General features: G+C 72.5%; 42 protein-coding genes, 1 pseudogene and 1 riboswitch. Of the genes and pseudogenes, 22 read left to right on the top strand and 21 right to left on the bottom strand.

Going from position 1 to position 51,133, the window contains the following annotated elements:
* Positions 1-486: 486 nt before the first annotated feature.
* Positions 487-1,521 (top strand): hypothetical protein, encoded by a 1,035-nt coding sequence (locus MXD60_RS16110; protein WP_248819996.1) that lies wholly within the window; start codon positions 487-489, stop codon positions 1,519-1,521.
* 191 nt (positions 1,522-1,712) lie between these two features.
* Here MXD60_RS16110 and MXD60_RS16105 read toward each other — a convergent pair whose 3' ends face one another.
* The 3 genes from MXD60_RS16105 to MXD60_RS16095 form a co-directional block, all read right to left on the bottom strand.
* Positions 1,713-3,071, bottom strand: a complete 1,359-nt coding sequence (locus MXD60_RS16105) for a M20/M25/M40 family metallo-hydrolase (RefSeq protein ID WP_248819989.1) — start codon at positions 3,069-3,071, stop codon at positions 1,713-1,715.
* Between the two features lie 228 nt (positions 3,072-3,299).
* Positions 3,300-4,535 carry an LLM class flavin-dependent oxidoreductase gene (locus tag MXD60_RS16100; RefSeq protein ID WP_248819987.1) on the bottom strand — a complete coding sequence of 412 codons (1,236 nt, stop codon included), beginning with the start codon at positions 4,533-4,535 and terminating at the stop codon, positions 3,300-3,302.
* A gap of 61 nt (positions 4,536-4,596) precedes the next feature.
* A complete protein-coding gene (locus MXD60_RS16095; RefSeq protein ID WP_248819985.1) occupies positions 4,597-5,766 on the bottom strand; it encodes an LLM class flavin-dependent oxidoreductase in 1,170 nt (389 codons plus the stop codon).
* A gap of 1,466 nt (positions 5,767-7,232) precedes the next feature.
* Here MXD60_RS16095 and MXD60_RS16090 point away from each other — a divergent pair.
* Positions 7,233-8,450, top strand: coding sequence for an aminotransferase class III-fold pyridoxal phosphate-dependent enzyme (locus MXD60_RS16090; RefSeq protein ID WP_248819983.1), 1,218 nt, complete (start codon positions 7,233-7,235; stop codon positions 8,448-8,450).
* Complete coding sequence (locus tag MXD60_RS16085) at positions 8,450-9,460, top strand: D-2-hydroxyacid dehydrogenase (protein WP_248819981.1); 1,011 nt, start codon at positions 8,450-8,452, stop codon at positions 9,458-9,460. Before MXD60_RS16090 ends, MXD60_RS16085 begins: the two co-directional genes overlap by 1 nt.
* Positions 9,461-9,487: 27 nt before the next feature.
* Here the strand turns inward: MXD60_RS16085 and MXD60_RS16080 are convergent, their stop codons facing one another.
* The 9 genes from MXD60_RS16080 to panC form a co-directional block, all read right to left on the bottom strand.
* Positions 9,488-10,606, bottom strand: a complete 1,119-nt coding sequence (locus MXD60_RS16080; protein WP_248819979.1) for an iron-containing alcohol dehydrogenase — start codon at positions 10,604-10,606, stop codon at positions 9,488-9,490.
* Positions 10,588-11,778, bottom strand: a complete 1,191-nt coding sequence (gene aepY, locus MXD60_RS16075) for a phosphonopyruvate decarboxylase (protein ID WP_248819977.1) — start codon at positions 11,776-11,778, stop codon at positions 10,588-10,590. The genes MXD60_RS16080 and aepY overlap by 19 nt, the downstream gene beginning before the upstream one ends.
* Positions 11,775-12,635 (bottom strand): isocitrate lyase/phosphoenolpyruvate mutase family protein, encoded by an 861-nt coding sequence (locus tag MXD60_RS16070; protein WP_248819975.1) that lies wholly within the window; start codon positions 12,633-12,635, stop codon positions 11,775-11,777. The genes aepY and MXD60_RS16070 overlap by 4 nt, the downstream gene beginning before the upstream one ends.
* Positions 12,636-12,673: 38 nt before the next feature.
* Positions 12,674-13,678: a C-terminal binding protein gene (locus MXD60_RS16065; RefSeq protein WP_248819973.1), complete on the bottom strand. Its 1,005-nt coding sequence runs from the start codon at positions 13,676-13,678 to the stop codon at positions 12,674-12,676.
* 23 nt (positions 13,679-13,701) lie between these two features.
* Positions 13,702-15,162 carry a histidine kinase gene (locus MXD60_RS16060; RefSeq protein WP_248819971.1) on the bottom strand — a complete coding sequence of 487 codons (1,461 nt, stop codon included), beginning with the start codon at positions 15,160-15,162 and terminating at the stop codon, positions 13,702-13,704.
* Between the two features lie 16 nt (positions 15,163-15,178).
* Complete coding sequence (locus MXD60_RS16055) at positions 15,179-16,498, bottom strand: MFS transporter (RefSeq protein WP_248819970.1); 1,320 nt, start codon at positions 16,496-16,498, stop codon at positions 15,179-15,181.
* Positions 16,495-17,277, bottom strand: a complete 783-nt coding sequence (locus MXD60_RS16050) for a methyltransferase domain-containing protein (protein ID WP_248819968.1) — start codon at positions 17,275-17,277, stop codon at positions 16,495-16,497. Before MXD60_RS16050 ends, MXD60_RS16055 begins: the two co-directional genes overlap by 4 nt.
* Before the next feature lie 67 nt (positions 17,278-17,344).
* The gene (locus MXD60_RS16045) at positions 17,345-18,754 is read right to left on the bottom strand and encodes an aldehyde dehydrogenase family protein (protein WP_248819967.1); all 1,410 of its coding nucleotides are present in this window, start codon (positions 18,752-18,754) and stop codon (positions 17,345-17,347) included.
* On the bottom strand, positions 18,751-19,731 hold the full coding sequence (panC, locus tag MXD60_RS16040) for a pantoate--beta-alanine ligase (protein WP_308222504.1): 981 nt from the start codon (positions 19,729-19,731) through the stop codon (positions 18,751-18,753). Before panC ends, MXD60_RS16045 begins: the two co-directional genes overlap by 4 nt.
* Before the next feature lie 222 nt (positions 19,732-19,953).
* Here panC and MXD60_RS16035 point away from each other — a divergent pair, with 222 nt between their 5' ends.
* The 4 genes from MXD60_RS16035 (at position 19,954) to MXD60_RS16020 (ending at position 24,426) form a co-directional block, all read left to right on the top strand.
* Entirely contained in the window at positions 19,954-21,168 is a 1,215-nt protein-coding gene (locus MXD60_RS16035) for a serine hydrolase domain-containing protein (protein ID WP_248819965.1), read from the top strand.
* A gap of 499 nt (positions 21,169-21,667) precedes the next feature.
* Entirely contained in the window at positions 21,668-22,282 is a 615-nt protein-coding gene (locus MXD60_RS16030) for a TMEM175 family protein (protein ID WP_248819964.1), read from the top strand.
* A 252-nt stretch (positions 22,283-22,534) separates the two neighbouring features.
* A complete protein-coding gene (locus MXD60_RS16025) occupies positions 22,535-23,572 on the top strand; it encodes an efflux ABC transporter ATPase subunit, DrrA-related (protein ID WP_248819963.1) in 1,038 nt (345 codons plus the stop codon).
* Positions 23,569-24,426 (top strand): ABC transporter permease, encoded by an 858-nt coding sequence (locus tag MXD60_RS16020; protein WP_248819962.1) that lies wholly within the window; start codon positions 23,569-23,571, stop codon positions 24,424-24,426. Before MXD60_RS16025 ends, MXD60_RS16020 begins: the two co-directional genes overlap by 4 nt.
* Positions 24,427-26,556: 2,130 nt before the next feature.
* On the opposite strand, the pseudogene MXD60_RS16015 reads toward MXD60_RS16020, so the two are convergent.
* Positions 26,557-27,513: pseudogene (locus MXD60_RS16015) on the bottom strand (BTAD domain-containing putative transcriptional regulator); the annotation flags it as partial.
* A gap of 318 nt (positions 27,514-27,831) precedes the next feature.
* Entirely contained in the window at positions 27,832-28,341 is a 510-nt protein-coding gene (locus MXD60_RS16010) for a MarR family winged helix-turn-helix transcriptional regulator (protein ID WP_248819961.1), read from the bottom strand.
* 176 nt (positions 28,342-28,517) lie between these two features.
* Here MXD60_RS16010 and MXD60_RS16005 point away from each other — a divergent pair, with 176 nt between their 5' ends.
* Both MXD60_RS16005 and MXD60_RS16000 read left to right on the top strand, forming a co-directional pair.
* Complete coding sequence (locus MXD60_RS16005) at positions 28,518-28,763, top strand: zinc ribbon domain-containing protein (RefSeq protein WP_518468064.1); 246 nt, start codon at positions 28,518-28,520, stop codon at positions 28,761-28,763.
* Positions 28,764-28,932: 169 nt separating this feature from the next.
* Complete coding sequence (locus tag MXD60_RS16000) at positions 28,933-30,006, top strand: LLM class flavin-dependent oxidoreductase (protein ID WP_248819960.1); 1,074 nt, start codon at positions 28,933-28,935, stop codon at positions 30,004-30,006.
* A 45-nt stretch (positions 30,007-30,051) separates the two neighbouring features.
* Here the strand turns inward: MXD60_RS16000 and MXD60_RS15995 are convergent, their stop codons facing one another.
* Positions 30,052-30,711, bottom strand: coding sequence for a class I SAM-dependent methyltransferase (locus tag MXD60_RS15995; RefSeq protein ID WP_248819959.1), 660 nt, complete (start codon positions 30,709-30,711; stop codon positions 30,052-30,054).
* Between the two features lie 179 nt (positions 30,712-30,890).
* Here MXD60_RS15995 and MXD60_RS15990 point away from each other — a divergent pair, with 179 nt between their 5' ends.
* Positions 30,891-31,283, top strand: a complete 393-nt coding sequence (locus MXD60_RS15990; RefSeq protein WP_248819957.1) for a nucleotidyltransferase domain-containing protein — start codon at positions 30,891-30,893, stop codon at positions 31,281-31,283.
* A gap of 42 nt (positions 31,284-31,325) precedes the next feature.
* On the opposite strand, the gene MXD60_RS15985 is transcribed toward MXD60_RS15990, so the two are convergent.
* Positions 31,326-31,886 (bottom strand): MmyB family transcriptional regulator, encoded by a 561-nt coding sequence (locus MXD60_RS15985; protein WP_248819955.1) that lies wholly within the window; start codon positions 31,884-31,886, stop codon positions 31,326-31,328.
* Between MXD60_RS15985 and MXD60_RS29930 the strand changes: the two genes are divergently transcribed.
* The gene (locus MXD60_RS29930; RefSeq protein ID WP_368861236.1) at positions 31,771-32,328 is read left to right on the top strand and encodes an SDR family NAD(P)-dependent oxidoreductase; all 558 of its coding nucleotides are present in this window, start codon (positions 31,771-31,773) and stop codon (positions 32,326-32,328) included. The genes MXD60_RS15985 and MXD60_RS29930 overlap by 116 nt on opposite strands.
* Before the next feature lie 16 nt (positions 32,329-32,344).
* On the opposite strand, the gene MXD60_RS15980 is transcribed toward MXD60_RS29930, so the two are convergent.
* Positions 32,345-33,661 carry a hypothetical protein gene (locus tag MXD60_RS15980; protein WP_248819953.1) on the bottom strand — a complete coding sequence of 439 codons (1,317 nt, stop codon included), beginning with the start codon at positions 33,659-33,661 and terminating at the stop codon, positions 32,345-32,347.
* A 79-nt stretch (positions 33,662-33,740) separates the two neighbouring features.
* Positions 33,741-34,745 carry an SCO6745 family protein gene (locus tag MXD60_RS15975; RefSeq protein ID WP_248819951.1) on the bottom strand — a complete coding sequence of 335 codons (1,005 nt, stop codon included), beginning with the start codon at positions 34,743-34,745 and terminating at the stop codon, positions 33,741-33,743.
* A 958-nt stretch (positions 34,746-35,703) separates the two neighbouring features.
* Here MXD60_RS15975 and MXD60_RS15970 point away from each other — a divergent pair.
* Complete coding sequence (locus tag MXD60_RS15970; protein WP_248819949.1) at positions 35,704-37,014, top strand: acyltransferase family protein; 1,311 nt, start codon at positions 35,704-35,706, stop codon at positions 37,012-37,014.
* A gap of 73 nt (positions 37,015-37,087) precedes the next feature.
* Here MXD60_RS15970 and MXD60_RS15965 read toward each other — a convergent pair whose 3' ends face one another.
* Entirely contained in the window at positions 37,088-37,930 is an 843-nt protein-coding gene (locus tag MXD60_RS15965) for a helix-turn-helix domain-containing protein (protein ID WP_248819947.1), read from the bottom strand.
* Between the two features lie 110 nt (positions 37,931-38,040).
* Between MXD60_RS15965 and MXD60_RS15960 the strand changes: the two genes are divergently transcribed.
* From MXD60_RS15960 to MXD60_RS15925, 8 genes are all read left to right on the top strand, one after another.
* Entirely contained in the window at positions 38,041-38,649 is a 609-nt protein-coding gene (locus MXD60_RS15960; protein ID WP_308222502.1) for an NAD(P)H-dependent oxidoreductase, read from the top strand.
* A 92-nt stretch (positions 38,650-38,741) separates the two neighbouring features.
* Positions 38,742-39,623 (top strand): SCO6745 family protein, encoded by an 882-nt coding sequence (locus MXD60_RS15955; RefSeq protein WP_248819945.1) that lies wholly within the window; start codon positions 38,742-38,744, stop codon positions 39,621-39,623.
* Between the two features lie 890 nt (positions 39,624-40,513).
* Positions 40,514-41,509, top strand: coding sequence for an endonuclease/exonuclease/phosphatase family protein (locus MXD60_RS15950; protein WP_248819943.1), 996 nt, complete (start codon positions 40,514-40,516; stop codon positions 41,507-41,509).
* 96 nt (positions 41,510-41,605) lie between these two features.
* A complete protein-coding gene (locus MXD60_RS15945) occupies positions 41,606-42,634 on the top strand; it encodes a DUF2278 family protein (RefSeq protein WP_248819941.1) in 1,029 nt (342 codons plus the stop codon).
* Positions 42,635-43,347: 713 nt separating this feature from the next.
* Positions 43,348-44,487 (top strand): transporter substrate-binding domain-containing protein, encoded by a 1,140-nt coding sequence (locus tag MXD60_RS15940; protein ID WP_248819939.1) that lies wholly within the window; start codon positions 43,348-43,350, stop codon positions 44,485-44,487.
* 145 nt (positions 44,488-44,632) lie between these two features.
* Positions 44,633-44,824, top strand: a complete 192-nt coding sequence (locus MXD60_RS15935) for a hypothetical protein (RefSeq protein WP_248819937.1) — start codon at positions 44,633-44,635, stop codon at positions 44,822-44,824.
* Positions 44,825-45,244: 420 nt separating this feature from the next.
* Positions 45,245-45,433 carry a hypothetical protein gene (locus MXD60_RS15930; protein ID WP_248819936.1) on the top strand — a complete coding sequence of 63 codons (189 nt, stop codon included), beginning with the start codon at positions 45,245-45,247 and terminating at the stop codon, positions 45,431-45,433.
* 372 nt (positions 45,434-45,805) lie between these two features.
* A complete protein-coding gene (locus MXD60_RS15925) occupies positions 45,806-46,165 on the top strand; it encodes a hypothetical protein (protein WP_248819934.1) in 360 nt (119 codons plus the stop codon).
* A 234-nt stretch (positions 46,166-46,399) separates the two neighbouring features.
* Here the strand turns inward: MXD60_RS15925 and MXD60_RS15920 are convergent, their stop codons facing one another.
* Positions 46,400-48,400, bottom strand: a complete 2,001-nt coding sequence (locus MXD60_RS15920; protein WP_248819932.1) for a serine/threonine-protein kinase — start codon at positions 48,398-48,400, stop codon at positions 46,400-46,402.
* Between the two features lie 502 nt (positions 48,401-48,902).
* A riboswitch (cobalamin riboswitch) is annotated at positions 48,903-49,103 on the top strand.
* 30 nt (positions 49,104-49,133) lie between these two features.
* Here MXD60_RS15920 and bluB point away from each other — a divergent pair.
* Both bluB and MXD60_RS15910 read left to right on the top strand, forming a co-directional pair.
* Positions 49,134-50,003, top strand: coding sequence for a 5,6-dimethylbenzimidazole synthase (gene bluB, locus MXD60_RS15915; protein ID WP_518468057.1), 870 nt, complete (start codon positions 49,134-49,136; stop codon positions 50,001-50,003).
* A 3-nt stretch (positions 50,004-50,006) separates the two neighbouring features.
* Positions 50,007-50,912: a TIGR03564 family F420-dependent LLM class oxidoreductase gene (locus MXD60_RS15910; protein WP_248819930.1), complete on the top strand. Its 906-nt coding sequence runs from the start codon at positions 50,007-50,009 to the stop codon at positions 50,910-50,912.
* A 2-nt stretch (positions 50,913-50,914) separates the two neighbouring features.
* Here the strand turns inward: MXD60_RS15910 and MXD60_RS15905 are convergent.
* Positions 50,915-51,133: hypothetical protein (locus MXD60_RS15905; protein ID WP_248819928.1), on the bottom strand; the 219-nt coding region annotated here is incomplete at its 5' end.

The raw sequence follows: 51,133 nt of genomic DNA, 5'->3' as shown, positions 1-51,133 counted from the left end.
AATACCAGACACCTGCACGCCCGCGAGCAGCGCGCGCGTAACTAAGGAGCCCCCGGGCGGCGGCGCCGGTCTGGGGCCGCGGCGGCGGCCGGCGGCGAGCGCCGCCGGGACGCCGGGGCGCCGGATGATGATCGTGCCAACGGCCCGGGCGGGCCCGTTGGCGCACTCGTCGCGAGGGAGGCAGCGCGCCGCGCCGGAGGGCGCGGGCGAATCGTCCGTACCAGGCATGTTGGACACGATGGCCGGTAATGTACCGGCCCCGGGGGTCCCGCGGGGGTCCCCTTGCCCACCCGATCGACGCCCCGATGACCCGGATCGGCTAACTAGGTCCGTGTGACCACTTCGGGCTGTAGCCAGGTGGTCCATCCGTACGGTGTCACTTGCCCGCTTGGAATCTGACGATGCGGGACCGTCTGGGCCCGGCGCTCCTTCCCTGAGCCGCGGGGGCGGGGTCCACGGTGACCTGTTCGGGGGGGAAGGACGGCGATGCTGACGCCGGTACTGATTCTGGTGGGATTTCTGGTCGTGCTCGCGGCCGCGGCGGCGCTGGTGCACAGCCCGGCCGAGCCGGACACGCTCCCATCTGACCGAGAACCATCCGCCCTCCGGGCCGCGGCGCGCGTTGACGCCGACGGTCGGGAGCCGACCACGAACGAGCTGTCCGGTGGCGTCGCGCGAACCTCTCGTTCGCGTGACCACGCGCCGGCCGGCAACGCGCCGAGCCCGGCCCTGGGAGCAACCCCAGGTCGGGAGTCGGCCACCGCCTCGGACACGCCCGCCGGTGCGGGACTGCCGAGCGCGGGGATGATCAGGGCCGTCGGTGCTGGGACCACCCTCGGCCCGGCCACGGATCTCAGCGGGATCGGTGGGGAGGGCGCCGCGGCGAACCCGCCGGCCCCGATCACGGGAGAGGACCTGACCGAGACCGACCCGGCTGCCGACACCGGCGCCCAGACGCTGCCGGTGCCGCGCCGGGCACCGCGCCGGCCGGCGGACGCCACGTCCGGGGACGGCGTGACCCAGCCCGGACCGCTGACCCAGCCCGGACCGCTGACCCAGCCCGGACCGCTGGACCAGTCCGACCCGCCGACCCAGCCCGAGCCGCTGGCGCAGTTCGGACCGTTTACCCAGCCTGGACCGCTCGCCCAGCCCGGACCGATGCCGCCGGTCGCGCCGTCGGTTCGGCCGCCCCGGCAGCGGCAGCCGCTGCCCCCGCTGCCACCACGGCTGCCCCGGCAGCGGCAGGCCCTACCGCCGTTGCCGCCGCAGCTGCCACGTCCGCGGGGCCCGCTCCCGCCGCCGTGGCATCCGTCCCGACCGGCGGTTCCGCCGCCCGCGCAACCGCCCGCGACACCGCGGCCGGGCGCCGTGCCCCCGGCGGGCATCCCGGCGCAGCCGCCGGGCGCGTTCGGCGGGTCCGTGCCCGCCCGCGGGCCGGCCGGGGCGCGGCGGGCCCGCTGCCCCCGCCCGACGCTCGTCCCGCGTCGGGGTTCGTCCTCCGCCGGTACCGGCCGCCGGTAGCGGCGGTGCCCGTCGCCGGGCGCCGGTAGCCGGCCACGCCGACGGAGGATCGGACGCCGTGCCCCCGCTGTCCGACTGTCGCGAAGCCACCTGCCGGTTCCGCTCGGCCGGGGCCGTCCCACCGCCGGCCCGTCCTGTCCCTCGCCTACGCGGCGGACGGGACGGGCCGGCGTCGGCGCGTAGGTGTCGGCTCAGCAGCCGCGCAGCAGGCGGTCGAGGACGCGGGCGCCGAAGGTGAGGGCGTCGACGGGAACCCGTTCGTCGACCCCGTGGAACAGGGTGGTGAAGTCCAGATCGGGTGGCAGCCGCAGCGGGGCGAACCCGAAGTGGCGGATGCCGAGGCGGGCGAAGGACTTCGCGTCGGTGCTCGCGGGCAGCAGGTAGGGCAGCAACCGCGCACCCGGGTCCTCCCCGTCGATCGCCCGGGCCATCGCCGTGACCAGCGCCCCGTCGAAACTGGTGTGCACGGGGGGCAGCGCCCGCCAGACGGCGTCGACGCCGGGACCGATCACCTCGGCGAGCTCGCGGGCGAACGCCTGCTCGCGGCCCGGCAGCGGCCGGCAGTCGACAGTCGCCGTCGCGACCGAGGGCACGACGTTCGCCCGGTAGCCGGCGTCGAACCGGGTGACGTTGGCGGTGTCCCGCAGCGACGCGCCGACCAGCCGGGCCAGCGTCCCCAGCCGGTCGACCGCGGCCTGCGGGTCGCGTTCGTCGAAGGGCACGCCGGTGAGCTCCGCGACGCCGGCGAGCAGTGCCCGCACCGGGTCGGTCAGGACCAGCGGGAAACGGTGCGCGGCCAGGCGGGTCACGGCGGCGGCGAGGGTCACGATCGGGTTGTCCTCGTGGAGCATCGCGCCGTGCCCGGCGGTGCCGCGAGCGGTCAGCCGCAGCAGCATCGAACCCTTTTCCGCGATCTCCACCAGGTAGGCGCGGACCGGGTCGGCGGGTGTCGAGGGATCGGCGCGTCGACCCGGGAGGGTGACCGAGAAGCCGCCGACCTCACCGATCGCCTCGGTCACGCCCTCGAAGAGCTCCGGGCGATGCTCCACCAGCCAGCGCGCCCCGAGCAGGCCACCGGCCTCCTCATCGGCGAGGAACGCGAAGACCAGATCCCGCGGCGGGACGACACCGTCGCGGCGAAGGCGGCGGGCGACGGCCAGCGTCATCGCGACCATGCCCTTCATGTCGACGGCGCCGCGCCCCCAGACATGGCCGCCGGAGACCTCCCCGGAGAACGGGTGGACCGTCCAGTCGCTCGCGTCCGCCGGGACCACGTCCAGATGGCCGTGCACCAGCAACGCGCCGCGCGACGGGTCGGCGCCGGGCAGCCGGACGACGACGTTTCCCCGACCGCGGGCCCCGGACTCGACGTAGGTCGGCTCGTAGCCGACCTCGGCGAGCTTCGCGGCGACGTACTCCGCCGCCGGCTGTTCGGTGCCGGGCAGGTCAGGATCACCGAGGTTGGTGGTGTCGATCGCGATGAGCTCGCTGGCCAGCGCCACCACCTCGGCCGCCGGATCGGTCCCGGCGCCGACACCGGGCTTCGGCATCGCATGGTCCCTTCGTGATGGGTCCCCGGCTGGCTCGGTGACCGGGAGGCGGCTGCTGGACGGCGACGTCCTGCGGTGTCCGGTCGCCGGGCGCCACGGGAGGCCAAGGTTGTCACCCAGTGTGGAGCCTTCGTAGTCGGTGCGCGGCGAGCCGCGTTCCTGCGGCAGCGGGACGACCTTGTCGGCGAACCCGTCGATCCCGCCGGGGTCACGGCCTGCGTGGCGTGCTCATCGGGACGCGGCCTCGATGCGCTCGGCGGGCTGCTGGGCGGCGTAGCGGTTGACCGGCCGCGGCAGGCCGAGGTGCCCGCGCAGGGTGGTGGCCTGGTAGCCGGTGCGGAACCGGCCGCGGCGGGCGAGCTCCGGGGCGAGCCCGCGGGTGATCGCCCTCAGGTCGTCGGGCAGGACCGCGGGGCGCAGGCGGTAGCCGGTCAGGCCCGCGGCCTGCCAGTCGAGCAGCAGGTCGGCGAGCTCGCCGGGGGAGCCGGCGAAGATCGTCGCGTCGGAGCGGGCCGGCGCGTCGAGCAGCCCGTCGAGGCGGCCCAGCCGGTCCCGGGCCGCGGCGGCGTCGTCGTCGAGGACGACGACCAGATCGGCGAAGACATGCAGCGTCTGCCCGGCCCGGCCGGCGCGGTCCTGCTCGTCCCGGATCTCGGTGACGATCGCGCGCACCTGGTCGCCGTCGTGCGGGGTGACGTGGACGACGTCGGCGGCGCGGGCCGCGAGCCGGTACGGGACGGTGGCGTGCGCGAGCGCAGTGACCAGCGGCTGGCCCTGCGGCGGCCGCGGGGTGATCGACGGTCCGCGTACGGAGAACCAGCGGCCCTCGAAGTCGATGTAGTGCAGCTTCTCGCGGTCGACGAACCGGCCGGTGGCGGCGTCGCGGATCTCCGCGTCGTCCTCCCAGCTGTCCCACAGCCGGCGGACGACCTCCACGAAGTCGGCGGCCTCGTCGAACGACTCGGCGACGAACGCCTGGATCTCGGGACTGTCGAGGGTGTCGAGGGTGAACGGCGGGAACGCGCGCCGGCCGACGTGCGCCACCTCGCCGGGGCGGCCGACCTGGACCCGCCAGCCGGCCCGCCCGCCGCTGGTGTAGTCCAGGGTCGCGATGGCCTTGGAGAGGTGGAACGGCTCGGTGGTGAGCACCGAGGTGCTCGGCACCAGGCCGACGTGGGAGGTCAGGGGGGCGACCCGGGCGGCGATGAGCACCGCGTCGAGGCGGCCCCGCACCTGGTCGGTGCGGCCGTCCGGGCTGGCGTCCAGCCGCGAGGACTGCAGGGCCAGGGAGTCCTCGAAGGTCACGAAGTCGAGCAGTCCGCGCTCCGCCTCCGTCACCAGGTCCACCCAGTAGCCGGGGGAGAACAGCTCCTGCGGCCGGGCCGTGGGCTCGCGCCACGCGGCCGGATGCCAGCCGGCCCCGTCCAGGGCGACGGCGAGATGCAGCGGGTCGGATGCGGGCATGAAGATCACCGCTTTCTGGTCGGGCGCACTGCGGGACGCGGAGCGGGACCGGCTGGCCGGCCTAGTGCTGGCGGCGGCGCCATTCCTCGGCGAGCAGTTCGTAGGAACGGACCCGGTCGGTGTGCTGGTGCGTGATCGTCGTGATGGCCAGTTCCCGGGCGCCGGTGGCCTGCTGGAGCTGCTCCAGCCGGTCGGCCACGGTCGCCGGGGAGCCGACGAGCTGGGTCTCGGTGCGGTCGGTGACCAGCGCGCGGTCCTCGTCGGTCCACACGTGCGCGGCGGCCTGCTCCGGGGTGGGGAACGGGATCGCCCCGGCACCCGTGCGGATGCTGCGCACCCACAGGCCGTAACCGGAGGCGAGCCGGGTCGCCCTCTCGTCGTCCTCGGCGACGACGACGTCCGCCGAGACCGAGATGTACGGCTCCGCCAGCTCCGCCGATGGCCGGAACGCCGCCCGGTAGGCGTTCACCGCGTCCAGCACCGTGCTCGGGCTGTGATGGTAGGAGGCGGCGAAGCGCAGCCCCCGCGCGCCGGCGACCTCGGCGCTCGAACCCCCCGACGAGCCGAGGATCCAGATCTCCACGTCCGCGCCCTCCCCGGGGCTGGCCTGGGTCGCCACGCCCCCGGGGGACTGGTAGGTACCGGTGAGCAGCGCGAGGACGTCGTCGATCTGCTCGCCGTAGTCCGGGGCGTAGGCGCCGGGTTGATGGAGCAGGTCCAGCATCGCTCCCAGCTTCGGCGACGAGATCAGCTTCGTGACGTCGAAGCGTTTCGGGAGCAGCAGGCCGTTGTCGGTGCGTTCCTCGGTCTCATGCGCCCCGCCGCCGAGCGACGCCCGGTAGGTGGCCGCCGCGCCGTTCGGGGCCGGAGTGTTCGCGACCGGGGCCCGGCGGCTGATGGAGCGGCCGATGCCGAGGTCCAGCCGGCCGGGGTGCAGTGCGCTGATGAGGCCGAACTCCTCGACGATGCTCAGCGGCGTGCGGTGGCCGGCCTGCACCCCGGCGGAGCCCAGCCGGATCGTCGAGGTGGCCCCCGCGACCAGCGCGATCGTCACGGCGGGGGAGGAGCCGAGGACACCCGGGTTGAGATGGTGTTCGGCGAACCAGTACCGCCGGTAGCCCAGGGCCTCTGCACGGCGGGCCAGATCGACGGTGTTGCGCAGTGCTGCCTCGGCGGTCGAACCATCGCTGACCGGGACGAGGTCGAGCAGGGCCAACGGGATCTCGGGCATGGCGGGGGCCTTTCCGCGCGTCGGGTCGGCGGGTGGGAGCTCGTCGGGGATCCGGACGGGTGCCGTCGGCGGCCAGCTCGGGGAAGGTCGCGGCCGAGGGCGGCCAGGTCGGTGCGGTCGTGGCGGGTGTTACGGCCGACCGCGGCACGGGCCCGTCGCCGGCATCGGGGACGAATCTTCCCGACGGTGCGACGTCGACGCCGCGCCGGGCGGGAAGTGGCGGCGGGGAGGGGTCGTGCCCGGGAGGGCCACACCGGGCCGGCGGCCTGGGCGACCGACCAGGGCGGGGGTCAGGCCGACGAACCGGCGCGACCTCGCCGGTTGCGGCGGTCACCCGGACAGAGACAGCTGGAGGACCGGTGAAGATCGATGGGCAGACGCCGGGTCAGCAGCCGGGCCGGCAGATCGGCCCGGGGAGCCGGCGCGCTTGCGGCAGCCGGGGCACGACCGCAGGTCGCGGAGCGGCCCCGTGCGCGGCGCATCGCTCCGGACATGCCCTTGCTCCTATGCCGAGGCCCGGGTGGACCGGGCCAGCTCCGTGCCACGTCCGCCGCCCGGATCCGGGGCGGCCGGTGGTCGACGTGCCGAAAGCGCTGATCACCTGGTCGGCTCACCTGGTCGGCTCACCTGGTCGGCTCACCTGGTCGAAACATAGCCCGCCATGTTGGGTATGTCCATGGGCATAGTTGGTTACGTAGGGGGCGTGGCCTCCGTGCGAGAACGCTGGTTCCGATGACGAAGGGGGGTGTGCGCTGGGTCGAGGCCGCCGACGGGGAGCGATGTCGGTGCGCGGCTGCCGCCGCGGTTTGATGTCCGCCTCCGCTCTGGCACGGCAGGCACCGTTCTCGGCCCGGAGCGGGACAGGTCTCGAAATCGGCTGACCGAGTTCCTCCCGCGCACAGATCAATGCGTGGTAGATGGACAGTGGCCGGCGCTCCACACAATAGGTGTCGGGCCGATGCGCGGGCGAGGAGGAATACCGCCGCGGCATCCGTGGGCCCGGGAAATGGCGGCTCTGCGGCAGGTGCAACTTTTTGTGGTATCGCGTCGACGCTGGCGGCGAGATGCACCGGCAATCGTGCGATTGCGATGTGCGCGGCCTGGTTGTGGCGGCCGGCCGGGCAACTCACACTAAATTGGCGAAGTCCCTCGAAGGAGCTGGAGGATTCCATCCATGCCGGCCGCCGCTGAGAAGTCCGACGGCTTCCCTGCATTCCAGTGCCATGGTCGTCTCGACGCCGAGATTTTCGGGGTCGGGCTGGGGAACACCTGTCGTGGCCGCTCCCGACCGGCCGGTACCTCCCATGGCGCGGGTGTTCTCGCGGCTGCCCTCCCAGCCCGACGGGTACCCCGCTGAACGTCGCCGGCCGGCCGGCGGACGGGCTCGCGTGGAGCGCCGGTACGCGACCGCCCACCTCGGCCGCGCGGGGCCTTCGACCGGATGCTGACTGTCTGGAGGGGCCGCGGTGACCATCGCCGACTCCACGCCGCGGATCGGGGACCGGTCGTATCAGAGCCGGCTGGACGAGGCCGGCGTGCTCGACCAGCGTTACGTCCTCGTCCACGCGGACAACGCCACCCTGGACCTGGTCGGCGAAACCGGCGCGCCGCACCGGTGCATCGACTTCATGTCGGCGTTCGCGGCCGTCAACTTCGGCCACCGCAACCCGGCGATCGAACGGGCCCTGACCCGATCGTCCGACCTCACCGGGTTGTTCCACGGCCCGGACGCGGACCGGGTCGCGCAGTGGCTGTGCGCCCGGCTGCCCGACCCGCCCGGCCGGCGCGTCCTCTACCAGGTGGGCGGCAGTTTCGCGGTGGCGGCCGCGCTGGCACTGGCCCGCCGCGCCCGCCCGGGCCGGGTGATGTCGATCGAGGGGGGGTTCCACGGTCTCGGCGTGGACGCGGCGGCGCTCACCAGCGTGCAGCGACGGTTCTCCCTGCACGACACCGGCTTCGCCGATCTGCTCGCCCCCGAGGTGGTCCACCTGACCCCGGGCGTCGTGCCGCGCGCCTGGGACGGCATCTCCTGCCTGATCTACGAGCCGGTGCAGGGGGCCAACGGCTACGTGCCGCTCGACCGCGAGTGGCTGGGCGAGGTGACGTCCTCGGCGGCGTCGGCCGGCGTGATCACGATTGCCGACGAGATCCAGTGCGGGTTCTTCCGGCACGGCGAGTTCAGCCCGGCCACCGCCTGGGGGCTGGACCCGGACATCGTCCTGTACAGCAAGTCCCTCACCAACGGCATGTACCCGCTGTCGGCCGTGGTGTACAGGCGCTTTCTGGAGGCGGGCGCGGATCCGGTGTATCTGGCGCACACCTTCCAGACGGGGACCCTGGGCACCGCCGCCGCGTACGAGGTGACCCGCTACATCGACGACAACGACGTGGCGGGCATGGGCGCGGCGGTCGGCACCCGGCTGGCGGAGCTCGCCGACCGGCTGCGGACGGCCGGCCTGGCCCGCGCGGTGCACGCGATCGGCCCGTCGCTGTCCTTCGAGCCGACCGCCGTCGCGAGCCGGGACCTGGTGCGCCAGGCGTTCACCGACGGCGTGCTCGTGTTCAGCGGGGGTCGGCACGGTGAACGCATCCGGGTGGCCCCGCCGCTGACCATTCCCGACGCGCAGCTCCTGGCGGGCATCGAGCGGGTGTGGTCGGCCGCGGGTGGGCGCGCCGGCCCGTGATGACCGCCCGGGTGCCCGACCTGCCCGGTGCGGCGCGCGGACCGGTGGTCGCGGTGTTGTGCGCCGACCGACGCCCACCCGGCCTGGAGCTGATCCAATCCGCCGCCGTGGTCCGCTACACCACGGCGGCGGGCCTGCCCGCGGCCCTGCGCGGCGCGGACGCGCTGTTCGTGTGGGACTTCACCTCCACGGCGGTCGAGGGGGCGTGGCCGGCCACGAACCCGCCGCGATGGGTCCACATCGCCAGCGCCGGGGTGGACACCCTGCTGTTCTCCGCGTTGCGGGACGGCGACGTGGTGCTGACCAACTCGCGGGGTGTCTTCGAGGGCGCGATGGCCGAGTACGTGCTTGGCCTCGTGCTCGCCTTCGCCAAGGACGTCCCCGGCACCTGTGCGGCGCAGCGGGAACGCCGCTGGCACCACCGGGAGACCGAGCGGATCGACGGGCGGGCCGTGGTGATCGTGGGCACCGGGCCTATCGGCCGCGCGATCGCGCGGATGCTGCGGGCGGTGGGCATGCGCGTCGAGGGCATCGGGCGGGCACCGCGCGACCATGATCCGGACTTCGGCGTGGTGCATGGCTTCGACCAGTGGGTCGGGCGGCTGCCGCACGCGGATTTCGTGATAGCGGCCGCTCCGCTGACCGCGCGTACCGCCGGCATGTTCAACGCCACGACGATGGCCGCGATGCGCCGGTCCGCCCGGTTGATCAATGTCGGTCGGGGTGCGCTGGTGGTGACCGAGGACCTGGTCGCGGCGCTGCGCGACGGCGTCATCGCGGGCGCGGCGCTGGACGTCGTCGACACCGAACCGCTGGCGGCCTCCTCGCCGCTGTGGTCGCTGCCCACCGCGCTGATCTCGCCGCACATGGCCGGCGACTTCGTCGGATATCTGCCCACGCTGGCCGACCTGTTCGTCGACAACTACCGGCGCTGGCGGTCCGGAAGCCCGCTGCGCAACGTCGTCGACAAGAGACTGGGGTACGTGCTCACCCGGCCGGGCGGTGGCTGAGTCCGGCGGACGTCTCCGTCCCCGCGCTCAGAGGACGGTAGCCATCGCCCGCAGCACCAGGTCCCGGTCCAGCTCGATCGGGTTGTTCCCCGCCCTGGCCCGGGTCGCCAGCCCGGCGTCCACGAGCGACGGCAGCGCGTCGCGGCCGATCCCGTAGTCCCGCAGCCGGGGTGACCAGCCGAACGCCGTGAAGTATTCGGTGAAGCAGTCGGTGAAGCAGTCCGTCCGCTCCCGGCCGGCGAGGCCGAGCACCTCGACGATGTCGGTGACGTGCTCGACGACCCGGCTCTCGACGCCGGGCCGCTGCGCCATCGCCAGGTGGAGGGGCAGCAGCCACCGCAGGTTCAGCAGGCAGGCGACGCCGTGCGGCACGCCGTACCGTGTGGTCAGCCGGTACGCGAAGGCGTGGGCCGCCGTCGTCCTCGTGAGGTCGATGGCGCGACCCGCCGCGAGCGCCGCGCCCGCCAGCGTGCCGCGGTACGCGGCGTCCCGCTCGGCCACCGGTCGCCGCAGCAGCGGCACGAGGGCGCGCAACGCCTCACCCGCGAACTCGCGGGAACGCGGCGTCGACCGCCGGCTCCACCACGACTCGACGGCGTGGCACAGCGCGTCGAAGGCACAGCTTCCGACGAGGCTCGACGGGCACGACGCCGCCAGGTCGGGGTCGACGACGGCCACGTCGGCCAGCACCGCGGCGTGGTCCAGCGACAGCTTGGTGTCGCCGTCGAAGACCGTCGCGAACCGGGTGACCTCGGTGCCCGGGCCGGCGGTCGTCGGCACGAGCACGAGCGGCGGACGCTGGTCGGGTGGCTCGAAGCGGTGCAGCGCCGCACGGGCCCGCTCGGGGTCGGCGGGCAGCAGGCGGACCATCTTCGCCACGTCGAGCGCGCTGCCACCGCCGAGACCGACGATCACCTCCGGCCGCCACCCGTCCCGCAACCGGCACCCGGCGAGCACGTCGGGCAGGCGCGGGTTCGGCGTGAAACCGGAGAACACCGCGACGTCGTTGTCCGCCAGCAGCTCCGCCACCCCGGCCGCCCGGAACGCGCGGGCGCTGGCCACCACCAGCACGCGCCGGCCCGTCCCCACCACCCGCGCCAGCCCCGACACGGAACCCGCCGCGTTGATCAGCTCGGGCGGGCACACGGTGTCTCCCCGTCGTCGGGCCCGTCGGTGGCCAGCCGGGCCCGCAGGCGCCGGTATATCCGCGGCGCGCTGACCGCGGACGTCGCCCGAGCCGGGGCGGTGGCGCCGGCCCCGGCCGGCGCCACCCGCACGACGAGCAGGTGCGGTCCGGGCGTCGAGAGCATCACGCGCAGCGCGGACCGGGCGTCCTCGGGCCGCGCGCAGGCGAGCGCGCTGCGGTAGCCGCAGGCCAGCCCGATCCCGACGAAGTCGGTCGCCGCCGAGGTGGTCGCCTGCGCGCCGGTGGACTCGTAGGCGCCGTTGTCGAACAGGACGTGCACCAGGTTGGCCGGGGCGCTGAAGCCGACGGTCGACATCGTGCCCAGGTGCATCAACGCGGCCCCGTCGCCGTCGAGGACGATCACCGGCCGGGTGGCGGGCCCCGTCCGCGCCAGCCCCAGACCGAGCGCCGTGGCGTGGCCCATGGAGCCCTGCATGTAGAAGTGGGTGTCAGCGTCCCCGAGCGCGAACAGCTCGCGCGAGGTGTAGCCGGTCGTGGAGATGATCGGCAGGTCGCGCAGCTCGGGCCGGATCGCTCGGAGGACCTCGGCGCGGGTGCAGGCCGCGCGGCCGTCGTCCACCTCGCCCGCGCCCGGCCCACCCGGGGCGGCCTCGCTGCCAGCGCCGCCCGTTCCGATCCCGGTGATGGCTCCCTTCTCGACCAGGACGAACGCGGGTCGGCCGCGGGCCAGTTCGCGCTCCGCCTCGTCAAGGACGCGGTCGAGGTCGGTCGTCGTGGCGGTCAACAACCACCAGGCCACGCCCAGCGCGTCGAGCATCCGTGAGGTGGCCCGCCCCATGACGGCGTGCTGCGGTTCGTCCTGGGACGGGTCGGGCCAGCCGCGCAGGCTCACGAACGCGAGCACGGGGATGTCGTAGGTCATCAGCAACGAGGTCAGCGGGTTGATCAGATTTCCCAGGCCGGAGTTCTGCGCGAACACGGCGACCCGCGAGCCGCCCAGGGCCGCGCCCGCGGCGATGGCCAGCGCGGCGCCCTCGTTCGCGGCCGGGACGTACCGGTTGTCCCGGGACAGCCGTTCGATCGGGCCGGTGAAGTACGAGCAGGGCACGCCGGTGGCGGAGGTGAAACCGCGCGCGATCAGACGCGCACAGAACCGGTCGGTGTCGATCACCCTTCCAGCTCCCGCCACTGCCGGAGCCGCTGCAGCTCGAACACCTCGGTCAACGACGCCAGGTCGGCCTCGAGGTGGGCCGACCCGCCGTGCGCGATGATCGAGCCGAAGGTCGTCCGTAACGCGTCGATCGTCGCCCGCAGCCCCTGGTTGGCGTAGATGACCATGGAGACCCCGGCCTTGACCGCGTCGTCGAAATGCCAGTCGGGATACGTCGTCGGCACCACCACGACCGGCGCGCGAGCGTCCCACCGGTCGAGGAAGGCCTCCACCTCGACGCTGGTCCGCTGCCGGGAGTGGACCAGCACGGCGTCCGCGCCGGCCTCGGCGTACGCGTGGCAGCGATGCAGCGCCTCGTCGACCCCGAGCCCGCTGATCAGGGCCTCCGTGCGGGCGATGACGAAGAAGTCGGCGCCGGTCTGGACCGCCTTCGCGATGGAGATCTTCCGGGCGAAGGCGGCGGTGTCGAGCAGGGCGTGCTGGCCCGGCACGAAGCTGTTCATCTTCGGGTACTGCTTGTCCTCGATGCAGACCGCGCTGATTCCCGCCGCCTCGTACTCGTGCACCAGATAGGCGATGTTGAGGGTGTCACCGAAACCCGTGTCGCAGTCGGCGACGACCGGGATGCCCACCCGGCGTTGCATGTGCACCGCGGCCTGGAGGTACTCGGTCATCGTGAGCAGGCTCGCGTCGGGCACGCACCGCGCCGCGGAGATCCCCAGGCTGGACGCCCAGACCGCGGCGAAGCCCGCCTGCTCGGCCAGCATTGCTCCCAACGCGTCGTGGACGCCCGCGGCCCGCACGGCCGGGCCCTCCACCAGCACGTCCCGGAAAGTCCTGTTCGTGATTCGCCGCATCTCATGTCCTCCAACAGGCCGGGTCTCGACAGGTGGGCTCACGCGACCCGGCCCGCGGGCGGAGGCTGGCCCTCCCGCAGCACGTGCCGCACTCCGGCGGCGACCCGCCGCCGCAGGCTGAGCTCCGACTCGGCGGACAGGAACGCCCGGTGGGCCGTGACGATGACGTCGGGACGGCGCAGCAGCTCCCGACCGACCTCGTCGTCGTTGGGGTCCTCCGGGGAGAAGACGTCGGAGGCGAATCCGCCGAGGCGTCCGTCGCGCAGGGCGGCCAGCACGGCGGGAAGATCGACGAGCCCGCCGCGGGCGGTGTTGACGAGCAGGGCCCCCGGCCGACACGACCGGAGCACGGCCTCGTCGACCAGCCGCTCGGTCTCGGCGGTCAGCTCCGTGTGCAGCACGACGACGTCCGACACGGCGAACAGCTCGGCCAGCGAGGCGGCGGGCACCACGCCGTGGCTGGCCATCAGGTCGGCCGGGATGTAGGGATCGTGGGCCACGGTCCGCCCGTAGAAGGCATGCAGCTTGCGGCTGGTGGCCCGGCCTATCCGGCCGAAACCCACGATGCCCGCGGTCAGCGCCGCGGTGCGCCGGGGAATCCGACCGGCGTGGATGTCCCACGCCCGGTCGCGCACCAGCTGGTCCTGGACGCAGACCCCGCGTTCGAGGGCGAGCGCCAGGGCCAGGGTGTGCGTGCTGACCTCGTCGCCGCAGTAGTCCGGGACATGAAAGCCCCACAGGCCCCGCGCGCGCAGGAGTTCGGCGTTGAGGTTGTCCAGCCCCACCCCCTGGCGGGCGACGAGCCGGCAGGACGGGCCCACCGCGTCCAGCAGCCGTGGGCTGACCCGGGCCCGGTAGACGACCAGCGCGTCCGCGCCGGCGACGTGCCGGTCGAACTCCGCGCCATCGAGGAGGAACCGGCCGTCGCGGCGCAGCCCGAGGGAGAACTCGACGTCCTCCCCGTACACCTCGCGTTCGATCGTCGCCAGCGACGGGTCTGTCTCACCGTGCCGGTCGAGTGCCCAGGCCGGGTCGGTGTACACCACGCGCCTGACTGCGCCCCGCCTCACTGCGCCCCACCCGACCGTGCCGTCCCGCCCGACTGTGCCGTCCCGCCCGACTGTGCCGTCCCGCCCGACTGTGCCGTCCCGCCCGACTGTGCCGTCCCACCCGACTGTGCCGTCCCGCCCGACTGTGCCGTCCCGGTCCGGGTGTCGTAACCCCAGCCGAGCCGGTCGCGGCGCGCGCGGCGCAGCAGCCACTGTGGCTGGAAGGTGCTCGACAGCTCGAGGTGGTCGGCGTGGGACAGATGCCGGCCGCTGCCCAGCTTCACCACCGATCCGGAACCGGACCAGCCGTGCGCGACGAACGGCGGCACCCAGGCACTGCCGTCCGCGGTCAGCCGCGCGGAGCCGATCCCGTCGCCGTCCCGGCGCCACCACAGGGTGATCTCGCCGGCCAGGACGAGGTAGTGGGTCTCGGCGAAGTCGCGGAGATCGAGCACCGGGTCGCCGGTGGCCCGCCGCACGTGCATGAACATCCCGGTCAGGTCGGGCAGGTGCGGCGCGGCGGCCAGCGAGGCGACCTCGTAGCCGCGGAACGGGCGGATGCTCGCCACGCTGCTGTCCACGGAACAGAACGTCTTGCCGACCTCGTCGTGGTCGCGCATCGCGGGGAGCAGGATCCGGTAGTCCGTCGCGAGCACCCGGGCCACCGCGCGCACCTCGTCGAGCGTCAGGTTCCCGGCCTCGGCGAGACGTCCGCGGGGGATGCCGGTCGCCCGCGCCAGGCTGGTCAGGTCGTGGCCGCGGCGGGCCAGCAGGCCGCGCAGGATCGCGCCTGGAGCGCCGTCGGACACCGACTCCACCATCGCCTCGAAGGCGTGGTCGGCCCAGGAGTTCGTCTCCCCGACCAGAGCCTGTAGGCCGGACGCCCCGGTGTAGGAGATGATCCTCGCAGGCAGCTCCGTCGCCAGACCGTACGTGTGCGGGCAGTAGGACGGCTCCACGTAGGAGTCGCCGGCCACCCAGGGCACGGCGTCGGTCCCCGCCCGCATCCGCCGCCAGGTCGCCTCGGTCAGGTCGGTGCCCCAGCGGCCATGGATGTCACCCGGGCCCAGGTTCACCGTGATCGCGGGCTCGAGGTGGCCGTTGTTCAGGGCGGGCAGTCGGCCGGCGGGACACAGGATGTCGAGGACGACCGGCGCCACCCGGCCGACCGGCGCCGCCATCGAGTAGTAGTTGTAGAAATGAATGCCGTCGCGTTGCACGGCCCGGCGGGTGGCCCGCAGTTCGTCCGCCGAGCGGATCACCACGTGGTTCGCGCCGCCGCTTTCGGACAGCTGCGGCAGATCGGTCTCGAGGTGCTTGGCGAGAAGGTCGGCGAAATCGTCCGCCGCGTCGAACGTGTCGGTGGCGAGTAGCCGACCGAGCTCCTCCTCGGTGATCGCCAGCCGCATCGCGAGTTCAGGACCGGTGAGCTTCTGGGCGTTCATCCGGTGAACGACCTTGAATGTGTCCAACAGCATGTGTGACGCTCCTCGGTCACGGACGTCCGATGGTGGGGCTGACTACCGCGGTGGAATATCGCCGCCGCGATTCGCCGGAATGGTGGGGATGCGCCCGGGGAATCAGGCGCGTGTTCCGGACGGCCGGAGCGAGCAGCCAGGCGCCACCGCTCGTCGCGAGCAGGCCACCCACGACGATCGTCAGGGCGAGCCCGGCCCGTTCACCGAACGCGCCGACGAGGACGAGGGAGAGCCCGCCGCCCAGCAGCGATCCCAGCGGCAGGGTTCCCCAGGCGATCGCCCGGATCGAGGAGAGCACCCGGCTCTGCAACCGGGCCGGTGCCAGCACCTGGCGCGCGACGGCCACCTGGGAGTTCCAGATCGCCAGCCAGGGCGAGGAGAACGCGACGATCGCCCCGAGGACCTGGGCCGGATGGCCCAGCAGGGCGAACGGCACGAGCGTCCACGTCGCCCCTTCCGCGACCGTGAACAGCAGCGTCCGGCCGTAGCCGAACCTGCGCACGACGCGTCCGGAGACCGCCGCGCCCAGCACCGCCGTCACCGCTCCACCGGCCAGGATCACCCCGGTGACGCCGGCGGAGAGGTGCAGCGCCCGGTAGGCGTAGAGGAAGATCGCCGTCTTGGTCACCGTGATGCCGAGGTTGCGCATCGCGGCGCAGAAGGTGAGCGGTCGCAGCAGCTCGTGGCCAAGGACGAACGCGAAGCCCTCCCGGAGCCGGCCCGCCACGCCCTGCGACGGCGAACGGGGCTCGGGCGGTGGTTCCGGCGTCCGCACGGACAGCACGCCGAGAACGGAGCCGAGGAAGGACATCGCGTTCAGGCCCACCGCGGTGCTCGCCCCGAACACACCCGACACCGCCCCGCCGAGCGCGGGTCCGACGACCTGCGACGTACTGCGCGAGACCTCCACCCGGGCGTTTCCCCGCGGCAGGTCACCACCGGTCAGCAGGAGGGGGAGATACCCCTGCAACGCCACGTCGTACAGCAGGGTGAAACAACCACTCGCCGCGACGACCAGCAGCAGCTGTCCGAGGGTGAGCCCGCCGGAGCGCGCCACCACCGGAATACTCATGAACAGGACGAGGCGCGCGACGCCGGCCAGCACCATCATTCGCCGGCGGCTGAACCGGTCCACGAGCAGACCCGCCCCGATACCGGCGACCGGGTACGCGATGTACGTGGCCATCGTCAGCAGCCCGACCTGGAACGCGGTCGCGTGCAGGGTGAGGATCGCGATGGTGGGCACGGCGAACGTGGCCACCCGGTCGCCGAGCAGGCTGATCGACTCGCCGCACCACAGGACGTGGAAGTCCCGTGTCCCCGTGTCGACGATCATGTCAGGCGGCGGAGTTCGAAAAGGAAGTCGTCGCCCTGACCGGGGACCGGTGGGTGCGCGGTCTCGTAGTGGACGCCCGGCGGCACGACCTGGGCGGCCAACTCGTCGAGCTCACCTGGTCTGATCCGGTGTTCCCGGCCCCTGGCCACGTAGAAGTCGATCAGCGCGGCCATCGGGATGTCCCCGTGCCGGGGCAGCACCGCGGCGAGCCACGGCGCCGCCGCGCTGTAGTCGACGTCGAACTCGGCCTCGTCGAAGACGGTGGTCAGCACGCCGCGCCGCGCGGCCTCGGCGAGCACCACCCGGTCCCGCTCGTACAGCCCCGAGCGGTAGCTCAGCCGCGTCAGCCCGCCGGGGCGCACCGCGGCGGTCAGGGTCCGCAGGGCCGCGCGCAGCTCGGCGAGGACGAACCGGTTGAGCAGCCGGTCGGCCACCACGAGATCGAACGTGGCGTCGAAGGGCGCGTCGGCGCGGGTGACGTCGACCAGGGCGAACTCGGCCCCGCCGGGGAGCACCACCGCCAGCTCGGCCAGCATCACCGCGGAGAAGTCGGCGACCACCAGCTCCGCGCCGACGTCGAGCGCCGCGCGGGCGAGGGAAACCGTGCTGGCGCCGACCAGGAGCACCCGCTGGCCACGGGCCGTGCCGTCGAGGTACTGGGCGCAGGCCGCGGGGCTCGGCCCACCGTCGTAGGCGCGGTTCCAGTACGCGCTGCCCAGGCCGTCCCAGGCGGCGGCCTTCGCATTGGTGATCTTGCGGTCACCGGTAGGGCCGGTCACCCAGCCTCCTTGGTTCGCAGTGCCCGGTCTCTCCGGCTCGCGATGCTGTCCGGACTGGTGGGAGGCGTCAGAGGACAAGGGTCTTCACCCTGGTCATCTCCTCGATCGCGTATCTCGCGCCCTCCCGGCCCAGGCCGCTGTCCTTCACCCCGCCGAACGGGATGTTGGGTGACTCGAACTGCGGTCCGCCGTTGAGCACGACCGCGCCCACGTCGAACAGCTCGGCCGCGCGGTGGGCGTGGTCCAGGTTGTTGGTGAAGATCCCCGCCTGCAGGCCGTACGGGGTGTCGTTGACGACCTCCACCGCCTCGGGGAAGCCCGTCACCCGGATCACCGGAGCGATCGGGCCGAAGGTCTCGAGGCGCACCAGATCCGCGTCCCGCGGCACGTCGTCGAGGACGGTGGGCCAGTACTGGGCGCCCACCCGGCGGGCCCCGGACAGCACCCGCGCGCCCGCCGCGACGGCCCGGGCCACCCGGTCGTCCACCTCGCGGGCGGCGTCGGTGTCGATCAGGGTGCCGATGTCGGTCGCCGGATCCGCCGGATCGCCGACCACCAGTTTCGCCGCGGCGGCGGTGAGCGCGGCGGCGAACTCGTCGGCGATGTCGGCGTGCGCGATGATGCGCTTGACCCCGCGGCACGACTGCCCGGAGGTGGCGAACGCGCCCGCGGTGGCCGCCGCGACGGCCGCGGGAAGGTCCGCATCCGCCAGGACGACGAGCGCCCCGCTGTCCCCGAGCTCGTAGGTCTGCCTGATCATCCCGGCCGACGCGGCGAGCAGCCGGCCCACCCTCGTGCTGCCGGTGAACGTCAACATGTCGACCTGGCCGGACCGCAGCAGCGCGTTCACGACCTCGCCGGGCTCGCCGCACACCAGCGCGATCAGGTCGGCGGGCAGGCCCGACCGCAGCAGCGCGTCCACGAAGCGGATCGCGCTCAGCGGCGTCTTCTCCGACGGCTTCACGACAACCCGGTTGCCGGCGGCGATCGCCGGGGCGACCTTGGTGACGACCTGGTTGAGCGGACGGTTGAACGGCGTGACGGCGCACACGACGCCGATCGGCTCGCGGGTGGTGATCGCGAGGCGGCGCTGCCGGGCACTGGTGACGTCGGTCCGGATGGTCTCGCCGGTGATGCGCTTGCTCTCCTCCGCGTAGTAGCGCAGTTGCGTGGTGGCCCGGTCCACCTCCCGCCGGGCGTCGGCGATGGCCAGGCCGGACTCCTGGCAGATCGTGGCCGAGACCTCGGCCCGTTCGCGGTGGAGGAGTTCCGCCGTCGCGGCGAGAATGTCGCCGCGGTCGTACGCGGTCAGCTCGGACCGAGCGGCACCGAGTCGGCGCACCGCCTCCAGCGCCTGCTCCGCGTTCGCGTGCGCCACCGTGCCCACCACGTCGTCGGTGTAGGGGTTGCGGACCTCGGCGACGCCGACGCCCGGCGACCACCGGCCACCGGAGAACAGACCCCTGATCTCGTTCACCGGCCAGCCTCGTTGGCGACGGCGACATCGTTGGCGACGGCGACCTCGTTGGCGACGGCGACCTCGTTGGCGACGGCGACGTTGTCCAGCAGGCGCGCGCCGCCGAGGCGCACCGCCGCGAAGACCCGCAGCGCCTCCACCGGTGTGCCCGCGACGGCCGGGCCGAGAGAGTCGGTGTGCACCTCGACGTACTCGACCAGGTCGAACCCGCGTGCCAGCAGGGCTCCCGCGAGCTGGGCCGTGACCTCGGGGACGACGTCGACGCCTTGCTCGGCGATCCGGCGCGCGCCTCGGCGCAGTTCCTCGTAAAGCCCCGGCGCGATCGCCCGCTGGGCGGCGTCCAGATAGGTGTTGCGGCTGCTCAGCGCCAGTCCGTCGACGTCGCGCGCCGTCGGGCAGGGCACCACCGCCACCGGCAGTCCCTGATCCTCGACCATCGCCCGGATCACGGCGTACTGCTGGTAGTCCTTCTCTCCCCAGTACGTGCGATCGCAGTCGACGATGTGCAGCATCTTGAGGACCTCGGTGGTGAGGCCGTCGAAGTGCCCCGGGCGGCGCGGGCCGCACAGCAGATCGGTCAGCCCGCGCACGACGATCTGGGTGCGGACCTGCTCCATGCTCCGTTCACCCGAGGGGAAGATGGTTTCCGTCGCCGGCGCGAAGACCGCGTCACACGCCCGGTCGCGCAGCGCCTGGAAATCTGCCTCCTCGGTCCTCGGGTAGCGGGCGAAGTCCTCCGTGGGGCCGAACTGGAGCGGATTGACGAACAGGGTGAGAATAGCTTTGTCGCATTCTCTACGGGCGGCGTCGACAAGGCTCAGGTGACCTTCGTGGAGAGCGCCCATCGTCATGACGCAGCCTATGGAGGAGCCCTCGGCGCGCCATTCACGCGTATGCTGCCGCACTTCCTCGATCGTGCGCAGTATTTTCAACAACGTGTTGCCTCCACAGTCGGTCCGGGCATGTCGACCGCACACCCCGCGACGTGACCAAGATCCGTACGACGACGATTCAACCGGATCGTGACGGCCTGTCAACAGCCAAGGTCGGTCGCCAATCGTCCCATTGCGATCTCCTCGGTCGGACGCCTTCGGGGACGCGCGTCGCCGCGGCGCCGTACGCTCCCGATGCGACGAATCGAGACTTCCAACCCGGCTCGGACGACTGAGCGACCTTTCTTCTCAACGAAAAGGGACGCGGTGGAACCAGAAACGGATCTCGGCGACCGTGCCGCCCCGGAAGAGGTCGGTCTGTCGTCCGACCGGCTCGCCCGGATCGAACGGATGATGCGGTCGCACGTGGACGACGGTCAGCTCCCCGGAGCGGTGGCCCTCGTGTATCGCCGGGGCCGGGTCGCGTATACCGCGCAGGCCGGCGTCGTGTCGTCGACGACCGGCACACCGATCCCCCTGGATGCCATCTTCCGCATCTACTCCATGACCAAGCCGGTCACGAGTGTGGCCGCCCTTTCTCTGCATGAGGACGGACTTTTCGATCTCAGCGATCCCGTCGGGCGGTTCCTGCCCGAACTCGCCGACCTCGCGGTGGGCGAGTCGACCCCGGGCGGCGAGCACCGCCTCGTGGCCGTGGACCGGGAGATCACCATCGCCGATCTGCTGCGGCACACGTCCGGCATCGTCGGCGGCTACTACGGCACGCCCTGGATCCTGCGGGAGTACGAGAAGGCGGGTATCCGGCCGTTCGACCACACCGACGTCGCCTACACCACGTCGGCGCGGGACCTCGTCGCCGCGTTCGGCAAACTGCCCCTGGCCATGCAACCCGGCTCGCACTGGGAGTACGGGCGCTCCGGCGATGTGCTGGGCTGCCTCCTGGAAGTGGTCGGCGGCAAGCCCCTGGACACGCTGCTGGCCGATCGGGTGTTCACCCCCCTCGGCATGACCGACACGGGATTCTTCGTCCCGCCGGAGCGTGCTCACCGGATCGTGCAGCCGACGGCGGCCTTCGCCGCTGACACCAGGCTGCGCGACCTCACCTCCCGGCCGACCTTCCTTTCCGGCGGCAGCGGTGCCTTCTCGAGTGCCCGGGACTATCTCCGGTTCACCAGGATGTTGCTGGGAATGGGCGAGCTGGACGGACACCGCGTGCTGAGCCGCAAGTCGGTCGAGCTGATGACCTCCGACCAGCTCGGCCCGCTGTACGGCACCGGCCCCGACTACATGCCGCGGGCCGGGTACACCTTCGGCCTGGGCGTGGCGGTGCGCAGACAGGCGGGACTGTCCGACGTCCTCGGCTCGGCGGGCGACTACTGGTGGCTCGGTCGCGGGTCGACCAGCTTCTTCGTCGACCCGGCCGAGGACATGATTGGCCTGTTCATGACCCAGAAATACTGGCGGGCCCGGGTCTACCAGCGGACTTTCAAGAACCTGGTGTATCAGGCGGTGATCGACTAGATCCGCGGCCGCCTTCCGGGTCGCGTGCTCCGAGCGTCACGATCCGAGGGGCCGTTCTGCCCGATGTCCGGATGGCGGACGCGGTCCCGGTTCCTTCTTCGACGGGGATACATCGGGCGCGGAGCCCGTTCAAGGCGACAGGAAGCCTCCTTCCCGCGCAACGAACGGATATCTTGGACATAGGGCGGTCACTCGCGGTGTCGTAGGCGGCCGGCGTCCACCAAGGGCCAGTCGCCCTCGCGGCTACCGGTGGTCACGTCGGTTACCTGGCGGCGGCGAAGCCGCTTTCCGTCGCGTCGCGTCGCGGTCGCGGCCGGGAGCGTCAGCGGGTGGATCTTCCTCTGACCAGCCGAAGGTCCACGGCCATCGGCCTGGGGCCGCCCCGGTCGAGCCGTCCGCGTGGTGCGCGGTTGCCCGTCTGCTCTGATAGCGGCATGGGGACTGTGATGAAGGGCGTGGCCACGCGGATGGTTGGTGCCGAGGCGGCCAGGGGTGCGTGGTGAGGACCAGTCGGCTGGAGGCGTTCAGCGACGGCGTGCTGGCCATCATCATTACGATCATGGTGCTGGAGCTGAAGGTGCCCGAGGGCCACACGTTCGCGGACCTGCGGCACTCCACGGGCAAGGGCCTGCTCAGCTACGTTCTCAGCTTCGTCTACGTGGGGATCTACTGGAACAACCACCATCACATGTTCCAGCTGGCGCGCCGGGTGACCGGCGGTGTGCTGTGGGCGAACCTCGGCCTGCTGTTCTGCCTGTCGCTGCTGCCGTTCACGACCGGGTGGATGGACGAGTCGGACTACGCGCGTTTCCCGGTCGTCCTGTTCGGGATCAACCTGCTGGTCGCGGCCGTCGCCTACTTCGTGTTGCAGTGGGAGGTCATCCGGGCGCACGGCCCTGACTCGCCGCTGCGGCGGGCCATCGGCGCGGACCTCAAGGGCAAGATCTCGCCGGTGTTCTACCTGGTCGGGATCCTGTCCGCGCAGTTCGTCGACCCTCATGGCAACCTCGGCGTCGTCATCGCGGCCGCCTGCTACATCCTCGTCGCGCTGATCTGGGTCGTCCCGGACCGCCGCATCGACCGCGCCGTGGTCGAGTTCGGCTCCCCGGACTGACCGGCGGCCCAGGTCCGCCCGGCGACCGTCCGCGGCCCTGACGACCGGCACGGTCCGCTCCGCCCGTTGAAGGTTGGTGAAACCGGCGTGTGGGGGCGGTGATACCGCCGCTGACTAGCGTTCCCCCCAACACCCCAACACGTTCGAAGCCGCCGCAAGCCGGTACGCCTCCGGCCGAACTCCGGCCGAACTCCGCATTCGTACTGCGTGCCCGGAGCGCGTGCCCCCCCGCATCCCCTGGAAGGAACTCGTATGACGTCTGTGCCCGCGGTCCAGGCCGACGGCCTGGTCAAGAGGTTCGGCGAGCTACGCGCCGTCGACCAGATCGATCTCGAGGTTCGCCACGGCGAGATCTTCGGGGTACTCGGCCCCAACGGCGCCGGGAAGACGACGATGCTCAAGATGCTGGCCACGCTGCTGCACATCGACGGCGGCCGGGCCGAGATCTTCGGCGTCGACGTCGCCGCCGAACCCCACCGCGTCCGCCAGCTCATCGGCGTGACCGGCCAGTACGCCTCCGTCGACGAGGACCTCACCGCCACCGAGAACCTGTGGCTGTTCGGCCGCCTACAGGGTCTGCGTTCGGCGGACGCGCGGTCCACCGCCCGGCGGCTGCTGGAACAGTTCGGCCTCCAGGAGGCCGCCGAACGGCGGATCTCGGAGTTCTCCGGGGGGATGCGCCGCCGCCTCGACCTCGCCGCCTCCCTCATCACCCGACCGCCGCTGATCTTCCTGGACGAGCCGACCACCGGCCTCGACCCGCGCACCCGCGGCCAGATGTGGGACACCATCCGGGAGCTCGTCAACGACGGCTGCACGTTGCTGCTCACCACGCAGTACCTGGACGAGGCCGACCAGCTCGCCGACCGGGTCTGCGTGATCGACCACGGCCGCAAGGTCGCCGAGGGCACCCCGGACCAGCTCAAGAGCCAGGTCGGCGACTCGACCCTGCAGCTTGAACTCGCCCCCGGTGCCGATCAGGCGCTCGCCCGCGCGGTGGTGCTGCGGGTGCTCGACGAGGAGCCGGTCGCCACGCCCGAGTCCGGCCGGCTCAACGTGCCCCTCGACGTCGCCGACCGGGCCGCCGACGTGCTGATCGCGCTGCGCGAGGCAGGCGTCGCGGTCGCCTCCGTCAACGTCGCCAAGCCGACCCTCGACGAGGTCTTCCTCTCCCTCACCGGCCACGACGCCGACGCCGACGCCGACTCGGCGGCGGACGGCCACGCCGGAACCGTCCCCGGGCAGGACCAGCCCAGCCTCGACGACACCACCCCGGAGATGTCCCGATGAGCACTGTTCTCACCGAGCCGACCGCCGTGCGGCCACGACCGGCACCGGTCACCGACCCCGCCGTCATCGTCGCCCGCACCCGGGCCCGCGTCGGCCTGGGGGACACGCTCTCCCAGACCTTCGCGATGGCCTGGCGGGCCCTGAAGAAGATGCGCCGCAACCCCGAGCAGTTCTTCGACGTCGCCCTGCAGCCGCTGCTGTTCACCGCGATGTTCGCCTACGTGTTCGGCGGCGCGATCTCCGGCGACGTGCACAGCTACCTGCCGCTGCTGATCCCCGGCATCGTCGCCCAGACGGTCCTCACCACCTGCATGGCCACCGGGACGCAGCTGCGGGAGGACCTGGACAAGGGGGTCTTCGACCGGTTCCGGTCACTGCCGATGTCCCGGATCGCCCCGCTGGCCGGCCCGATGATCGCCGACCTGGTGCGCTACCTGATCGCGGCGAGCCTGACCTACCTGATGGGCGTGGCCCTGGGCTACCGGCCCGGCGGGGGAGTGCTCGGGGTGCTCGGCGCGATCGTGCTGGCGGTCCTCACCGGCTGGGCGATCGCGTGGGCGTTCACCTGGATCGGCACGGTCGCCCGCAGCGCCCGCAGCGTGCAGGGGATCTCGATGATGATCCTCTTCCCGCTGACCTTCCTGTCCAACGCGTTCGTGCCGGCCAAGACGCTGCCCGGCTGGCTGGAGGCCTTCACCAAGGTCAACCCGGTGTCACACCTGGTGTCCGCCACGCGGGACCTGGCCAACAACGGCGTGCTCACCTGGCAGGTCGGCTGGACGCTGCTCATCGGACTCGTCATGGTCGTGATCTTCATGCCGCTGTCGGTCGTCAGCTACAAGCGTCACCTCTGACCCGTGGCCCGGCGACCCGTCGTCGAGCCGCCCGGCCAGCCGTTCGACCAGGACGCGTGCCTCGTCGACGAGCTGTGCCGGGCGTCGGCCGTCGGTGTCCACCCGGGCCGCCCGCAGCGCCCCGGGCGCGCGGCGTTCGGCGAGCGTCTCGGCCCGGTCCCAGCTCAGCGACGGGATCGTCGAGAGGTAGGAGAAGCGTCGCGCCAGCACGAGCAGCCGCACCGCCTCCGGCGCCGTCATCCGCGCCGGCCCGTCGTCGCGGAGGCCCCAGGCGCCCAGCGCGTACAGCAGCGTCCCGCACGCCGGAAAGTCGATCGTGGGCCCGCCGCGGCGCAGTGCCTCGACGCAGCGCAGCAGACCGGATCGGAACAGGTCCTCGCCAAGGGCGAGGTCCTCGGTGGCGCTCGCGTGCCAGGTGAGCGCGGCCAGCGCCACCGCGTCACCGACGAGCGCCCAGGGCTCGACGCCGGTCGGTTCGAGACCGGGCCACTGCATCAGCCGCAACTCCCGCGCCGCGTCCAGGTAGCGGTGCAGACCGCCGGCCACGTCGCCGCGGGCGAGGGCGAGTTCGCCCCGGCCGATCGCCGCCATCACCGCGCCGTTGTGCAGCGTGTGGCTGGGGGCGCCGATCCGGGCGAGGTACTGCTCGGCTGCCTCGAGCCGGCCGTCGTTGATGGCGTCGATCGCCAGCAGCACCCGAAGCTGCGCGGTGTCGTCGTCGGCACCGAGCCGCTCCAGCACCGGCATGGCCGCCCGGGCGTGAGAACGGGCCGCCGGCAGATCACCGAGCTGCATCTTCAGATCGGCGAGCCGGGTGTGCAGCATGGCTGTCAGCCACGGCCCGTCTGCCGCGGAGGCCAGGGCCAGTGCCCGGGCGGCGGCCGTGGCCGAAGCCTGCGTGTCGCCGCCGTTCTCCCGCTGATGGGCCAACCACACCAGGGCGTGCAGGCGGGTGTGCCGGTCGGGCGCGTCCGCCAGCCGCGCGAGCCGCACCTCGACATCGCCATCCGTCGCCGTCGCCTTGGCGAGGACGAGCAGCACCCGTGCCGCAGCGGCCAGCGCCGGATCGGCCGCCGCCTCGGGGGCCAGCCGTTCCAGCAGGTCGCGAATCGACGCGGGCAGCACCCCGTCGCCCAGGAAAAGCGCGGTTCTCGCGACGGTGGTCCCGGCGGCCGGCGCCGCGCGGGCCGTGGCAGGTGTTGGCGTCCAGCCGGCCAGGGTCGTGCTGACCGCGTCGATGAGGCCCATCATCCGGACGTGCTCGCCGCGGATCTCCCAGAACAGACCCAGCACCGCCACCAGCGACACGACCGTCTCCGCGTCGCTGGTGGCCAGCGCGGCCCGCAGCGCGTCGGCGAGGTTCGTCTCCTCGGCGGCGATCGCGTCGATCGCCGCGAACTGCCGCTCGGTGGACAGATCGTCACCGTGCCGGGCAGCGTAGCCGACCGCCCAGTCCCGCAGGGACCGCCGTGCCGACGCCAGGTCGCCGGCCTCCGCCAGCCGCAGCCGGCCGAACTCGCGGACGGTCTCCAACATCCGGTAGCGCACCCCGCCGGCCGACTCGCGCACGCTCAGCAACGACTGGTCGACGAGGTTCTGCACCGTGTCCACGGGGTCGCCCTCGCCCGCGGAGCCGGGCGACGATCCGGGCGCACCATGACCGGCGGCGCCGAGCACGATCTCCGCGGCTTCGAGGGTGAAACCGTCCGGGAACAGCGCCAGCCAGCGCAGCGATCGCCGCTCCGGCTCCGCCAGCAGCCGCCAGGACCAGTCGATCACCGCGAGCAGCGTGCGGTGGCGGTCCGGGGCGGAGCGGTCCCCGCCGCGCAGCAGCGTGAACCGGTCCGCGAGGCGTCGGTCGACGTCCTCGACCGACATCGCCCGGACCCGCGCCGCGGCCAGCTCGATCGCCAGCGGCAGCCCGTCGAGCCGGTCGACGATCCGGCCGATCACCTCGCGGTCGAGCCGGACGGTGGGACGGGCGGCGGCGGCGCGCTGGCAGAACAGCTCGATCGCGTCGGCGCGGGCCAGCTCGCCGAGCAGGTAGACCCGTTCGGCGCTGATCGCCAGTGGCGCCCGGCTCGTCGTGAGCACCCGCAGGTCCGCGGTGGCCGTGACGAGGAAGGCCACCAGGTCGGCGACCTCGGCGACCAGATGCTCGCAGTTGTCCAGCAGCAGCAGGCCCGGCCGCCGGTCGAGCTGCGCGGCGACGCGGGCGCGCAGGTCGGCGCGCTGCGCGGGGGTCAGCGTCCGGCGGTCGGTGATCGAGTCGCGGACACCGAGCGCGGCACCGATCTCACCGAGCAGGTCCTCGGGTGCCATCACCCCGACGAGCGGGACGACGTGCACCGTCGGCAGCGCGCTGTCGCGGGCGAGCAGGTTCGCCAGGCGGGTCTTGCCGAGACCACCCGGCCCGACGATCGACACCACCCGGGACCGGTCCAGCAACGCCCGCAGCCGGTCGACGTCGCGCTGGCGACCCAGCAGGGCGTTGGCGTCGTACTGGATCCCGTCGCGGACGGGCTGGTCCAGGGCGAGCAGCTCGCGCTGGACCCGGGCGAGGCCCTCGCCGGGGCTGGTGCCGAGCCGTTCCCGCAGGTCACGGCGGTAGCCCTCGAAACGGTGCAGGGCTGCCCCGGCTCCGCGCACCGCGGCCTCACTGCGCAGCAGGTCGGCCAGCAGATCCTCGTCGTCGGGCCGCTGCGCGCGGGCCTCCTCCAGCAGCGGGAGGGCCTCGGTGTGCCGGCCGGTCCGGCTCGCCGTCCGGGCCAGCACCAGCCGGGCCGCCGCCAGGTCGCGCCGGGCGGCGCGGCGGATGTCGGCGAGCGCCCCCTGCTCGTCCGCGGACGTCGACGGCAGCGCGGCGCCGAGCTCCAGTGCCTCGCGGGCCCGCGCGGTGGCGGCCGGCGGGTCCGTCGCGACGAGGCCGGCGGCCTCGGCCACCAGCTGGCCCAGCAGACAGCTGTCGACCTGCGCCGACGCGATGCCGAGCCGGTAGCCGTCACCGTCGCGCACCACCGCGTCGGCACCGCAGGCCGCCCTGGTTCGGGAGACGACCACCTGTAGACCCTTGGCGGGGTTGGCCATCGGCTCCCCGCTCCAGATCAGCTCGATCAGCCGCCGTGCCCGCACCGGCCGCCCGTGCTCCGCCGCCAGCGCCGCCAGCAGCGCCTGCGACCGGTCACCCACGACCGGGGCGCCCTCCCAGCGCACCCCATCCAGGAGGACAAGACTCACGACCACGCTGATCAGTCTAGGTGTGCCGACCGCCCACGGCGCGGCCCGCGGCCGAGCACCCACCGTCGGGTGCCTGGACGAAGCGGCCGACGTCTGTGGTCCCCGCTTCGCCGGCGAGCGCAGACGTCGTCCAGCGGGGCCGTCGTCCAGCGGGGACGTCGTCGTTCGTCAGCCGGGGGTTGTTGGCTTTGCCGGGACCGTGGTGCGCAGCGCCTCGGTCTGGCCGTCGAGGATCGTCGCCAGCCGGGTGAGGAAGCTGGTGATGGCTTCCAGCTGGTGGGTGTCGTAGCAGGCGGCGAGGTCGGCCATCGCGGCGCCGAGGGGGGCGAACAGGGCCGCGATGTCGCGCTGGCGGTCCGGAACCGGGCGGAGCTCCCAGCGGCGCCGGTCGTGGGGGTCGCGTACGCGCTCGACGAACCCCGCGGCCTCGAGCCGGTCGGCGACGCCGGTGACCGAGCCTGCGGTGAGGCCGATCCGGTCGGCGAGATTGCTGGCGGTGAGCGGCAGGTCCGCGGCGCGCAGCAGGTCGAGGCATTTGAGGTCGGTGACCGACAGACCGAGCCGCGCGGCGAGGTGGTGGTGGAACAGGACGGTCCTGGTGGCGAGGTCCCGTCCGAGTGTCTCGGCGAGGTGAGCGATGAGGGTGTCTCTGGCCGCGGCGGGCATCCCTGTTGACATGTCTTCCTAGATCTTTTAGCGTCTGAACCATTGTGCAGCTGGATGGTAAGGCTACCAAGATGACCATGGGCTCCCCGGTCACGGCGCGAAGGGGAACGGCATGTCACGACGAGGCCAGGCAGGGAAGGCCGGTTGGGTGGCCCGGGCGGCCACCTACCAAGCGGGATCTACGGATCATGCTGGAATACAAGGCCGGCTGGTATGGCCGCGAGGTGATCGTCGTCGACCGGTGGTATCCGAGTTCGAAGACCTGCTCGTCCTGCGGGACGCTCGTCGAATCCCTGCCGCTGGACATCCGGGAGTGGACCTGCCGCGATTGTGGCGTGGTCCATGACCGGGATGTGAGCGCGGCGCGCAACAGCCTGGCCGCGGGGCTCGCGGTGTCAGCCTGTGGAGACGGAGTGGGACCACCCCGCTCCTAGAGCGGGGAGGCATCTGTTGGTGAAGCAGGAACCCGTATCGCGAGGTACGGGAATCTCCAGCCTTCAGACCGGAGAGGATGCCAAATGAGGGCTCCACTGTTCCTGGAGAAGACGTCATGGCGACGACCGATGCCCGCCGGCCACGGCCGCTGACGGCGCGGCGCGGCGGATGACCACGGCGGAGTACCTCTGGTACATCCCGAACGAAGCCCGGCCCGGTCACCGCGGCGATGACACTGTGGCGGATCACAACAGTCTCGACACGCTGACCTGCCACGCCGTCGCCGTCGAGCGGCACGGCTGGCGGGGCGCGCTGCTCGGCGCCGGCTGGAACCGGCCGGACACCTTCACCGTCGCGACGGCCCTGATGGCGCGCACGACCAGCTTCGAGCCGCTCATCGCCGTGCGCCCCGGCTACTGGCGCCCGGCACACTTCTCCGCCGCCGCGGCCACCCTCGACCAGCTCTCGGGCGGGCGGGTACGGGTCAACATCGTCTCGGGTCAGGACGGGCTCGCGGCATACGGCGACAGCGAGGCGGGCCAGGCGCAGCGCTACGCCCGCACCGCGGAGTTCATGCGACTGACCCGCCGGCTGTGGACCGAACGGGACGTCACCCACCGCGGCGAGTACTTCCAGGTGACCGGCTCGACCCTCGCGCCCCGGGTCCAGGCCCGCCCGGGCCGGCCCCACCCGACGCTCTACTTCGGCGGTGCCTCCGTCGCGGCGCAGCGGGTCGCGGCCCTGGAGGCGGACGTCCAGCTGTTCTGGGGTGAGCCGCGCGACGACATCGCCGAACGCATCGCCCGCCTGCGGGAGCTCAGCGGGAAGCTCGGCCGCGAACACCCGCCGCTGGAGTTCGGGCTGCGCGTCACCACCGTCGTCCGGGACACCGCCGCACAGGCCTGGGCCGACGCCGAGGCCAAGGTCGCCGACCTGGCCGCCCGCCAGGGTGAGCTCCCCGAAGACCCCGGCCGGTTCCAGGCCATCGGCCAGCAGCGCCTGCTCGACCTACAGGCGCGCGGTGACGTCCTGGACGACAACCTCTACACCGCCCCGGGCCGGATCGGCGGCGAGGGCGCCGGCACGACCTGGCTGGTCGGCTCGGCCGCGGAGGTCGCGTACTCCCTGCGCCGGTACGCCGACCTGGGGATCACCCACTTCGTCCTGTCGGACACGCCCTACCTGCGGGAGGTCGAGCGGCAGGGCAACGAGCTGCTGCCCCTGCTCAGGACGCCCGGGTAGGCGGAGCGCCCGCGAAACGTCCGGCGACCCGTGCCGGCGGGGTCCTCATCGGGTGAACCGGAACAGCACCGTCCCCGGCTGTGGCCTGCGTGGCGTGCCGCGGAAGCGATGAGCCCCGACGCGGAAGGGGGCGTCGCCCGGGCGGATGAAGGCGTCCTCGACGAACCCGTGCCGCGCGAACACCTCGCGCACCAGGTCGGCGGCGTCGCCGGCATACCGCGTCGGGTCGTGCTCGCCCGCGCGGGAGCCGCGGGTCCACAGCACGGTCGCCTCCGCCGCGAGCAGCTGGGGGAGCGCGGCGACCGTCGCGTCCAGGTCCTCGTCGGTGATGTTGCCGAACACGCCGCACGCGAGGAACACGTCCGCTGGCGGCACGCCGGCGTAGCTGTCGAGTCTGCCTGCGTCGGCCGTGCGGACCTCCACGTCCGGCAGGCCGAGTCGAACAACCTCGGACCGCGCCGCGTCGGACAGCCCCTGGTGAAGCTCGATCAGGACCGCGCCGACATCGGTGTACCCGTCAGCGAGGACCGGCAGCGTGTCCCGGCCGTCTCCCGCGCAGATGCTCACCATCCGGGTCGGGCGCCCACGCCGTGCGGCCAGCACCCGCGTGAGCTCGCCGCGCACCGCAGCCAGCCGCCGCGACAGCGACGACCCCGGGTCGGCGTATCCCCGGTGCCAGGCACGCCAGTCGGTTGCGGAGGTCACAACCTCAGTCGACCACACGCCGTTGGTCGCCGCAGTCGATGCAACGAGCTGAGCTACCACTCGGCTGCTTGGCGACCCCGACAACATCGCGTGATCCTCGGTGTGCCTCGCCGCGCCCGGTCCGGGCGCAGGGCACGAGTGATACACCGCGCGGCCATCCCGTCTGCGAAGATCGGGGTGTGGACGAGTCCCGCGAACGCGTGGTGACGCCAGAGGTTGTCACCGCGCTGCGTCAGGCCGGCTTCCTGTTCGCCTACCTGCACGGCAGCCGAGCGGTCGGGCGCCAGCGGGCGAACTCGGACGTCGACGTCGCCGCCTACTTCGGCGGGCCGCTGCCGCCGAACTCCTTCGACGTACTCCTGCCGACCGGAGTCGACCTCCTCGTCCTGGACAACGCTCCGCTCGAGCTCGCCGGCAGGGTCGCCCTCGGTGGAAAGCTGCTCTTCGACGACGACCCGGCGGCGCGAGTGCACTGGGAAGCGATGACCAGAAAAATCTACTCTGACGAACTCCCACGGATCACCCGCTCCCACCGGGAGTTCGTCGCCGCCCTGCTGGACCGGACCCCGTAGCCGTGGTCGATCAGGTCCGGGTGCTGCGCCTGCTCCGCGCCATCACCGATGACCGGACTTTGTCCGGCAGATAGCGGTCCACGTGTCCGAGGAACACGCCTGACCCGTCTCGCTCCAGCCTGTCCCGGGTGACGTGACGGCGGGTGCCGGGCGCGCGGGACCGGAGCTCTCGGACCACTGGGTTCCGAGGACTTTCAGGAGTCCGAGCGCGTGGTGGGCGGGGGTTCCGGGCGCGGCCGTGCAGTCGAGGTCGAGCCAGTCGACCTGCGGGTGGCGGATTCGTTTGCGGGTCGAGCGTCCGACCTGGACCTCGCGCTCGGCCCAGAGCCGCCGGAACTCCGCGCTGGCGTCGAGCAGCCGGGCCACGAGATCGCGGATGCCGGCGTCGCGGGGATGGCGCGCGGCCGCGGCGCGCAGGTCCGCGACCGACTCGCGGGCGAACCGTTCGCCGGTCACCGGGTCGTGCCGTTCCCGGGCGCCGGGGCGGGTGAAGAACCTGGACGTGACCTTCGTCCACCTCGACGTCACCGACGAGGCCACGATCGCGAGCGCGGCGGGGATCATCGACTCCCGGCACGGCCGACTGGACGTTCTCGTCAACAACGCCGGTATCACCCGCGACCAGGGCCGGCCGCCCCCGGAACTGCCGGTCGCGGCGCTGCGTGAGATCTACGAGACCAACGTCTTCGGGGCGGTCGCCGTGACGAACGCGATGGTCGGCCTGCTTCGCCAGGCGGGGGACGCGGTCGTCGGGAACGTTCCAGCGGGCTCGGCACCTTCGCCTTTTGACCGATCCCGCCCCGCAGACGCGGAGATACGCGCGGCTTCTCGGCTACAACTCGGCCAGGGCGGCGCTGAACGCGATCACGCTGATCCACGCGCACGAGCTGCGCCCGCCGGGGTATCACCGTCAACGCGCTCTCGCCCGGCCACTGCGCCACCGACCTCAACGGCCACACCGGACGCGACACCGCGGAGGAGGGCGGTGCGCGTGTCGCCAGCCAGGTACTCGCCCGCCGCGATGAGGGTCCGGGTGTCTTCCTGAACGAGAACGGCGGCGTCTATCCCTGGTGACGACGGGTGCTGTCGGCGGGCTTGCGGGTGATGCGGTAGTCGAGGACGAGGAACGGGATGCCGAACAGGGAGAAGGCGTGCTCGGCGCGCAGCTCGCCGTCCTGGACGTAGACGTCGAGGTCCTCGGCGAAGCCGTGGATCGCCGCGGCGGTGAGGCTGCCGTCGGTCTCGTCGCGGTAGGCGAGGTAGTGGCCGGGGTGCTCCAGATCGCTGCTGCTGGTCAGGGTCAGGCCGCCGCCGGGGCGGGCGCGGGGCAGCAGGGTCGCGGTGAAGCTGGCCTGGGGGAGGGGGAAGCCGACGCTGACGTAGCCACGGTCGCCGTGCCGGTAGGTGGTGTAGATCCCGACGTAGATCGGCTCGTCGGTGTCGGCGAACGAGCGGATCCAGCCGCGGACCGCCACGGTGTCGGCGTCGGGCAGGGTGATGGTGTCGATGCGGCTGCGGATGCCGCGCTGGGTCTCCCGCTGGTTCATCGGGACGTTGGCCTGGCCCAGCGGGCGGGCCAGGGCGGTGCGGTAGAGCAGGTAGCCGGGGCGCACCCACAGCCGCCAGCGCGGGGTGATGTCGAGGGCGAACCGGGTGGTGTGCTCGTAGAACTCGCGGACCAGCGGGTCGACGCCGGCGGGATCGAAATTCGGCCCGGCCAGCCCGTCCAGGGACGCGACGATCCCGATGTCGGCGACGTCGGTGGCGTAGCGCCCGCCGAGTTCGTCGGCCAGCTCCTCGACGTAGCCGGTGCCGACCCGACGGGAGCGGGCCTGGCGCGGCACGACGAAGGGCAGGCGTTCCGCCGGAACCCGTTCGGCGAGCAGGCTCACCTGCGCGTCCCGGAACAGCACCGGGGACGCCGTCCGGTAGGCGGCCATGGTGAGAGCGGCGACGGCGGCGGGCGGCACCGGGCGGGCGCGGGCCGCGAGCAGGGTGCCCACCGCCGCGCCGAACGCCGGTCCGAGCAGGACCTTCTGCGGGCGCAGACCGAGGAGCCCGGCGAGGCTTCCGATCGTCGTGCCGACCGCCCGGGGGCCGGCGCCGGTCAGCTTCCCGGCGGCCCAGCCGAGCGGGGCGACGAGCGCCGCGCTGGTCGCGATCCGCTGCCACAGCGCGGGGATCTCGCCGGGACGCTGCCGGGCCCGCGCGACGGTCTCCGAGCTCGCCAGCGCCGCGGCGCCCGCGAGCGCGCCGACGGCGGCGGCCCGCCGGCCGCGGTGCGCGGCGAGCGCCGAGCCCGCCGCACCGCCGATGGCGGCCGCGGACAACACGGCCACGCCGAGGTTCGCCGACCCCGACTCCCCGTCCGCCCGCACCCGCCCAATCTACCCAGCGGCCGGCGGCCGGCAGCCCGGTTCTCGCCAGCTCGGTGTCTGCGCGGGGCTCGGCCGCGGGTCAGGCAGGCGTCGCGGTCCGCGGGTCGGGAACGCCGGTGGGGCTGGGCCAGATCAGTGTTCCGGCGGCGGCACGCGCGAGCGGGTCCAGCAGCGCGGCGACGCGTTCCGTGGCCGCCGGGCCGAGCTCGTCCCAGGCCGAGCGGGCCGCCCGGTCCGTCACCGCCTCCAGCTCCTCGGCGGCGGTGAGCGCCGCCGAGGTCGGCGCGCCGGTGGCATCGAGCCAGCCGCGGGAACGCAGGCGCTCGGCCGCCGCGTCCCACTCGTCGTCGGTCCAGCCCCGGATCTGCTGGTAGAACGCCCGGTCGGTGCCGCCCCGGCCGACCCGCCAGACGAGGCTCTCCGGGCCGTCGAGACCGGCGGTGACCAGCGCGGCGATGTGGCCGTCGCCGCGGTGCTCCCGCAGCGCGGTGGTGGCCTGCCACACGATCCCGAGCGGGTCGTCCGGCCAGGGCAGCGCGACGTTCGCGGCGCCGAGCACCCGGCCGGCGACGGGCAGGCGTTCCACCACCGATCGCAGCAGCGCGGCCAGTTCGGTCAGCTCGTCGGCGCCGAGGGCGCCGACCACCGGGCCGAGCGCTGCGCGGGCGGCCGCCAGGCGCACCACGAGGGCCTTCTCCGGGGAGAGGTGGGTCCAGACCGCCGGCACCACCCTGGCCACCATCGCGGGGGAGAAGCTGAAGAACGCGCCGACGACGGGGGCGGCCTCGACCAGCCCCAGCGGCGCGGCCCGGGCGGCGAAGTAGCCCCGCCAGTAGCCCTTCAGCCCCGCGTCCTCCCAGGTGGCCGCGCTGGCCGGCGAGAGGTAGGGGACGCCGTGCACTGGTTCGAACAATCGCCACATGCGCTGGGCCACATCCACTCCCGTCACGATTCCACTCGGCTCCGCGAGGTTCAACCCGCGCCCGCCGCCCTGGCGGGTGACGGAGGTGGCCGGGTCGGTCTCCGCGGTCGCGCGGGACGGCCGATCTCGGCGGGTGACGCTTCCGCCTCGTCGGTAGATCACCGGACCTGTGAACTCTCTGTGGATGTGCGCCTGGCGGTGATCCGAGGGTTCGCGGCATCCTGCCGGCGGCGGTGCGACCTGGCCTCGAACGCCCGAGACCCCGACTGTCAACATCGGCTCGCGGCGTGGCGGACGTGGCGTCCATGCTGGCCCGGTGGACGGAGCGCGACTCCAGGGATGCCCGCCGGCGCCCGATGGTCGGCCCGGCCGCGGCGCACCGCACGGGACGCCGCTGGCCTGGCGGCGCTGCTGCTGGCGGCCTCGCGGGTGGGTGCCGGGCCGCGCCCGGCGCAGGGGCTTACCGACCGGGGCACGCAGTGACCGGGTGACCGGGTGACCGGCTGATCCCGTCAGTGGGCAGGCCAGCCGGCCCGCCCGCGGCCGATCGGGCCGGGTGACCGCCGGCCACAAGCAGCACATGCGCGGATTCGCATGGACGGAACGGCCCGATCCGCGGCACCCGCGTTCACCCGGACGGGCACCGAGAGTGATATTTCGGATACCCATGGTCGATCTTGCGGGTGAAGGTCGGCTCCATCTGACAGGTAGCACCAAGGTTAGGGAGCTAGAAGTAGTGCAAAACGGACAGAGGACGGGTGGCTCGACGGATTGATGGGAGTGGTGGATGGCAGAGCATCGACACGACCGGGATCGCGGCCAGGGTCGCGTGGACGTGGTGGCCCCGGGCCGTCCGCCCATCCGCCGTCGCCCGCCGGTGAAAGGACGCCTACCGGCCCAGTCCCATCCGCCGGTGCCGCGCGGGTCGTCGCCGCCGGGCCGTCCCCCGTCGCTGAGCCATCCGTCCGCGGAGGATCATCCGTCGGCGCCGAGTCGTCCGTCCCCTGACCGTCGTCTGTCGTCTCGTGGCAGTTCGTCCACGGACGGGTTGCTGGCGGACGACTGCCATCCGGTACCGGCGAGCCGGGCTGCCACCGCGCCCACCGAGACACTCCCGTCGGTGGAAGCCGCCCCGAGGCGGCGCGGACTCAGGCCGGCCGGGTACAACCCGGCGCTGGACGGGGTCCGGGCCCTCGCGGTGCTCTGTGTGCTCGTGTTCCACATGGACTCGCTGGGCGGCGGCTATCTCGGCGTCGACGTGTTCTTCGTGCTCAGCGGTTTCCTCATCACCGGCCAGTTGCTGGCGGAACTGGACCGTACCGGCGGGGTGTCCCTCACCCGGTTCTACCTGCGGCGCGCCTATCGGCTGCTGCCCGCGTTCTGGCTGCTGGTACTCGTCGCCACCGTGTGGGTCGTGCTGCTCGGCATCGGCCCGGCCGGTGATCGCGACGAGTTCCTCGACAGCCTCGCCTCCTCGACGATCTATCTGAACAACTACTTCCAGGTGGTGAAGCAGAGCACGGGCGCCGGCTGGCTCGGGCACACCTGGTCGCTGTCGTTGGAGGAGCAGTTCTACCTGCTCTGGCCGCTGGCGCTGATCGTGCTGTGCCGCCGGCCGCGGATCGCCGACCGACTGCCCGCGGTGCTGCTCGGCGGCGCGGTCGCCGTCATGCTGTGGCGCAACGTGCTGGTCGCGTTCGGGGCCCCGGGGACGCGAACGTACTTCGCGTTGGACACCCGGGCGGACGCGCTGCTGGTCGGCTGCGCGCTGGCCGCCTGGCTGCGCGCCGCGCGCCGCGACAGCGACACCGACAGCGACACCGACGCCGCGATCAGCGCGGCCGCGGCGGGCGGCATGGTCGAGGCATCGCGGCGGCGCGGTGGCCTGGAAGGCATGGTCGCGGCACTACCGGTCATCGGCACCATCGCGCTCGCCCTGCTGGCGGTGGAGGTGGTGAAGGCACCCAGCGGCTGGGGTCCGCCGACGATGCTGACCCGCGGTGGCTACACGGTCATCGCGCTGCTCGCCGCCACCCTCATCCTCGCCCTGGAGCAGGGAGCGACGACGAGCTGGCTGTTCCGCGCGCTGGCCGCGTCGCCGCTCGTCTGGCTCGGCCGGATCTCCTACGGCTTCTACCTGTGGCACTTCCCGGTGGTGGCGCACTGGGGCCCCGACCTGACCGACGCCTTCGGCCGCTGGCCGGCCGTCCTCGCCGTCGCCGTCATCTCGGTGGCCCTGGCTGCCGCGTCGTACTACCTGCTGGAACGGCCGATCCAACGCGGCCGTGCGGCCCGGGCCCGGGCCAGGGCCCGCTCGCGGCAGCCGGAGCCGGCCGACCGCGACGTCCTGGTACCCGCGGGCCGTGCCGCGCGACAGCTCCCGCGTTCCGACGACGTCGAGTCGGTGCCGAGCGCGATGGCCGGCCGCTGACGGCCCGGGCCGCCCGCGCGCCGATGGGTCACCGGCGCGCGGGCGGCGCGGCGAACACCCCACCGCGCAGCGGTCAGGTGACGGCGCGCAGGACGGTGCCGTGCTGCCCGTGCTGCCCGTGCAGCCTGCGCAGCGCGTCGGCAGTCGCGTCGTCTCCCGGCAGGAGCGCCACGAACTGCTGCGCGTCGCTCGGCGGCAGTTCGAGGATCTCGCGGTCGAGGCGCAGCTCACCGACCGCGGGATGGACCCAGCGCAGGCGGCCGCGCGCCGGCAGCGCATGCTGGTCGCGTCGGCGGGTGAACTCCTCACCGGCCGCCGCGGCGAGCTCGGCGTTGAACCGGGTCGAGCGCTCGGCCGACGGGCCGAGCCACAGGTCGAAGGCACGCTCGTCGGCAAGCGTCCCCCAGTCGGGGAAGACCGCGCGGGCCCGCGCGTCGGTGAACACGTAGCGGGTGAGATTGGGCCGGGGCCCGTCGAGCAGTCCCGACGGCCGGGCGAGCAGGTCGAAGCCCGCGGTGAACGCGAGGAGATCGCCGAGCCGATTGGTGACCAGCGCGATCCCCGGCTCGAACTGGTCGAGCAGGGCCAGCACGGTCGGGCGGACGTCCGGGCGGGGCTGGGCGAGCGGGCCGACGCACACGCCGCTGCCGATCTTCGACAGGTGCCGCAGGTGCTCCCGCTCGGTGACGTCGAGGCGCAGCGCGTCCGCCAGCGCGTTCACGACGGCGGGAGACGGGTTGCGATCACTGCCCTGCTCGATCCGGATCAGGTACTCGACGCTGATGCCGGCCAGCGACGCCAGCTCCGACCGGCGCAGCCCCGGGACGCGCCGACGCGCGCCCACCGCGAGCCCGAGCGCCTCGGGCCGGGTCGCGTCGCGCCTGGCACGGAGGAAGTCACCCAGCGGCGTGCTCACCTGATCCACTGTATGACCGCGACGGCCGCCGGCCCACCGGCGCCGACCCCGAGATCGTGACCCTGCGGGGGCCACCCTGGACCCGGTCTGGCCGCGGCCGGGCGGCGCGCGTGACCGTGGGGGACATGACCGACACCAGCAGACTCGCGATCATCATCGGCAGCGTCCGGGAGGGCAGGTTCGGCCCGGTCGTCGCCTCCTGGGTCGCCGAGCAGGCCGCGGCGCACGGGGGCTTCGACGTCGACGTGGTCGACCTCGCGGACGTCGAGCTCCCGCTGAGCCTGCCCGCGGCGTCGCCGAAGTACGCCGGCGACGCCTACCCACGCCCGGAGGGCATGCGCCCCCTGACCGAGCGGCTCGACGCGGCGGACGCCTTCATCCTCGTGACCCCCGAGTACAACCACAGCTATCCGGCGTCGCTGAAGGCCGCCATCGACTGGCACTTCACGCAGTGGACCGCGAAGCCGGTCGCGTTCGTCAGCTACGGCGGCGCGGCCGGCGGGCGGCACGCGGTGCTGCACCTGGAGAACGTCCTCACCGAACTGCACGCGGTGACCATCCGCGACGGACTGGCGTTCCCCGCCTACTTCACGACCTGGGACGGTGGCCGCCCGCTCGACCCCGCCGCCGCCGGCTACGCCACCACCCTGCTCACCCAGCTCGCCTGGTGGGCGACCGCACTGCGCCGGGCCCGCGCCGAAACGCCGTACCCCGCCTGAGGCGACCTGCCCGCGACCGACGCGAGCGCTGGTCGCGGGCAGTCGGTGGGGGTGCCTTGACCGGACCCGGGCGGCGCGGCCTGGGTCAGATCATGCCCGACGACACCCTGCCCGCCGAGTCCACGGCCCGCCGCATGTGGCGGCTGTTCGAGCCGGTGCACGCCGTCACCTACTTCGCCCCGGCCTGCGCCGCGGCGTTCGAGCGCACCGGCCTGCGCGGATTCTGGCGGGGCTACTTCGCCGGTCGCGCCGCGCCGCTCGGCCCGGTCGGTGCCGCCCCGGTCGCCGGCTCGTTCTTCGGCTTCGCGCCGCCCATGGTGCGCCGCGCCCTGCCAGACGTCTGGACGAAGATCACCCCGGCGATGGCGCTGGCCGCCCGGCTCGACGGCGCCCGCGAGGCCCTGGCCCCCGCCGAGGCCGAACTCGGGCCGAACCAGCTGGCCGAACTCGCCGACCTGCTGCGAACCGCCGCCGGCGCGGCCCCGCTGGCCGGCCGCGTGCTCGCCGCCGCCAACGCGGCGCTGCCCTGGCCGGGCGACCCCCTCGGCATCATCTGGCAGGCCACGACCATCCTGCGGGAACACCGCGGCGACGGCCATGCCGCGGCCCTGGTGACCGCCGGCCTGGACGGCGCCGAATCCTGCGTCTGGCGCAGCGGCCTGGACGGCGTCGGCCGGGAGGAGTTCCAACGCGTCCGAGGCTGGTCCGACGACGAGTGGACCTCCGCCGCCGGCCGGCTGCGCACCCGCGGCTGGCTCGACGCCACCGGCGCCCCGACGCCGACGGCGGAGCGGGCCCTGCGCGACATCGAAGCGACGACCGACCGCCTCGCCGCCGCCCCCTGGGACTCCCTCAACCCGGCGGCACTCGACCGCTGCGCCACCCTGCTGACCCCCCTCGCCCAGCACGCTGCCACCTGCCTGCGCTGGCCGAACCCGATCGGCGTCCCCGACCCCCGCCAGCCCCCTGGCTGAGCCCACCATCAAGATCATCACGCTCCGCCGTCGCTGCGTTCGAGTCAACGGGCTGGGGTGAATGCAGACCTCGAGTCACAGGGTTTGGTGGCTGGTGCCGTTCCACATCGCCCGGGCCGGCCGGAACAGCCGGTTGGGCAGGAGCCGGGCGGTGGTGTCGGCGAGGGTGTCCGCCCGTGTCCTGCGGCGAGGGCCTCGATCCACCCCGGGTGGGGTGTCCCGTGACGAAGACGCCACCGACATGGAGCGATACAAGAATAATGTCGTAGTACCGGTTGCCGGCGAGGCCTGGCCTGTTTTGTCGCCGGAGCCTCCATCGACGAGTCTCGGGTGCACCAGGAATTTTCGCCGGGGAAGGAGATGTTAGGCAGTCGGAGCGGCGGGAATGTCCTAGGTGCCGCCGCGGAGGTCGCGACGATGGTGCACCCGCCTAGCCCTGTTCCCGCTCGTCCACCGCGACTGGCGCTGAAGTCGCGGTCGCGTGACTGCGTCCAGTGTGCGCCGAGTGTGGCGTCTGTGATCGACTCGCCGGACACCGCCGGAACGAACGGACATCATGGAGAAGGCCGGCATCGCCCGAAGGTCACCATCGGAAAGCGTCTCTCCGAGGACGATGCCGCCGCGTACAACCGCTTGGCCTGATCGGCTGGTCGAGGCCATTACCCGGTGTCGGTGACGACGGCAGCGATGCCATTTCCTCAGTTGTGTGCACCTCCGGGTGTGCGCAGCGACAGCGCATTGTTGTCGCGGCCCGACGAGTTCACAGACGCGGTCCGAGCTGCAACGATGACGCGGATTGTCGGTGGACGCCCCCAGGCTCGCGGATCGTTCGCAGTCGGCCGACTATCCGGAGCGGACTTGGCTGCCCGCTCGGGGGAGGATCAGAAATGGTGCTGCTGGGAACATGGAATCTGGAGAACCTCTTCCGCCCCGGTGGGAACTTTGGTGCCGCCGACAAGGCCGTTTATGACGGAAAACTGGCCGCGTTCGCGGCGACCATCAAAAGCTGCGGTGTTGATGTGCTCGGCGTCCAGGAGGTCGGCGACCCCGACGCGCTCACCGACCTGACCGACAGACTGGACGGCACCTGGCACACCAGGCTGTCCACCCATTTCGACGCGCATCATCCGATTCGCGTCGGGGTCCTCTCCCGTCTCCCCCTGGAGGATGTTGTCGAGGCCGTGGACTTTCCCGCCGGCCTGCTCCCGGTCCAGATCGGCGACGACATCGGCGACGACATCGGCGACGACATCCGCGACGACGCCAAGACCACCCAGAGGATGGGCCGCGGCGCACTCGCGGTCACTGTCACCCCGAATTCCGGACAGCCGCTCACCATCCTGGTCTGCCATCTGAAGTCCAAGCTGTTGTCCTTCCCCGCCAGCGGTGGCGGCAGCCGCTTCACCACGAACGACGAAGGGGAACGTGCTCGTTACGCCTCCTACGCCCTGCACCGCCGCGCGGCCGAAGCCGTCACCGTCCGCGCGTTCGCCACCCGGCTCCTCGCCGGCGACGGCCACACCCACCGTCTCGCTGTGCTCGGAGACTTCAACGACGAACCTCATGCCGCAAGCTCCCAGATTCTCACCGGGCCACCCGGCTCCGAAATCGGCACCGGCGGTTTCACCCACCACGACCAGGGCGACGCCCAGCGGTTGTGGAACCTCGCCGCGGCCATCCCGGCGGAGACGCGCTTCTCCCGGATCTACGAGGGACGCAGGGAGCTCATCGATCACATCCTGATCAGCCACGCCCTCCTGGCCGGCCTCGGGAAGGTCAATGCCCTCGTCCACCGGCCCCTGCCATCCGTCACCGGCGACCCGGCCGCTCGCCGGACGGCCCGCGACTCCGATCACGCACCCGTCCTCGCCGACCTCACCGTCTGAACAGCGCGCACCCGGCCCTCCGGGTGAGACGCGCGTCCCGACACTCCCGCATCCGGGAACCCGCACCTGTCCAGGTGGCATGAAAGGAGACGAACAATGGCTCTGCAACGATATGGGGTCCTGAAGGGCCGCGTACTCGGTCACCGCCGTGAAGGCGGGAACAACACCCCGCACTATCAGCTCCACATCGATGGCGAGCGGCATTTTCGCGCTGCCGTCAACGTGCTGTCCGATCTACCGCCGTCGGAACTTCTGTATGTTGCCGTCGAGGACTTCGACAACCCCGTCCTCGAGAGGCTCAAAACCCTGGACGACGGGTTCACCGTGTTGGAGAACAAGCCCGGCGGGCTGGCGCTGGACTTCATTCGAGGCAGCCTGTTCGACCGCAGGTCACTACGCAGTCTACCCGCGGACAAGCCCGGCCAGGACAACGATCTCGCCGATGTGCTCGACCACTACGTGCAGCGAGCGGAAGCGGAGCAGGACAGTCGCGTCTATGTCTTCGGTGAACGCTGGCCAACCGAGCCCCACACACCTGACAAGATTTTCGGCTTCAAGCCTGGTAATGGTGTTCACGACATCCACATGAACCAGGGCAACGCCATCCTGACCAGGTTCGTCAAGGACGACGGGGTGTGGCAGGACGGCGCACTGCTGTTCCATTTCCCGGCCGCGGACCGCTGGGTCGCGGTGTTTCTGGCATTCCAGAGCCAGACCTGGCACACCGACGACACCAGCGGCCACGCCCTGCCCACCGTCCCACCGGCACGGCCCGGCGGCCACCCCGCTTCCGAAGAACCGGATCAGCGCCTGCGGATCGCGGCCGCCCTGATCAATCCGGCCGCTGCGGCCCCGGGACGCGAGTCCGTCACCGTGATCAACACGATGGCGGAGTCGGTGAACCTGGCCGGCTGGAAGATCGCCGACCGCGACCGGCATCGTCTTGCCCTACCGGCCGAGGCACTGGCCGCTGGAGACGCCATCAGAATCCAGCTCTCGCCGCCACTCGCGCTCGGCAACCATGGCGGCACCATCACCCTCCTGGACCCGGCAGGCCTCAAGGTCGACGGCGTCGCCTACACCTCCGCGGATGCCGCGGAAGAAGGAATCACCATGGTGTTCTGACCCTGGGAACCTGCGAGCACCAGGTCCCGGAACTCCAACCGTGCGACGAGTGGAATCGCGCGGGCGAGGATCGCGACCGCCGACAACCCGGTCCACGGCCCAGCCGCCGCGCGAGGCGGCTGGGCGTCGGCGATGAGTTGTGCGGCGAGGTCGCGGCGGGCAGCGGGCCTGCCGGGTACGACAGTCGACCCGGTCGGATGTCGCCATCGGGCTGGCGTTCGCCGGCTTTACCTCGGTCTCTGTCGTCCCCACGGGCTGGCGGGAGGCGTGTCGGGCGGACCTGCGGGGGAGCGACGACAGGTCACGGCGTGTTCCTCCGGCGAGTCGGTCTAGGTCGGACGAAAAATTGCAATGTGGAGCACTCTGCGCGAAAAGCGAAAGAGGTCTCATTTGTCGATCCGCTATCCCTTCTCCCGTGTGGCGCGACACTCCGGTATTGACAGGTGAATTCGTCTTACCTCACACTTGTGGTATGCCCCCCGCCTCGTCTGGTTCAGGCCTGCCCCCAGCCTGTCCCCTGCACCCCCTGATCTCGCCGGTGGCAGGTTTCCGTCCCCGCGGAGAATGCGTGAAGCCGTCGGACGGTCATATTCGAGGCCACCTTTCCGCTCGACTCGCAGAAGAAAATCAGCCTCCTGGAAACGGTGCATTCCGTGCCTGGCGCGGAATGTGAGCGTTCCCATGTCCACTCGGGTGGTGATGGGCGCGATTCGATGACCGCGCATGGGCGTCTGTGGACAGCCCGTCGTCGCATCGTCGTACTGCTCCTGCTCGCCGCGTTCCTGGCGGCCGCGATGCCCGAGATGCCCGCGCGGGCCGCGTCGGGGCCGGCGGCGAAACGCCCCATGGCCGCTGGTGCTGCCGCCAGCACGATCACGGTTGGCATCAAGCCGCTCGACCCGTTCGTCGGGCGGGACGACACCGGCGAGTACGTGGGTTTCAGCATCGACCTGTGGAACGACATCGCCCGGCGCAACGACTGGCAGACCCGGTACGTCTGGTACCCGGATATCCGGTCCCTCCTCGACCGGGCCCGGGACAACGACATCGACGCGGCGATCTCGGGAATCTCGATCACCGCCGACCGGGAGGCGGAGGTCGACTTCTCCTACCCGATGTTCGACGCCGGGCTGCAGATCCTCGCCGCCGACAAGCCCGCCGGTCTCGATCTGTCCAACCAGCTGGAAAACCTCGTCTCGGCTGCCACCGGGCGTTACCTGGCCGTGCTGCTCGTCATGCTCGTCATCGCCGGCGCGATCACCTCGGCGGTGACCCGCGTCGGCAGCGAACACCGCTGGCACCGGCGCATGGGTGAGGGGATGTTCCGTGCTGCCGCTGTCGGACTCGCCGGAGATCTTGGCGAACCGCAACGACTGTTCGCCAAGATCGTCACTTTCGCCTGGCTCATCGCCGGGCTGGTGTTCGTGTCCCTGTTCACCGCGTCCATCACGACGCAGCTCACGGTCAGGTCCATCCGGACGGGCATCACCGGGATCGCCGACCTGCCGGGAAAGCGGGTGGTCACGGTTCGCGGTTCCACGGCGGAGAGCTACCTGCGCCACCACGACATCTCACCGCGCACCGTGGCATCCATCGACGATGCCTACCCGATGCTGCGCGCCGGCAACGCCGACGCGATCGTCTACGACTCGCCCGTCCTGCAACACCACGTCGACGTCGCCCACGACCGGAAGGAGACGCTCGCCGGGCAGGTCTTCGAACCCGAGGATTACGGCATCGCCTTCCCCACCGGCAGTGCCCTGCGCAAGAGGGCCAACGCCTCGCTGCTGCAGATGCACGCCGACGGTACCTACGACGAACTCCGCGCACGCTACTTCGACAGCCATTCGTAGCTCGACGGCCAAGCGCGTGCTCGCCGTAGGACCGCCGGAGGTTCCCGCCAGATCCGGACAGTCCGCGGGACTCGACCCGTCAGGAGATGGGGGTCGGGGTGGGGAGAGGACCGGCGAGGGCAGCAGGGGCGCGCAGGGGGAGCAGGTGGTTCTTGCCGGGAACGACGGTGGTGCGGGTGTCGGGCAGCATCGTGGCGAGGTGATCGACGAGACGGTGGGTGAGGGCCGCGGGCTCGCGCCGCCGGCGACGAGATGGACCGGCTGCCCGATCCGGCGCGCCAGCTCCTCGTCGAAATGCCACCCGGCGAGCGCGGGCACCTCGCCGGCGAAGCAGTAGCCGCAGGCGCGTTCGGCCCGTTCCAGGCCGGCTCGGCCCAGCGCGGACTCGATCACGGACCGGTACTGCGGTCCGCACACCGCCGTCAGGAAGGTGTCGAAGGCGGTGGTCAGATCACCCTGGGCGGCGGCGCCCATCGCCGCGCCCAGGGCAGGGCCGATCGCGACGGCGCCCGCCGCCTGGTCCGCCGGTGCCACGAGCGGGTCGATTTTCGCGCGGCGGTGCCGCCGCCGAGGACCTGCCACCACGCGGAGGTCAGCCCGCCGCGGGCGGCGCGGCCCTGCGCGACCTCGGTGCGGCGATGGTTGAGGCGTCGAGTCGCGGGTGAATATCCGCGGTCCTGCGGTGACCCGTCGAATCATCCGGGCGCTCGCATTTTGTCTTCGCGCCACATGGCGTCGCCACAATCATGGGTCGCGAGTGCCGGCCCTGTTCGTTTCGCGCCGCTACCCGCGCTTTTTCCGCGGCTTTCGGCCGGTGCGGGCGCCGACATTCTTCGACCGGGTCAACCGGGCCGCCGGACGCGTCGGCCGGCTGCACGGCAATCCGTCCGACCCTGTCCCGGTGGCGCCGCTCATCGCCTGGTCCGCGATGTCGCCCGGAACGTGAAGCAAGGGGAGGACATGCTGGTTTACCCGGCATTTCAGGTGATCGTATTCTCGACTGCCAGGTGATCGGGGCGGCCGTGTGGCGGTGGGACAGCAGATCCACCCGCCCGGCCGGGTCGGGTTCGGCAAGAATCACAGCGTCGGGTAGGCAACGTTCTTTCCTTGAATCGAAGGCGCGTTCGCCGGCTATTGTTGATGAATCGACAGACCGGCCGTCGCGCGGCCACAGCCAATGACCTGGCAGGCGCTGACGGGCCGTTCTCGCGCGTCGTCGCGGGACGTTTACCGGGTTGTCCGGTACGGCTGTCGAGGTGTCCGGGAGGAAACGGGCTGGCCGTCTGTCGGCCCGCCCGAGGAAAGGGGAGGCATGCGCATGCGTTTCAGGAAAATCGGCCTCATCGTCATGACGACCGCCGCGGCGGCGGGAATCACTCTCGCCGGTCCGACGTCGGCGCAGGCAGCCACCGGGACACCAGCCATCGGATCATCGTCGGCCGCGTTCGCGCAGCCGAACGGTCAGGACCTCACCGGCGACGCGGGGAGCTACGGGTTCGCCAACCACGGTCCTGGCCGCGGGCCGGTGTATCGCCCGGCGCCCCAGCCGCGTCGGCCCCACAACCCGCCGCGCCGCAACAACGGTCCCGGCAACGGCCGGCCCGGCGACCACCGCGGCGGCGACCACCGCGGCGGCGACCACCGCGGCGGCGACCACCGCGGCGGCCAGCACTGGTAGACCCGGGGCTGGCGGCTCGTCGCCCACGGCCGTCCTGACGGGTTGAGCGACGCTGGGTGTCACGGTGCGACGTCGACACCCCGATCGCCGGCCGATCCGGCCCGTGGCCGCGTTCGGCCCGTCCGGCGGGCGTCCGTGTCACCCGATCGCAGGGTGGCACGGACGCCCACACCGGCCACACCCGCGCGGGACGGGCCGTGTTTGGCTGCCAGGCGACCGCTCGTGCGGCGCCGGTCAGCGCGGGCGATCGCAGTCCGCGTTGATACCGATTCCGCTGTAGTAGTTCCTGGCCGCGTCCGCCAGCGGGACCAGGCAGTACAGCGAACTCGCGGAGATCGCCAGCGCCGGTGACTCGAAATGTCGGCCCTGCTGGTTGGTGCCCCACAGCGCCATCTCGTAGTCGGCCCGGTTCTCGACCAGGTCGCGCGCGGCGAAGCCGACCAGTGCGGGGTCGGCGGCCTGGTTCACGATCAGGCCGTTCGGCACGCCGATCGTCCTGACCGGGGTGACATCGGGATAGTCCTGGCCGGTGATGGCCGTGTCCTCGTACACGCCGCCGGAAACGAAGCGAGTGCCCAGGCGGGAGCCGTAGGACTGGTCCCAGTTGTCTGCCATCGGCGGCAGGTACTCGTCCAGCGGGAGAACGCGCATCTTCAGCCCGTTGTCGAGGGCCGCGATGATCTGCGGCGTTGGCGCGCCGCCGGCCCACAGGACGGCGTCGAGGTGGCCGGAACGAAGCTCGGCGAGGGCGGCCTCGAGGCCGAGAGGAACCGGCTGGAGATTGCACTGGAGCACGTTGTCGAACAGCACCTGACCGATCTGGTAGGTGCCGGAGTTGGGTAAACCGATCGAGACCCGCGCGTTGCACAGTTCGTCGGCATCGTGGACGGTCGAGGTGGCGGGCACCATCAGATGCAGGAGGTCCAGCCAGAGCGGGCCGACTGTGCGCAGCGTGGGCAGCGCCTTTCCGTCGAACTGGTTCACGCCGTTGTACGCGTCGACGGCGGTGTTGAGCTGGCCGACGGCCAGCGCGCAGGTCGAGCCGTTCGCGTCCTGCAGCCGGCCGAGGTTGTCGGCGGTGCCGTCGGTGGCGTCGACGACGACCTTCGTCCCGGGATACCGCTGTTGCACGTTGTGCTGCAGTGCCCGGGCGTAGGCGTAGTACGGCGTGTCCTTCTGCCCGGTGTAGACGTCGACGCTCGGGCAGGCGCCCAGACGCGCCGGACGGCGCCAGGGCGACAGCGGCGAGCGGGGCACCAGGAGCAGGAGCAGAACCACGGCGATCAGCGCACCGGCAACTGCCAGCGCTGGCCGCCGCCGACGCGGCCCCGGGGCGGGGACCGGCGGCGGGGGCACGACGGTCACCTGCGCCTGCGGTGCCTGGTGCCCGACCACGACGGTGGTGTCCCAGCCGCGGTCCGCTTCGGCCTCCCCGGCCTCGGCCGTGTCGTTCGGTGTGTCGCCCAGCAGGCTCGCGAGGAGTTGACGGGCGGTGGGCCGGCGGGCGGGATTCTTCTCGAGTGCCTGGCGCACGACCGGCAGAAGATCCGCCGGCAGACCGTCGAGATTCGGCTGGCCGTAGACGACCTCGTCGAACAGGTGGAGGAAGTCCCCCTCGCCGAACGGCGCGCGGCCCGTCGCCGCGAACAGCACCACCCCGGCCCAGGCGAAGATGTCCGCCGGGAAGGAGATGTCGATCCCGGATCTGTCCCGGGCCCGCATGGCCTGTTCCGGGGCCATGAACGCCGGGGTCAGCCACTGCGGGACATCGGGCCCGGCGCCGCGGTTGGCGTTCATGCCGCCGATGGCCGAGGCGACGCCGAAATCGATGACCCGCGGGCCGTGCGGGGCCAGCAGCACATTGCCGGGCTTGAGGTCACGGTGCACGACCCCCGCGCTGTGAATGGCCCACAGCGCGGTCGCCACCCCGATGGCGAACCGTTTCACATCGTTTTCGGCCAGGGTCTCGCCCTGGGTGATCTGGCAGCGCAGATCCGGCCCGTCGACGTACTCCGTGACCAGATACGGGGTCGGGCCCGTGTCGATGTCCACGACCGCCGCGGTGCAGAACTGCTGGATCTGGCGGACGTTCTCGATCTCGGCCAGGAACCTCTCGCGGAATCCCGGGGCGGCGACGTACTCCGCCCGGATCACCTTCACCGCGACCGGCCGGCCGGATCGGGTGAGGGCGTAGTAGACCGTGCCCATGCCGCCCTCGCCAAGAAGGCGGCGCACGGAGTACTCACCTATCCGCGATGGATCGCGCGGCCGTGGGGGATCGCCCGGGAGAGCCGCCGGCCCCGCCGGAAATTCCGTCATCCGTGCCGTCCGCGCAGCAGGTGCGGCTGTATGGGCCCGGACTGGGTTCGGCGGGTCGGGGCCGCACTCCTCGGCACGCCGCGCGGAAGGCGGTCACCTTTCCGGAATCGGCCGATGCCCGTCATTCATCCCCCAGGTGGACATGGAGCGGCTCGGCGCCGTCACGCGGAATCCGGCCCTTCTCCGGGGGCAACCATACCCGGCGCGAAATGGCGCGGTCGCGGAGCCTTGACGGCGTGGTTTTCGGCTCCGCTGTCGGTCAGGCGACATCATGGTCCGTGGTGTGGCGCGGCCTTCTGGGCCAGGCCCATCCGGCCCGCGGGGCCCCGCCGACGTCGGGTCCGGCGGGCACGTCTCCGCACTGGCCCGGTCGGGCAGTCCCGCGTCGCCTCCGTGGCGGTGGCGGGGATACCGTCGGCGGCGGCAACGTACGCGGGGTGCCCCGGGCGACCGGGGAGAATCGGGAAGCCGGTGTGAGTCCGGCACGGGCCCGCCGCGGTGACCGGGGAGCAGCCGTCCACGCGTACCCACGCGGCCACTGGGCCTTCGCGGCCTGGGAAGGCGGGCGGTACGGCGATGATCCGGAAGTCCGAAGACCGGCCTCGCACGGATGCCGCCCACCGGGGCGGCCCGACAGCGGGAGCCTGCCGTGCCCAGCCACCGTCATCCCGTCCGCGCCAGCGCGCCGGACCTCCCCACCAGCCCCGTTCCGACCGGCACGGCGCCCATCGGTACGGCGCCCGCTGGCGGGGCCTCGCCTGAGGAGGCGTCGACCGCCGCCGCGCTCGCCTTCCACGACCTCGTGCACCGGCGTCGGGACGTGCGGGGCGAGTTCACCGGGGCGCCGATCGCCGCCGAGGTACTCACCCGCGTCCTCGCCGCCGCCCACGCCGCGCCCAGCGTCGGGCTCACCCAGCCCTGGGACTTCATCCGCGTCACCGACGAGCGGACCCGGCGTGCCTTCCACGCTCATGTCCAGCACGAACGGGCGGTGTTCGCGGCCACGCTGAGCGGACCGCGGGCCGAGCGGTTCGCGCGGATCCGGATCGACGGCGTGCTGTCGTCCTCGCTCTCCCTCGTCGTCACCTACGACGCCGACCGCGGCGGGCCGGTGGTGCTCGGCCGGCACGCCATCGCCGACGCCGGGCTGTACTCGGTCTGCCTGGCCGTGGAGAACCTGTGGCTCGCGGCCACCGCGGCGGGCCTCGGCGTCGGCTGGGTGTCGTTCTACCGCGAGGAGTTCGTGCGGGAGCTGCTGGGGATTCCCGCCGGGGTGCGCCCGGTGGCGTGGCTGTGCGTCGGGCCGGTGACGCACCTCGAGACCCAGCCCGACCTGGAGCGTGCCGGCTGGGCGCGGCGCCGCCCCCTCGCCGACGTCGTGCACGAAGAGCGTTGGGGCGGACACGTTGAGACAACATGTAGTCAATCTGTGGCGCGGGGTTCTTCCCCGATGGTGGGCGCTGACTGGCACCAGCCAGTGCCGGCGGCACCGTCCGCCATCCCGACTGACCAGGAGTGACGCATGAAAGTTGGGTTGTACCTCGGGGCCGTGGCGAACCCGGCCGCGGCCCTTGACGAGATCCGGGCTGCCGCGCGGGCGGGCTTCGACAGCGTCTACCTCTCGCAGCTGCTGTCCTGGGACGCGCTCACGCTCGTCGCGCTCGGCGCTGCCGCGGTGCCCGGCATCGAGCTCGGAACCGCCGTGGTGCAGACCTACCCGCGCCACCCGCTGGCGCTGGCCGGACAGGCACTGACCGCGCAGGCCGTCGCCGCCGAACGCGTGACTCTCGGCATCGGACCGAGTCATCCGCCGATCATCGAAGGGATGTTCGGTTACTCCTACGATCGGCCGGCCCGCCACATCCGCGAGTACCTGACCGCGCTGGTCCCGTTGCTGCGCGGCGAGCCGGTGGACGTGCGGGGCGAGACGGTGACGGCAGTGGGCCGGCTGGACGCGTCCGTCGCGGTCACGCCGTCCGTGCTGCTGTCCGCGCTCGGGCCGGCGATGCTGCGGATCGCCGCTGAACTCGCCGACGGCACGGTGACGGTGTGGACCGGGCCGCGGACGGTCGCCGAGCACATCGTGCCGACGATCACCAAGGCCGCTGCCGCCGCGGGACGGCCCGACCCGCGGGTCGTGACCGTCGTCGGGATGTGCGTGACCGCGGATCCGGACCGCATCCGGACCGCGGTCGCCGGACAGGTCGGTTTCGCCGCGGACTTCCCCGCCTACCGCGCCGTCCTCGACCGCGAGGGACTGCGCGGGGTGGAGGAGACGATCGTCGTCGGCGACGAGGCCGACGTCGAGCGGGCCCTGCGGCGATATGCCGACGCCGGCTCGACCGAGCTGCTCGTGAGCGTCCTGGGGGACCCGGCGGAGCGGGCGCGCACCCTCGACGTCGTCAGCGGCGTGCGCGCCACGCTCTGACGTCACGGGGACACCCGCTGCCAGCCGGCGGCGGCCCGTTCGTGCAACACCCGATGGGGCCGCCGCCGCCCGGTCGGGGGGGGGGCCCCCCCCCCCGCCCCCCCCCCGGGGGGGGGGGGCCCCCCCCCCCCCCCCCCCCCCGGCCACGCACGGATTGGCGACAGTCGTTGGCGTTGGACGATGTGCTGGCGCGCCGTCCATGATTGTTTTGGGTGGTGGAA

This window comes from Frankia sp. AgB32, from assembly GCF_023243045.1.
Classification (GTDB): Bacteria; Actinomycetota; Actinomycetes; order Frankiales; family Frankiaceae; genus Frankia.
The sequence above is the reverse complement of the archived record's forward strand: the minus strand, read 5'-3'. Positions and strand labels throughout refer to the sequence as shown.

Excerpts from the sequence above, each read along its gene's own strand:
- MXD60_RS16110 (WP_248819996.1), top strand. The coding sequence starts at position 487 with ATGCTGACGCCGGTACTGATTCTGGTGGGATTTCTGGTCGTGCTCGCG.
- MXD60_RS16105 (WP_248819989.1), bottom strand. The coding sequence starts at position 3,071 with ATGCCGAAGCCCGGTGTCGGCGCCGGGACCGATCCGGCGGCCGAGGTG.
- MXD60_RS16100 (WP_248819987.1), bottom strand. The coding sequence starts at position 4,535 with ATGCCCGCATCCGACCCGCTGCATCTCGCCGTCGCCCTGGACGGGGCC.
- MXD60_RS16095 (WP_248819985.1), bottom strand. The coding sequence starts at position 5,766 with ATGCCCGAGATCCCGTTGGCCCTGCTCGACCTCGTCCCGGTCAGCGAT.
- MXD60_RS16085 (WP_248819981.1), top strand. The coding sequence starts at position 8,450 with ATGACCGCCCGGGTGCCCGACCTGCCCGGTGCGGCGCGCGGACCGGTG.
- MXD60_RS16070 (WP_248819975.1), bottom strand. The coding sequence starts at position 12,635 with ATGCGGCGAATCACGAACAGGACTTTCCGGGACGTGCTGGTGGAGGGC.
- MXD60_RS16060 (WP_248819971.1), bottom strand. The coding sequence starts at position 15,162 with ATGCTGTTGGACACATTCAAGGTCGTTCACCGGATGAACGCCCAGAAG.
- MXD60_RS16055 (WP_248819970.1), bottom strand. The coding sequence starts at position 16,498 with ATGATCGTCGACACGGGGACACGGGACTTCCACGTCCTGTGGTGCGGC.
- MXD60_RS16025 (WP_248819963.1), top strand. The coding sequence starts at position 22,535 with ATGACGTCTGTGCCCGCGGTCCAGGCCGACGGCCTGGTCAAGAGGTTC.
- MXD60_RS16020 (WP_248819962.1), top strand. The coding sequence starts at position 23,569 with ATGAGCACTGTTCTCACCGAGCCGACCGCCGTGCGGCCACGACCGGCA.
- MXD60_RS16010 (WP_248819961.1), bottom strand. The coding sequence starts at position 28,341 with ATGTCAACAGGGATGCCCGCCGCGGCCAGAGACACCCTCATCGCTCAC.
- MXD60_RS16005 (WP_518468064.1), top strand. The coding sequence starts at position 28,518 with ATGCTGGAATACAAGGCCGGCTGGTATGGCCGCGAGGTGATCGTCGTC.
- MXD60_RS16000 (WP_248819960.1), top strand. The coding sequence starts at position 28,933 with ATGACCACGGCGGAGTACCTCTGGTACATCCCGAACGAAGCCCGGCCC.
- MXD60_RS15955 (WP_248819945.1), top strand. The coding sequence starts at position 38,742 with ATGCCCGACGACACCCTGCCCGCCGAGTCCACGGCCCGCCGCATGTGG.
- MXD60_RS15945 (WP_248819941.1), top strand. The coding sequence starts at position 41,606 with ATGGCTCTGCAACGATATGGGGTCCTGAAGGGCCGCGTACTCGGTCAC.
- MXD60_RS15940 (WP_248819939.1), top strand. The coding sequence starts at position 43,348 with ATGACCGCGCATGGGCGTCTGTGGACAGCCCGTCGTCGCATCGTCGTA.
- MXD60_RS15925 (WP_248819934.1), top strand. The coding sequence starts at position 45,806 with ATGCGTTTCAGGAAAATCGGCCTCATCGTCATGACGACCGCCGCGGCG.
- MXD60_RS15910 (WP_248819930.1), top strand. The coding sequence starts at position 50,007 with ATGAAAGTTGGGTTGTACCTCGGGGCCGTGGCGAACCCGGCCGCGGCC.